Raw genomic sequence first — 50,218 nt, forward strand, 5'->3', positions numbered from 1 at the left:
GTGCTCATTGGAACTGAGGCCGTGAACAAGATAATGAGTATTGAAACCTATGAAACGACGTTAAAAGATGAGTTGCGGGGACTGAAAAAGATTATTGTTCCTACTGAAGATCCATCGATACGTTATAATATCAATACCATTGAGGATTACAATAAACACTTTGGCGAAAGTCTGAATGTTAATCTGTAAGCGGAATATCAGTTAAGCTCACTCTTGAACGTCTGCATATACACTTCGTAGGTTTTCTTCTTATATGCATTTTCTCCGTAATATCTGAGTAAAGGCTCCACTTCTTTCGGTTCTTTATATCCCATTGTTTTCGTGATGACGGCCATTTTATCATCCAGAATTACAAATGAGGGATAATATAATTGACCTTGTAATAATGTTGTGGCCAGCTGGTGCGTAGAACGCGAGCTTTTGGGATTAGGATTTATGTAGGTTTTGCCCAGATATATGATTGTATCGCCCTGTTCCGCGTTTAACTTCACGGCATAAAAATACTTGTTCATGAACTTTATTACAACGGGATCTGTAAACGTTGACTGATCCATTTTTTTACACCATCCGCACCAGTCGGTAAACACATCAATAAAAATTTTCTTTGGTTTTTTTGCATTCAACTCGGTGGCTTCTTTAAGACTGTACCAGGTAATTTTGTCAGCTGCGGCCGGTTGTTGGGCTTTTACAAATGTGGGTAACAGGAAGGCTATTGCAAGAAGTGATACGGTGATGAAGCTTTTCATAGTAAGGTAGCTTTAGATGTCGGAGATTGATTGATACAAAGATAGCGCTATTTTTTATTCGCAGAATCAGCCTTCTTTATTGAGTCTTCCATTTGCTGAATTCTTTTATATGTATCGGGAGGGCCGCCGTATTTCGCTTTTGGGCGGCAGGCGGGCATAAACCCTAGCGTAAATACCATTGCGGAAAACGCAAAGACAAGACTTTTATAAAACCAATGGCTACGATGCTTCATAAGTCCGGAGTTTATTCCACCGAAAGGTAATATTTTATTTTTTCATACAGCGCATCTTTTACAAGCACAGATTTTTTGATGTCGGCAAGCACTTTGTACTTGCCATGCACATCGCGATAATTAACCAGCGATAGCGCTACATTATAGCCGATATACGGATGCTTCTGCAACTCCTCATAAGTGGCGGTATTCACGTTAATTTTTCGAATTATTTTTGGATTTACGATGATGTAGGGCTCAATTTTTAAATAGACGGTATCATTCAGTTTATTGATTTCTTTGAGCTGTTCCTTGCAATAATATCCTCCTAATTTGAGCTTATAATTTATTATTTTTTCGACAAAATATTGTCCTATGCCGGGCAACTTATCCAATTCTTCTGATGAAGCGGTATTCAGCTCCATAACTTGAATTTCCGGCTTTTTAAATTCTCCGTACGATGAATTTTTGGTGGCTTTGTTGTCAGTTATTTTAATATACGGTTCGAGTAGCTGATATTCATTTTCGGAAATGCAAAACATCTTTTTGAAGTCTTCTTTTTTATTGAACTTGCCACCTTTTGCTTTAAAGTTTTCCAGTGTTTTTATCTGCTTATCTTCCAAACCAAGCGTTTTCCACTGTTCAGGCGTCATGGTGTTGGGGTCGAAATCAAATGGCTTGAGATTGCTTTCGCTAACCGAACGGTCGGAATTATTAAAATCAAATTCCGTAAATTTTTCCTTCGTTTCCGAGAAGTATGATTTGGCAGGCTGAATCACTTCCTGAGTTTCCAGATATGAGTTGACTTCCTTGTCGAATTGTGTGAAATCCTGCATCTGGCGCGGGAGAGCGTAAGGCATTACAATGTTTCCGAGAATGATGAGGGTAATAATTCCCAGCAGCATGAAAATGCCGCGGCGTTCCGATTTATTGAATGCAAAGTACTCCCGCAGAAGATTGCTTTTTGCTTTCTTTCGCATCGTATTTTTTTTTGTAAAGATGCGAAAAATTATTAATAATCAGTAATGAAAAATTATTAAATAAATCTAAAATCCGAGGGTAGGAAATATTGAATTTCACATAACTCATCCGCCAGGCGGACAGGCGACTCATGACTTTTTTTTATTTACCGTCAATCAGTTTTTGGAAGGCGAACATTTCATCGCGAAGGCGTGCAGCCTCAATGAAGTCAAGTTCTTTAACTGCGGCTTCCATTGATTTTTTCGTTTTCTGAATCGCTTTTTGCAATTGTTCCTTCGACATATAGGCAACCACAGGGTCGGCTGCAGCATTGAAGTTTTCACTTTCAACGTACGGTCTCGGCTCTTTGTTTTTGCCATCGGCAACACTGGTCTGCCCGAGTATAGATTCTGCTGATTTTGTGATTTGAGTCGGAGTTATATTGTGTTCAATGTTATATGCCATTTGTTTTTCCCTTCGCCGTTCCGTCTCTTCTATGGTCCGTTTCATGGACTCGGTCATTTTATCGGCATAAAAAATGACCAGACTGTGCAGGTTGCGCGCAGCTCGACCGGCTGTCTGCGTAAGCGAGCGTGCCGACCTCAGAAAGCCTTCTTTGTCGGCATCCAGAATAGCGACGAGTGAAACCTCAGGCAGATCCAGGCCTTCACGAAGCAGGTTAACACCAATAAGCACATCAAATACTCCGTTACGTAAATCGCGGATAATCTCAACACGCTCCAGCGTGTGCACTTCCGAATGTATGTAGCGACACCTGACGTCGAGCTTTGTCATGTATTTGGCCAGTTCTTCTGCCATGCGTTTGGTAAGTGTTGTTACCAGCACGCGCTCTTTTACTTTTATTCTTTCGTTGATTTCATTCAGCAGGTCATCAACCTGATTCAGGCTCGGCTTTACAACGATTTTGGGATCGAGCAATCCCGTTGGGCGCACGAGTTGTTCAACCACCACGCCTTCGCTTTTCTGCAGTTCGTAATCGGCAGGAGTGGCGCTCACGTAAAGCAACTGAGGAGCCATCGCTTCAAATTCATCAAACTTCAACGGGCGGTTGTCCATAGCCGAAGGCAGGCGAAACCCGTATTCCACAAGATTTTTTTTGCGTGAACGGTCGCCGCCGTACATGGCACGAATCTGTGAAACGGTGACATGGCTTTCATCAATCACCATCAGAAAATCATCGGGGAAATAATCGAGCAAGCAGAACGGTCGCTGCCCTGTGGCTCTTCGGTCAAAGTACCGAGAATAGTTCTCAATGCCTGAGCAGTAGCCCAGTTCACGCATCATTTCAATATCATAATTGACCCGGTCTTCAATCCGTTTTGCTTCGAGGTGCTGCCCGTTTTCTCTAAAATATTCGGCCTGTTTAAACATGTCCTGCTGTATCTCATCGAGAGCCGAATTCATGGTTTCTTTAGACGTAATAAAAATGTTTGCCGGGTAGATGGCAATGGCGGTATGCGATTCCAGTTTACGACCGTTCACAGGCTCAAATGAGTCGATGGAATCAATTTCATTACCAAAAAAACTTATCCTGAAACAGTAATCGGCGTAAGCCGGAAATACGTCAACGGTGTCACCTCTGACTCTGAATTTGGACCGTGTAAATTCTATGTCGTTTCGCGAATAAAGCACATGTACGAGATCCTGAAGAAAAGCCTGCCGGCTTACTTTTTGTCCGACCTGCAGGCGTATTACATTGCTCGAAAAATCTTCAGGGTTACCTATACCGTAAATACAGGAAACTGATGAGATAACAATTACATCGCGGCGTCCCGACAACAGCGCAGAAGTGGCACTGAGTCTTAGTTTCTCAATTTCATCATTGATGGATAAGTCCTTTTCAATGTAAGTATTTGAAATTGGAAGGTAGGCTTCAGGCTGATAATAGTCGTAATAGGATACAAAATATTCAACTGCATTTTTGGGAAAGAACTGCTTGAATTCTCCGTATAGCTGGGCTGCCAGCGTTTTATTATGACTCAGAACCAGCGTTGGCCGCTGTATTTGCTGAATTACGTTTGCAACGGTAAATGTTTTTCCTGATCCGGTAACTCCCAGCAGTACCTGCGATTCATCACCGCGCTGCAAACCTTCTACAAGTTGTTTGATTGCTTCGGGCTGATCGCCTGTGGGGATAAATTCAGATGTGAGTTCAAAATCCATAAATGCAAAGATAGGGGGAAAAGCAGTTTCATTATGGTGAAGCGCTAACTAAAAATATTTTTGGTCAGATTGAAACTTGTAAAATTTTCCGTGGATTTCTAATTAGGTCATTGGAAAACGCGAAGTCATGGATATAATTGGTGTAATGCTGATTAATATCATCGTGGCTGTAGATGCTGTCAACACAGGAGAAGCAGCGAATACACCTATGTATATTCCGGTGTCTGATTTATATCCTATATATCCTATTGCATAAGCTGCACAGCAAAGCTATATTTGTCATCAGCTGTAACATAAAATCTAGGAAACATGCAATTTGATATTGAATTAATAGAGTTGTTTTATAAAACACTTTCAGCGCGAATTTCCGGGATAAAGGAACTTCTCAACCACCCGTTAACACTGAGCGAAAAGTTATTGTATGCTCATTTGTTCAGAGAACCCTCTCAAGTTTTAATCAGAAGTGTTGATTATGCTGACTTCAGACCGGACAGAGTTGCGATGCAGGATGCGACGGCTCAGATGGCGTTATTGCAATTTATGATGGCTGGAAAAGACAGAACGGCTGTTCCCACTTCAGTACATTGCGACCATCTTATACTTGCAAAGTCGGGTGCTGCAGAGGATCTTCAAACGGCCACTGTTGTCAATAATGAAGTATACGATTTTCTCAGTTCGGCGTGTAATAAGTATGGCATTGGTTTCTGGAAACCGGGCGCTGGCATTATTCACCAGATTATTCTTGAGAATTATGCTTTTCCAGGAGGCATGATGATAGGTACAGACTCACATACGCCAAATGCCGGTGGTCTTGGTATGATTGCGATAGGTGTGGGTGGAGCCGATGCCGTTGATGTGATGACAGGTATGGAATGGGAACTTAAATTTCCAAAAATCATTGGAATAAAACTAATCGGGAGGCTCAATGGTTGGGTGTCTGCAAAGGATATCATTCTGAAGATTGCCGGAATACTCACAGTTAAAGGAGGAACCGGATGCATCATTGAATATTTCGGTGAAGGAGCAAATTCGCTTTCTGCAACAGGAAAAGCCACCATCTGCAATATGGGCGCAGAACTGGGTGCTACCTGTTCAATTTTTGGTTTTGATGAAGCCATGAGCAAGTATCTTCAGGCTACCGGCCGGGAAAAAGTTGCACAACTTGCAACCGGAGTTGGGGCGGATCTTAATCCAGATCCGGAGGTTCTTGCTTCGCCTGAAAAATATTTTGACCAATTTATCGAGATTGACCTTAGCACACTTGAACCATATATTAATGGGCCCTTCTCGCCTGATCTTGCAACACCTGTATCCGAAATGAAAGCTGCAGCAGCAGCAAATGCCTGGCCAACCACTGTTGAAGTTGGTCTGATTGGCTCGTGCACAAATTCATCGTACGAAGATCTGTCGCGTGCGGCATCCGTTGTGAAGAATGCGTATGAAAATCATTTAAAGGCAAAATCAGTTTTTACAATCACACCGGGTTCAGAGCAAATACGAGCCATATGCGAACGTGATGGGATTTTTGATATTTTCAGGAAAATAGGCGGACAAATCTTTGCAAATGCTTGCGGTCCTTGCATCGGACAATGGGAGCGTGCCGGTTCTGAACAAGGTCTTAAGAACACCGTAATTCATTCCTTCAACAGAAATTTTTCGAAGCGTGTTGATGGAAACCCCAATACCCATGCATTTGTTGCTTCACCCGAAATGGTTGCAGCTATTGCACTTGCCGGAGACCTTACTTTTAATCCTATTACTGATACATTGATGAATGAGAAAGGTGAGATGGTGAAACTGGATCCACCATTTGGCACTGACCTTCCTTCAATAGGCTTCGGTACTGTTGTTGAAGGTTATCAGAAGCCGACAATGGCGGATGCACCGGAAATAGTAATCAAACAAGACTCAGACAGGCTGCAGAAGCTTCAACCCTTTAAAGCATGGGATGGAAATGATACAATGGCATTATCAGTCCTTATCAAGGTAAAAGGGAAATGCACCACCGATCATATTTCAATGGCAGGCAAATGGCTGAAGTATCGCGGGCATCTCGCAAATATTTCCGATAATTTGTTGATAGGCGCAATTAATTTTTTTAATGATAAACCTAACAGTGTGCTGAATACCATGAATGGGGAATATGCCACAGTACCTGAGGTTGCAAAAGAATTCAAAAAAAATGGTGAAGCCACGATTGTTATCGGTGATGAGAATTATGGCGAAGGTTCATCGCGTGAACATGCAGCGATGGAACCGCGCTTCCTCAATGTGAAGGCTATTCTTGCACGTTCTTTTGCACGCATCCATGAAACAAATTTGAAAAAACAGGGGATGCTCGCCTTGACATTCAAAGATAAAAATGACTATCTGAAAGTTCGTGAAGACGATGTATTGACCATAAGCGGGCTTGCTGATTTCAAAGCGGGAAAACCACTTGAAATTTTAATTGTGCATCGTGATGGTACCACAGAGACCATACAGGCGAACCATACTTACAATGCTGCGCAGATAGAATGGTTTAAAGCAGGCTCATCCCTTAATCTCATCAGAAATTCAAACAAATAATTAAAGTATAAACAGTGTTATGGAAACATTAATGCGATTTAAAAAAGAGGACCTGATGGATTTTGTGGTCAGGTATATGACAAAACTTGGTGTTCCCGAAGCGGATGCGCGTATTGTGGGAAACGTGCTGATATCAGCCGATATGCGAGGTGTAGAATCGCACGGGCTGCACCGTCTTGGTTCCTATTATGGGCACCGTATCATCAATAAATATATTGACCCGACAACACCTTATAAAGTAGTCAGCGAAACGCCTACCACCATGCTCATTGATGGTGGAAACGGATGTGGGCAGGTTGTTTCGCACAATGCCATGAATATGTGTATCGCTAAAGCGAAAAAGTCGGGAATGGCTTCCATCACCGTGAATAACAGCAATCACTTTGGCATTGCCGGTTATTACTCCATGATGGCATTGGAACATGACATGATTGGCTTTTGTATGACGAACTCGCAACCATTGGTATCACCAACGTATGGCAAAACGGCAGTGCTTGGCACAAACCCAATTAGTATGGCCGTTCCTGCCGGAAGCCGGTATCCTTATGTGCTTGATATGGCTACCAGTGCCGTAGCCTATGGCAAGATTCAGGTGTATGAAAAAAAGAATGAACCCATTCCACTTGGATGGGGCATTGATTCTGAAGGCCGGGTAACAACGGATCCATCTAAGATTAAACCGGGTGGACATGGGGCATTGCTTCCGCTTGGCGGGATGGATTATACCGCCGGATACAAAGGTTACGGACTTGCCGTGATGGTTGAGATTCTTTGCTCTGCGCTTTCAGGCGGGAATTTCCTTACGCACGTCGGCTCACCGTCAAAACCTGAACCTACCGGCGTTTCTCACTTTTTTATGGCAATGGATGTTGCGGCATTCAGACCGGTTGCTGATTTTAAAGCCCAGATGGATGAAATGATCAGCTTGTTGAAATTGTCGCCTCTTGCTGAAGGAAGAAACGAGATACTGGTAGCCGGTGAGAAGGAATTTGAATATGAAAAATACAATCAAAAACATGGTGTGCCTTTGATGAAACCTATCATTGATGACCTTACGAAAGAAGGTGAAAAGATTGGGGTGGCATTCGATGCAATGGCATTTGCTGAATAACGAACATAATAAACGAGCATTATGGCAGACAAGATTAAAATTGAAAATGGCACACTTCAGGTTCCTGACTTTCCGATTATACCATTTATTGAAGGTGACGGTACAGGACCTGATATCTGGAATGCATCTGTGCGTGTATTTGATGCAGCGGTAAAGGCAGCATTCGGTGATTCGAAGAAAATTTTCTGGCGAGAAGTGCTTGCCGGAGAAAAGGCCTTCAACGAGACAGGCTCATGGCTTCCTGAAGAAACGCTGAACGATTTTAAAGAATTTTTAGTTGGTATCAAGGGACCGCTCACAACTCCTGTCGGTGGCGGCATGCGCTCACTCAACGTTGCCCTTCGTCAGGAACTGGACTTATACACCTGTTACCGGCCTGTGCGCTATTTCAGTGGAGTGCCCAGTCCGGTGAAGCATCCCGAGAACGTGGATATGCATATTTTCAGAGAGAACACTGAAGATATTTATGCCGGTATCGAATACATGCATGGCAAACCCGATACCGATAAACTGAAGAATTTTTTGCTGAATGAAATGGGCGTGAAATCAATCCGTTTTCCGGATACAGTATCGCTGGGCATTAAGCCTGTATCGGTGCAGGGAACAGAGCGGCTTGTGCGACAGGCTATACGGTTTGCACTGGAACGCAAACTTCCTTCAGTAACCCTGGTTCATAAAGGGAACATAATGAAGTTTACTGAAGGCTCCTTTATGAGATGGGGATATGCCCTGGCTGAACGGGAATTTAACAATGATGTGTTTACCTGGCAGCAATACAATTTGATTTTAAAAGAAAAAGGCGAAGAGGCTGCCATTGCTGCACAACAGTCAGCCGAACGTGCCGGGAAATTACTCATCAAAGATGTGATTGCGGATGCTTTTCTGCAGCAGATTCTTACACGTCCGGCTGAGTATTCTGTTATTGCCACGCTCAATCTGAACGGTGATTATATCTCTGACGCACTGGCTGCCATTGTTGGAGGAATCGGCATTGCACCCGGCGCTAATATCAATTTTGAAAGCGGACATGCCATCTTTGAAGCCACACACGGAACGGCACCCAAGTATGCCGGTCTTGATAAAGTCAATCCGGGCTCTGTGATTCTTTCGGGAGCTTTGATGTTTGAATATCTGGGATGGAATGCCGTGTCAGAAAGTATCTATGCGGCCATCGAAAAAACAATTCTGAGCAAGAAAGTTACCTATGATTTCCACCGTCTTATGGAAGGTGCCACACTGTTAAAAACATCAGAATTTGCTGATGCCATTATTTCAAATTTATAAACAGGACTACTAAAAACATCAGAAATGGATAACAATAGCTTAATGTCAAACCTTGAGAAATCGGTAAAAGAAGCCACCATCATTGACCGCGAATATTATGAAAAATTCGATGTCAAAAGAGGATTGCGCAACAAAGATAAAACCGGCGTACTGGCAGGCTTAACAAATATTGGTGATGTTGTCGGTTATAAAAAGGAAGGCGATCAGGTTCTTGCAGTACCGGGCCGGCTGGTATATCGCGGAATTGATATCGAAGACCTTGCAAATGGATTCAAAAGCGACCAGCGACATGGATTTGATGAGACAGTTTACCTTTTGCTGACCGGTAAATTGCCCTCTAAGGATGAGCTGACGGTATTCACCGATTATATGGCACAGTTGCGCAAACTGCCTGATTCATTCATCAAGAACATGATTCTTTCTATGAAAGGGCGCGATGTTCTTAACATGCTTGCACGGTCTGTGCTGGGACTGTACACACTCGATGCCCGGGCTGATGAGATTAGTATCCGGAATATGATTGAACAATCACTGAACATCATCGCCAAGTTTCCTACAATCATTGCATATGCATATCAGGCAATGAGTTATGCGTATCAGGGAAAGACGCTGTCCATCCGTTATCCGAGTCCGGTAATGAGCACTGCCGAGAACTTCCTGTATCTTGTTAAAGGCGGTAATTCACGATATACAAAGCTTGAAGCCGATTTGCTGGACCTTGCTCTTGTGTTGCATGCAGAACACGGTGGCGGAAACAATTCAACATTTACCATGCGCGTGACAAGTTCAAGTGAAACGGATATCTATTCATCTATTACTGCAGCCATCGGTTCATTGAAAGGACCTTTGCACGGGGGCGCCAACCTGAAGGTTCTTGATATGATGGAAGATTTGAAACGCAATCTTTCTGACTGGAAAGATGAAAATGAAGTTCGGGAGTACATAATTAAAATTCTGAACAAAAAAGTAAATGATTTCAGTGGAAAGATTTATGGTATCGGTCATGCCGTTTATACCATTTCAGACCCAAGAGCTATTGTTCTGCGAGAAAGAGCGCGCGACCTGGCTGTTGAAAAAGGCAAGATTGATGAATTTGAACTCTATGAATTGTTTGAAAAGCTTGCCCCCGTGGTTTTTGCCGAATTTAAAGGCAACGGACCCGATAAACAGGTGTGCATCAATGTGGATTTCTATTCAGGCTTTGTGTATTCATGCATTGGCATACCGAAGGAATTGTTCACACCTTTATTTGCTATGGCAAGGGTTGCAGGATGGTGTACACACCGCATTGAGGAAATATCTTCATCTGCAAAGCGTATTATCCGCCCGGCATATAAGGGCGTGTTCCCCAAACAGGAATATGTTCCTTTAATCAGCCGTTTGTAATAATTAATTGCTATTTTTAACCCGTAATTATTAAAAATGAAATTGTATGAACGACTTTAATATTGCCCCATTTGACAAAGCCTTTGAACAGGTATTAGACGGTAATCTGACAGATGCAGTTGCATTTTTCGAAGCGGAACTTGAGAAGAGCCCTGACAGTATCCGACTTTTACTGGAGGTAGCAAATCAATATTATATTCTGGGCGAGATGAATAAATGCATTTGTGCCTATAAAAAAATATTGAAGCTCAGACCCGGTAGTATCTATATATATTACAGGATGGGTGTTGCCATGTACCGCGCCACTTTATTTACACAGGCCGTTGAAGTTTTCGAGAAAATTATTGAGTCAGGAAAGCCACTGCCGATGACCTACATCTGGATGGGATTGAGTTATTACCATCTCGGCAAGGAAGCTAAAAGTATTGATTGCTATCGCAAAATGCTGGAAGGCAAAGGCGATACAACAATGGCACATTATTATCTTGGAATTGCATTAAAAGCAACCGGACGGTACGAAGAAGCGCTGCCTCACTTTCAGAAATTAGTACAGGAAAACAATCAGCACGTATCAGCGCACTATCATCTTGGTCGAACCTATATGCGCACGTTCAAGTATGATCTGGCAAAAGAAGAATTTAAGAAAGTGCTGGAGCTGGATCCCTATAATAATAATGCTCAGGAAATGTACGATTATATTGTCGATGATCATTCATTCTGATAATCTACAATTCCGGTATTTCATGTAAAATCAATCCTTCACAAAATCACATGTGATAGGGTAGTGGTCGGAGTACATAAGCTTGTGCGTTTTGAAATTTATCGCGCTAAACGGATCCGAATAAAAGATATAATCTATGCGGAATGGCAATGGAAAGCCCGGATAGCTGCTTCCCGTTCCTGAACCTGATCTTACAAAGGCATCAGTAAGGCTGTGACTGATGTGGTGGTAAGCATAAGAGCAGGGTGTATCATTGAGGTCCGTGCATAATATAACCGGAAAGTGGCAGTTGAGAATATGATCTGAAACCATTTCGGCTTCACGCGAACGCCTTTTGTACGCTGCTTTCATATAATCAAACATCTTTTTTGTAGTGCGTTTCAGTGCTTCGTTATCCTTGTTTTCACTCACAGTCCCGGGATTTTCAGCAAGTTCTGTTTCTTCCTTACTCAAACGTATGCTCTCAAAATGGGCATTGTAGATTCGTACTGTATCCTTGCCTATAAGTACGTCTGTCCAAATGCATAAATTGCTGCGCGACCAGGGGAAATCAATCTTTCCTTTATTTACAATCGGATAAGCGCTGAATGTGGCAATACCAAACTGGTTGATGTTGCGCGAAGTGATTTTATATTCCGCATGACAGTATTTCGCTTTTTGAAACTGCACCAGCGTGTCCAGCGTTTTAAAAGTCCCGCTGAGGTCATTTACAAACTCCTGAAAGCAAATGATATCAGGCATCTGGTCTTTAATGAACGTAAATATTCTGTTTCGATTCGTGAAATCATGCTTCCATTTTTTATCCACATTGTAAATGTCGAAATTCCTTACATTGTATGATAACACTCGTGTATACGAACCTTTTTCGGGCTTGCCTGTTGTTTCTCTGAACTGAAAATGCGAACGCACATGATTATATCCTGCCATCAACATAATCAATGAAAGGAGTAAATATATGCGCTTAAAGATGAGCCAGAAAATCACAAAACCCAGATTAATCAAGGCAAGTGGCTGGTAGGCCAGACCGGCAAAAGCGAAGAACCAGATTTTCTCAGGACTGATAAAAGGGGCGAGGCAGGAGCAGGCAAGCAACAGGGCAAAAATGATATTCAATCCGAATACCAATTTCAATAATATACCTGTTTTGCTTTTCGATTTTCCTGCCACCTGTATGATGCAATTAGGGTTTACTGCTTGCTTTAAATAGAAATTCTTTTTCTTCTTTCGTAAGGCTCGAATAACCTGATTTTTTTATTTTGTCGAGGATAGCATCGGTCTTTTTCTGATTATCGGCACGTACTTTATTGTAATCGTCTTCGTTTACCGGTGGCCGGGTGTAGGAAGTGTAACCTTTAAATTTCGGCTTGCGCCTGAACAATTTTTTAAATGGGTTAGCCAGATTATTGCCTATCACCTTACTTTTCAGTGCAAGTATATAAATGAATCCCCAGAAAGCCCCGCCAAGATGCGCGATGTGACCGCCGGGATTGTCTTTCTGGATGCTTAATAAGTCGAGTGCAACAAAAATAAGCGCCATGTATTTGAACTTGACTTTGCCGATAAACAGCATATTCAGCGAATAATCGGGAATAAAGGTGGCAATGGCTATGATGATGGCAAGCACTGAGGCCGAAGCACCCAGAACAATTGAAATGCCTGCAATATTGCTGAAAACCGGGAAAATATTATAGGCTGTTACATAAAAAATTCCTCCGAAAATGCCGCCGAGCAAATAGGTGAGAAGCAGTTTTTTGCTTCCTAGATATTCAGTAAAAAGCTTGCCGCCGAAGTATAGCATCAGCATATTGAAGAAAATATGCAGGAAATTCTCGTGCAGGAACATGTAAGAAATGATGGTCCACGGGCGATGCAGCAGGGTGTCGGGATTTGATGGCAGTGCCAGCCAGTAAACCAATATATTGGTTTCCTTGCCATTTTGCAAATAGGGTATCTGCATAAAGAACTGGAATAAGCCTGCGATGTTCACCAACAGGAATACCGCCACATTGATGATGATGAGCCGCGACAGCATGGAACGTCCCATGAAAAAATCGCGAAGACCTTTCAGAGGTGATGCAGGACGCGCCGGCTGGTAGTTGTTGAAATTGAAATTATTATTCATAAAGCCGAAAAATAATTTGATAATTAGTCAATTTGAAAATTTGAAAATTTTGAACGTCGGGATAAAGGATTATTCCCTGTTACCTATTACCTATTACCAATTACCTATTACCTGCCTTTACTCCCTGTTTTCAAACATTTTCTTACGGTTATTGCGTTTCCATATCATCAAAATAATGAATCCTACCAGCATCCCGCCAAGATGTGCAAAATGTGCCACGTTGTCGCCCGACCTGTTTGAAACACCCAATACCAGTTCAAGTCCGCCGTATAAAATAACAAACCATTTCGCCTTCATCGGAATTGCAAAATATACATATACCAGGGTGTTGGGGAACATCATCCCGAAAGCGAGCAATATGCCGAATACGGCACCCGAAGCACCGATAATCACCGGTGCGTTCAAATAATCTTCACGATACTGATTGATAAAATCTGTGTTAAAGGTAACAGCTGCCTGTTGTAACGAATCTGATTGCTGCGTGGCAATCTGAGCCATTTGATTCAGATTGGCAACCTGCGCCCTGAGTGAATCTGCGGGAGCATGCAGCATACTTATTGAATCGCTGATATTTTGTGCCTGCAATGTAAAATGCTGTGCTGTCTGCGCAAGCGAATCGGAATTGTGAATGATTCCGTTATAGCTTACTGAAAATGTATTAAAATGATTCTGAATATCATAAGATGCTACCTGAAAAACCTGTTGATTATCAATGAATTGTTTGAATTGTATCAATCCGGGACTGGCTTTATACTGTTCAATCGCTTCCAGTACCGGCTGAACCTGAAAATAAACTATAATATAATGTACAGCTGCGGCGCCAAGTCCGCAAAGAATATAATAGGTGAGAAAGCGTTTCGGTCCCCAGACATTTTCCAGTACATAGCCAAACATCCACAAAGCCAGCATATTGAATAATATATGTGTAATGTCGCCATGCATAAACATATATGAAACAATCTGGTAGGGCTTGAATTTTTCAGCTCCAAAATAATGCAGCCCGAGCATATCGTCAAGGTCAACATTCATGGCATTACCCAGAACATATTTGGCAATAAAAAAGAGGATATTTATAATAAGCAGATTCTTTACTACCGGTGGCAGCAATTTGAATCCTGCAGGTCTGTATTGTTCGTAACTCATGGAATGTCTTTGGTTAATTGTATTATTGCCTATCAGAACGCAATAATTGTTTTTTTATTTGAATCGTTTTTCGAGCTCATCATAACCCAGAATGAAAACAATGCGTTTTCCCGAAGGTGAAATTTCCGGTGCGCTGCATGCAAACAGCCTGTCGGCAAGCGATTGCATTTCTTCCGGCTGCATCTGGTGGTTGGTGCGTTTTGCCATATTGCGTGCCATAGCCTGCGCCAGATTTGCTTTTTTATCCATTTTCAGGTCGAGCAAATTCTTTTTAAAATTTTCCAGCACTTCTTCAATCAGTTCTTTAACGTCACTGTCTTTCATGCCGGCAGGCGTACCATTCACCAGAAACGTGCCGGGTCCGAATGGCTCTATCTCAAATCCCATGGCGCGGATATCTCCGGTCAGCTCACTCAGCAATTCGGTGTCCGACGGGCTGAAATCAATGGTTTGCGGATACAGACTGCGTTGTACCGGATGGCATTTTTGTTCAAAATTCTGAAGATAGCGTTCGTATAAAATCCGTTCGTTAGCTGCCTGCTGTGCAATAATCATCACGCCCGATTTCACATTTGTCATGATGTATTTTTGCTGCAGCTGAATAAAACTGCTTTGTCCGTTCCTTACAATATTTTCATCGGTACGCACGCTGAAAACCTCGCTTTGCTGAGGCTGTCCGGCAACCGGTTCTGCATCATTCTTTAGCGAAGGCAGGCTGTCGTAGAGTTTTTCCCAGTGCTGCTGGTTTGATATTTCGCGCGGACTCTGCTGTTCGCGCAGGGGAGGACTTTCTTTTTTATCAAACGGATTAAAATGCGGATCTACCTTGATGGTAGGCACTTTAATGGGGCGGTTATCGTAACTGAGGTCATATTCCATGCCTTTTTCGGCTTCAAAATCAATGCTTGGACTGATGCTGAATTTGCCGATTGATTTGCGTATCGTTGCACGTAAAATGGAATAGATAACCTTTTCTTCCTGAAATTTAATTTCAGTTTTGGTAGGATGAATGTTGATGTCAATTTTGGCAGGATCAATATCCATGTAAATGAAATAGGCCGGATGTGTATTTTCAGGCACCAGTTCAAGATACGAGGCTTCAACCGCGTGATGCAGATAAGAATTTTTAATGAATCGGCCATTCACGAAAAAGTACTGTTCGCCCCGTGTTTTTTTGGCGAATTCGGGTTTGCCTATAAATCCGGAAATTTTAACTACCGTAGTTTCTTCTTCAACAGGTATAATGCGCTCGTTATGAAAATTGCCCAGCAAGGCCAGAATCCGCTGTTTGAGATTGGAGCGGTCGGCCTGTATCACCACTTTTCCGTTATGGTAAAGAATAAAACTGATTTCAGGATGAACAAGTGCCACACGCTGAAATTCATCAATAATGTAGCTCATTTCGGTAGTATCCGACTTCAGGAAATTCCTTCGTGCCGGCACATTGAAAAATATATTCTTAACCGCAATCGACGTTCCTTCGGGTGTGGCACAAGGTCCTTGACTTTTTACCTTCGACCCGTCAATTTCTATACAGGTGCCGGCTTCGTCGCCTGTGCGTCTTGTTTTCAGCTCCACCTGCGCAATACTTGCAACAGAAGCCAGTGCTTCGCCGCGAAACCCGAAGGTGCGAATGGCAAACAGGTCTTTTGAATCTCTGATTTTGGAAGTAGCGTGGCGTTCAAAACTGAGGCGTGCATCGGTTTCCGACATACCGCATCCGTTATCAGTAACCTGAATCAGCGTTTTACCTGAATCCTTGACAATGAGTTGTATCTCATTCGCACCGGAATCCACGGCATTCTCCATCAGCTCCTTCACGGCGGATGCCGGGCGCTGTATCACCTCGCCCGCGGCTATCTGATTCGCCACCGAATCAGGAAGTATTTTAATTATATCCGACATGCTGCAAAAATACCTGTTTTTTATAAAACCTGCCCGGCTATTCTAATAAATATGGGCTTTTCTGAGCTGTATGTAAGAAGTGCCTGTTATATTCCTCAGATTTTAGGATGCTATAACGTCAGAGTTTTATACTTTTGTGGCTCAATTTGAAATAATTTTAAAGATAAAGAAAGAAGATCATGGAACAAGTTTTTGAAAAGATTAACGCACTGGCTGAAAAATATCGTGATTATACGGCACAGAATCTTTCGCGCCTGATTAGACTCAAATCACTGAGTATGGAAGAGAAAGAAGTGCAGTATGAATTGAAAAGGCAGATGGAAGAAGCCGGCTTTGACGAGGTTATTATTGATGGAATCGGAAATGTTATCGGACGCATTGGCAACGGCAAAAAAATTCTTGCCATCGATGGTCATATGGATACCGTTGATATCGGCAATATCGCCAACTGGACATTCGACCCGCTCGGCGGCGAAATTAAAGACGGATACGTTCTCGGACGCGGCACCGTTGACCAAAAAGGCGGACCCGCATCATTCGTAACATCAGGCCGCATTCTAAAGGAACTTGGTTTTGATAAGGACCTTACCATTTATTTTGTCGGCAGCGTGATGGAAGAGGACTGCGACGGACTTTGCTGGAAATATATCATTGAAGAAGATAAAATTGTTCCCGATTTTGTAATCAGCACGGAACCTACGAATCTTTGCATTTATCGCGGACACCGCGGCCGTATGGAAATTGAAGTTACCTTCCGCGGCGTTTCATCACACGGCTCGGCTCCCGAGCGCGGCAAGAATGCCGTATACATGGCATCACGTGCCTGCCTCGAAGTGGAAAAACTGAATGAGCGTCTTGCATACGATGAATTCCTCGGAAAAGGAAGTGTTACCATTTCTGAGTTCGTGAGCGGCAGCCCTTCACTCTGTGCTGTGGCCGATTACGCTAAAATTCATCTTGACAGACGTCTTACCTGGGGCGAAACCAAAGAGATTGCTGTTGCCGAAGTTGAAGAAATAGTAAAAGGTATGGACGCCAAAGTAGAAGTGTTGTATTACGACGGCGTTGCTTTTACAGGCAATAAATACGGGATGGAAAAATACTATCCTACATGGAAAATTGAAGAAGGCGAAGATGCCGTTCAGTTTGGCGTAAAAGCGTTTGAAGGTCTGTTCGCAAAGAAACCCGTTGTTGATAAGTGGACATTCTCAACCAACGGCGTTACCATCAACGGTATGTATAAAATTCCGTGTATCGGTTTTGGTCCCGGCAACGAAGTACTTGCTCATGCACCCAATGAAATGGTGAAGATTGATGACCTCGTGGTGGCATCTGCATTCTATGCAGCTTACGCTATGATGGCAGCAGAAAAATAATTAACAATTAATAATTAATAATTAAAAAAATATGCCATACATCTCATAATTAATTTCTGAGGTGTGAAAAAGAATACTCTCTGAACAAGAGCAGGGGCGTGTTTTTGGAAAGCAGAAAGTGTTTTTAACCTTTCTGACTTTATAAACTTTATAAACTTTCTAACTTAAAATTTATGGAAAAAGAGTTTGAGAAACTACTGAATGAACTTAAAAGTTACAAATCAGGCTTGTATAAGAATGATTTTTTACTCACCTGGGATAAATCACTTGATGAGCTTAAAACCATCCTTAACATAGCAGAAAGCCTCAAATACCTGAGAGATCACAATATCTCGACACGCTGTTTTGAATCAGGGCTGGCTATTTCAAATTTCCGCGATAATTCAACCCGTACCCGCTTTTCTTTCGCGTCGGCAGCAAACCTGCTTGGTCTGACCGTGCAGGATCTCGATGAAGGAAAATCACAGATAGCACACGGCGAAACTGTTCGCGAAACCGCGAATATGATTTCTTTTCTTACCGAAGTAATAGGAATACGTGATGATATGTTCCTGGGTGAAGGTCATACTTACATGCAGGAAGTGGGCAGCGCCCTCGACGATGGTTTCGAACAGGGCGTGCTTCCTCAGCGTCCCGGTATCGTGAACCTGCAGTGCGACATCGACCATCCTACACAAACCATGGCCGACCTGCTGCATCTCAAAAATGTATATGGCTCACTTGAGAACCTTCGCGGCAAAAAGATTGCCATGACATGGGCATATTCACCCAGCTATGGCAAGCCGCTTTCAGTTCCTCAGGGTATCATCGGACTGATGACACGCTTTGGTATGCACGTTGAACTGGCTCATCCCGAAGGTTACGACCTGATTCCTGATGTGATGGACCTTTCATTTAAAAATGCTCTTGAAAACGGTGGTTCATTCTCCGTTTCCAATAATATGGATAAAGCTTTCAAAGATGCAGACATTGTGTATCCCAAGAGCTGGGCTCCGTTCTCGGTAATGCAGGAAAGAACCACACTGTTGAAGAACCGCGACAACGACGGACTGAAGGTACTTGAGAAAAAATGTCTTGAGAACAATGCCAAATTCAAAGACTGGGAATGCACCGAAGAAAAAATGAAACTTACCAAAGAAGGTAAAGCACTCTATATGCATTGTCTTCCTGCTGATATTACTGATGTATCGTGTAAAGCCGGCGAAGTTTCAGCTTCCGTTTTTGAACGTTATCGCATTGCAACTTACAAAGAGGCAGGCTACAAACCTTACGTAATCGCCGCTATGGTTTTTGCGAACCATTTCAGCAACCCTGTTAAAACCCTCGAAAACCTTGCAGGCAGCAAGCTGCACAGAAAAACTGAATAGCAGGAAAATTTGGGAATAAATTGTAGTGAACAATTAGCAGTGAACCAATATTAGCTGTTAATTGTTCACTTTTTTTATACCTTTAGTGTTCCTAAATTTTCTCTTAATTTGTTTGTTTATAAAATTACGTAAGTAATGAAAACCCTCTACAGATTGCTATTAATTGTTTTATTATCATCATCGTGCGCGCTCGTAACACATGCACAGGACAACGATTCTGTGATTATACGTTCTATTTACGATAACGCCCTTACTGATAATTCATCGTACGAAAACCTGCATTATCTCTGTAAAAAGATTGGCGGCCGCATTTGTGGTTCGCCTCAGGCTGCAGCTGCCGTGGAATGGGCTTACCAGACGCTTCGGCAAATGGATGCCGACACTGTGTACCGCCAACCGGTTAAGGTGCGTAACTGGAATCGTGGTGAAAAAGAAACCGCATCAATGGTTTCCGCTATGTATGGTTCGAAAGAGCTGAATGTGTGCGCGCTTGGTGGCTCTGTCGGAACGGGTACTAAAGGTCTTTATGGAAAAGTGATTGAAGTTAAAAGTTTTGAAGAGCTTGCCGGACTGAATAAAACAGTGGCTTATGGAAAAATAATTTTCTTCAATCAGCCGGCCGACCCCAAATTTATTTACACGTTTGCAGCTTATGGTGGGGTTGCCGGATTTCGTGTTCACGGTGCAGCCGAAGCTGCAAAATATGGTGCTGCCGGTGTTATCGTCCGCAGCCTCACACTTGCTGATAATAATATTCCTCATACAGGCATCATGCGATACGAAGCCGGCGTGGACTCCATTCCTGCGGTTGCAATTTCAACAGCCGATGCCGATTTGTTAAGCTCGTGGCTCAAATCCGATCCGCAGACAAATGTTTGGTTTCGCACCACCTGTCAGGAACTTGAAGAAGCCGATTCATACAATGTGATGGGCGAAATTGAAGGCACTAAAAACCCTGAAGAAATTATTATGGTGGGCGGTCATATTGATGCGTGGGATCCGGGCGAAGGAGCTCACGACGATGGCGGCGGAACCGTGCAGGCTATGGATGTGATACGCATCTTTAAAGCCATCGGCTATAAGCCCAGGCACACCATACGTTGCGTGGTATTTATGGACGAAGAAGTTGCTCAGCGTGGCGGCAAAGCTTACGCGGATGCAGTAAAGCAACACAAGGAAAAGCATGTTGCCGCTATCGAGACTGACCGTGGTGTGTTTACGCCTACAGGTTTTTCAATTGATGCCGATGATAAAAGTCTAAAGAAAGTTCAGAAGTGGAAAGAACTTCTGTTGCCTTACGGAATTTACATTTTGGAAAAAGGCGGATCGGGAGTGGATATCTCGTTTCTGAAAGAACAAAGCATTCCGCTCATTGCACTCATCACCGAATCGCAACGGTATTTTGATTATCAGCACGCGGCATCCGATGTGTTCGAAAACGTTAATAAACGCGAATTGCAGCTTGGGGGCGCATCATTGGCTGCATTAATTTATTTGATTGATAAATACGGATTATAATAATCATCAAAGTTATGAGAGTCAAAATTGCATTGTATTTTTTATTGTTTGTACCCATATTTTCGTTTGCTCAGGAGATTCGTGTAAGCTCTCCCGAGGAGTTTGTTGCGGCCATTCAGAACGGGGTTACCATTATCCTGAAAAGCGGGACTTATAACCTTTCGTCGGTAATGAGCGATCAGAAATCAAATACAATTTGGAAAGACGTAACTGACGGATATGAATTACAGATACACGATGTGAGCAATCTTACCATTAAATCGGAAGGAAAAGTTACCATTGTTGTAAAGCCACGTTATGCCTGGGTTCTGGCGTTTTATAATTGTAGGAATATTTCAATTTCAGGCATTACATTCGGACATCTTGAAAGCGGTTATTGCGATGGCGGCGTGCTCGGGTTTGTAGGATGCAACGGCATCGACATTGTGAACTGTGTACTTTATGGCAGCGGCAAAGAAGGGCTGGGCATTGAATCTGTTGACAATTTTATTTTTAAAAATTCTACTATTCGAGACTGCAGCTACGACCTGATGACGATTATCGGTTCGTCCAGTCTGCTGTTTGAAAATGTGCTGTTTACAAAAACAGGTGAATTCAATCTTATAGATACGGAACGTTCAACGGACGTCCGCTTTTTTAAATGCAGCTTTACCGAAAATAGAAATTCAGAATTTATGCCTTATTTTTTCAGCTTTGGAGATGATAGTGGCGTTTTTACACTGGAGAAATGTAAGTTCATCAATAATCAGGTTGGGTATCTTTCCAATAAATCCGAAAAACTTAAGCTGAAGAAATGTTCATTTACAGGCAACACCTTTGTGGATATTAAAAATAAATAATTGAAGTGGATATTCGCCAGATCCTGCTAAAATATTGGGGGTATTCCCGTTTCAGGCCATTGCAGGAAGATATCATCAATGCTGTTTTGGAGAATCGAGATACGCTCGCACTGCTGCCTACAGGTGGAGGGAAATCCATTTGTTATCAGGTTCCCGCACTCGCGCGCGAAGGCGTTTGTATTGTCGTTTCGCCTTTGATTGCGCTCATGAAAGATCAGGTGTTGAACCTGAAAAATCGTGGCATCAATGCCGCAGCTATCTATTCCGGAATGAGCCGTTCAGAAATGGATATCATGCTCGATAATGCCGTTTATGGCGATGTAAAATTGCTCTACCTTTCGCCCGAAAGGCTGGAAACAGAGCTCTTGCGTGAGCGTTTGAAAAAAATGAAAGTGAACCTGCTCGCTATTGACGAAGCGCATTGCATCTCTCAATGGGGCTATGATTTCCGTCCGCCATATCTTAGAATAGCTGTCATTCGTGAGTTGCTTCCCGGTGTTCCGGTACTTGCCCTTACAGCAACTGCCACGCCCGATGTGGTGAATGATATTCAGGAGAAATTAGGATTCAAAACCAAAAATGCGCTGAGCAAAAGTTTTGAACGCGATAATCTGGCATACATGGTGGCTAAAGAGGAAGACAAGCTGAAACGCTTGCTCACCGTGACGAATAACATTCAGGGTACCGGAATTGTTTACGTGCGTAACAGAAAGAAAACCCGTGAGATTGCTGAATTTCTTCAAAAAAATGGTGTAAGTGCCGATTACTATCATGCAGGTCTTGATCCTAAAACCCGCGACGCGCGGCAAAATGCATGGATGAAGAATGAAAAACGCATCATTGTTTCTACCAATGCATTCGGTATGGGCATCGATAAACCCGACGTGCGTTTTGTGGTGCACATCGATTTGCCCGATTGTCTGGAAGCCTATTTTCAGGAAGCCGGCAGGGGAGGACGCGATGAAAAAAAAGCCTATGCCGCTTTGTTTTGGGAAGAAGCCGATATTATTGATGCGAAAAAAAATCTTGAACAATCATATCCCGACAGCGAAACACTGCGACACGTATATCAGGCGCTCGGAAATTATTTTCAACTGGCTACCGGCAGCGGACGCGATGCAACCTTTGAATTCAGCATTTCCGATTTTTGTAATTCATACAGGTTTTCGCCCGTAATAGCCTATAGTGCGCTGAAGAGCCTGCAGCGCGACGGATACATTTTTCTTTCAGATGGCTTCAATGAAACTTCAAGGCTGCTGTTTACTGCTTCCAAAGAAGATTTATACCGCTTTCAGGTGGAGCATCCAAAATATGACGGCTTTATAAAAATGCTGCTTCGGATGTACACCGGCATGTTCAATGATTTTGTGAAAATTGATGAAGATACTATTGCCCGACGTGCCGAACAGTCCAGAGAGAATATGGTCAAAATGCTCAGGCTGTTGGTTAAATTTGGTTTGTGCCAGTACATTGAAGGAAGTGACAAACCAAAGATTACTTTTCTTACCGAACGTTTTGATGTTAAAAGCCTCAACTTTTCCGATAAAGCCACACGCGACCTTAAAGTGAATGCCGCAAAAAGACTGGATGCCATCATCGACTATATCCGCTGTGAAACTAAGTGCCGCAGCCAGTTGTTGCTCGCCTATTTTGGCGAAAAAGAAAGTAAACGCTGCGGTGTGTGCGATGTGTGTCTTGAACGGAATAAACTAAGTCTGAGTGAACTTGAGTTCAGCAGCATGATAGAATTGCTGAAGCCAATGCTAAAAGCTCAATCCTTGACTTTAGACCAAATTGTGGATTCTCTTAAAGGAAAACAAGCTCAGAAAATCATAAGTGTTATCCGATGGCTGATAGATAATGATAAAGTCATAGTGGATGATGCCGGTTTGCACCGATGGAGATAAAACAATTCCTGAATTTTACTTCATCTCCTTCAATATCCTGAGTGCTTCATCAACATGTTTGGTAGCTTCCGTCTGCGAATTGAAAATGTACACTACTTTTCCCGTTAAATCCACAACATAGGTAACTCTGCCGGGAATCATGCCACCGGGCACACCGAAAAGTTTACGCACTTTATTGCCTTCATCAGCCAGAAGCGTGAAATTTAAATTGTATTTCTCGGCAAAGGCTTTATGGCTCTCAACCGACTGCCCGCTGATTCCAATAATCAGAGCACCTGCCTCTTTGAAAACATCGAAGCGGTCGCGGAAAGAGCATGCCTCTTTGGTACAACCCGGCGTATCATCGGCAGGGTAGAAGTAGATTACCAGCTTTTGCCTGCCAACAACATTGCGCAAAGCAAAGACGCTGTCGTTTTGATTCTTTAACGAGAAATCAGGAACCTGTGATCCGACTTCAACTTTTTGGGCGCTGCCACTGCACGAAATCAGCACCGATACTGATAACAGAATGAGATATTTTTTCATGAATACAAAATTACAGATACCGGTAGCCCAAAGTCAAGCAATCGGTTCTGCTTGATATCACAAAAACTTAATATCACGAATAGGGTGGGCTGACAAAGAAAAAGCCCCACCCAAAGGTGAGGCCTAATCGAAATTTCAGGGAAAATTAAACTATGCAAGTTTAACATTGATTGCGTTTAATCCCTTTCTTCCTTCTTTTAACTCAAAGGTCACATCATCGTCTTCCTTGATCTTGTCAATGAGATCAGTCACATGGACAAAATACTCTTTGCCTGATTCAACATCCTTGATAAATCCATAACCTTTGGATTCATTGAAAAATTTTACTTTACCTGTTTTCATAATTATAAATTAAATATTGACAAATATACGTAGTTTTTAAAAACAAGTTGCATTTTCAATAAAAAAAAATGTTAAGAAAGTGATTTTTTTTCAAATACATATATTATGCAATATGCCAATTATTTAACTGACCTGGTTTTCCTTAAGAATCCTTCATCGCGCTGATATTGCTCATACTGCCGCATATAATCATTAAAAATCATAAAATATTTCATGCCCTGATTGCAGCTTTTCGATTATGGCAGCCGAAATGATAAAAGCGATTATCTTTGCATTCGTAGATTGGAAGAAACGTGAAAATACTGAGAAAATTTAAAATTAAGGAGGTGGATATTTTTATCCTCAGGTCATATCTCGGACCTATGCTTCTTACGTTTTTTATTGCTCTGTTCATTTTGCTGATGCAGTTTCTGTGGAAATACGTCGACGATATCGTGGGCAAAGGCTTTGAATGGTACGTTATCATGCAGCTACTCTTTTATGCTTCAGCAACTTTTGTGCCGCTGGCGCTCCCGCTTGCCGTGTTGCTGGCATCGCTCATGACGTTCGGAAATCTGGGCGAACACTACGAACTGGTTGCCATAAAAGCTGCCGGAATCTCTTTTCGCCGTGCCATGATGCCCCTTGTTGTATTCTCTGTTTTGTTGAGCGCCTTTGCCTTTTATTTCTCAAACAATGTGCTTCCGGTTGCAAATCTAAAATTCGGTACATTGCTGTATGATGTACGTGAAAAAAAACCTGCCCTGAGCATCAATGAAGGCGTTTTTTACAATGATATTGACGGTTATACGATTCGCATCGGGAAAAAGGAAGCTGATGGTGTTACACTCCACAATATTATGATTTACGATCAAACGGAAGATATGGGGAATATTAACCTCACCGTTGCGGAATCGGGCACCATGGAAAATACACCCGATAAGCGTTTTCTGATTTTTAAATTGTTCAACGGGAATAATTATTACGAAAAACTCCGCGACGCTTCCGGTTCGCAAAAAAGACCATTTCAGCGTACAAAATTCAAGGAAGAAATGCGGCGGTTCGACCTGTCTTCATTTAAAATGTCCCGAACCAATGAAGACCTGTTTAAAGACCATTACCAGATGCTCAATCTGGTGCAGCTTGTTGAAGCCGAAGATACGCTGCGCAAAGAATTTGTGAAAAGAGAGGAAGATACCTACAATTATATTCTGCGTAATTTTTATTTCTACACTGTAATTGATACCACGGTTTATCCGAAAGCAGATACAGCTAAAGCTTTGAAGGACGATTTTATTGCCGGATTTTCACCAAAAGAGGGGAAAGTTTTGGTTGACAGGGCGCTGAACAGCGCACGGGGTGTTAATGAACAGCTGGAGTACATTGCAAAAGATTATCAGCTTAAAAATGAAATTATTGTCAGGCATGAAATTGAATGGCATCGCAAATTTACGCTGTCAATAGCCTGTCTTATATTGTTTTTTATCGGGGCTCCACTCGGAGCAATCATCCGAAAAGGCGGGCTTGGTCTGCCTGTGGTGTTTGCAACACTGTTTTTTATTTTATTTCACATTGTCTCCATTACAGGTGAGAAAGCAGCTCGCGAAGGCGTGATGTCGGCTATGGAAGGTATGTGGTTGGCGTCACTGATATTTTTACCTATCGGCGTATTGCTCACATACAGTGCAAGCACTGATTCGCGCATTATGAGCGGCGATTTCTGGATATCATTCTTTAAAATGATAACCGGCTTCGTGAAAGGTATTTTCGTTAAAAGAAAAAAATAGCATGAACATACTTCAGCTTTGTAATAAATCACCGTGGCCACCCAAAGAAGGCGGTCCCATTGCCATGCATGCCCTCACCCAAGGCCTTACGCAATTGGGACATACAGTGGATGTGTTGGCAATGAGTACTCCTAAATATCCTGTGGCTGCCGATTCCGTTCCTGATTGCGTTGCCGGAAACTTTCACCTCGTCAAGGTCAATAACTCAGTTACCATAACCGGGGCCTTTGCCAACCTTTTCAGCAGTCGCTCCTATCATGTTACCCGATTTGTAAGCAAACGTTTTGAGATTGAACTGGTGAAGCTTTTGCAATCCCGCAATTACGACATTGTGCAGTTGGAAACAATTTTTGTTGCTCCGTACATTGATATTATCAGAAAGTATTCTACCGCCCGTATTGTGCTTCGTGCACATAATATTGAACACCTGATTTGGGAACGCATCGCAAAATCAACGGTTAATCCTGTTACCCGTAAGTACATTCGGTATTTGTCAGGAAAACTCAGCCGTTATGAGCTGTCTGTATTTAAAAATGTGGATGCCATTGCAGCCATTTCGCCTCAGGACGAAGCATTCATAAAGTCACTAAATATTGCGAAGCCATTGACTCTCGTGCCGTTTGGTGTTAGTGCCGACAATTATCAAATACCTTCTGCCGAAGCCGAATGGCCCAGCCTGTTTCATCTCGGCTCAATGGATTGGTTTCCGAATCAGGAAGGCATGCGTTGGTTTATTACTCAGGTGTGGCCTTTGGTACAGCGCGAATATCCTGAAATAAAACTCTATCTTGCCGGACGTAATATGCCCAAATGGCTTACCCGTAGTTCATTCCCGGGTGTTTCCGTTATCGGTGAAGTGCCCGATGCGGCTGAGTTTATGGCATCAAAAGGGGTAATGATTGTACCCCTGTTTTCAGGCAGTGGCGTTCGTATTAAAATAATTGAGGGGATGGCGCTTGCAAAACCTGTAATCTCTACTACAATTGGTGCAGAAGGCATCAACTGCAGCAACGGCGAGAATATTATTCTTGCCGATGACCCGATTAGTTTCGTTCGCGAAATAAGAACGCTTACGCAGAATCGTGAAAAAGCAACCACCTTGGGGCTGAAGGCACGCGAACTTATTTTGCGGGAACACAACGCCGATATTGCCTCGGCAAAACTGGCAACTCTTTACGAAATGGCAATGTCAGTCTGACAATCAAAGATAAAGTATAATGAAAAATAGATTTTTATTTTTACTCGCAATCCTTTCGATGTGTGTAACGCTGCCTGCGGTTACACACGCGCAGATAAACCGTTTGCTGCCCATTGCTGCCCGTTTGCAATGGGATAATGCCAATGGATATTGTGGTGAGGAATCGATTCAGATGTGTGGATTATATTTCGGTAATTATATTTCGCAGGACGTGGTTCGGACCGTTGCTGGCGGCGAGCTGTTGATAGGTGTTAACGACGTTGCAGCTCTGAATGCCTTTTCATTCAACTGCGAAGAATGGGATTTTGATAATCAGGTAACACCACAATACCAAAATTATTTGGTGTGGGTTAAAGAACATCTGTATAACTATTCGCCTGTGATAATTACTGTATTTGTACAGGGCATGAGTGATCCGGATTATGATCACATCATTCCTGCAATCGGCTTTAATGCTGCAACTTCGAACTCATATAGCGACGCTGATCAGCTTATTTTTCATGATTGCTATGCCGCAACCCCTTACACACGTTCCTTTGTCTCGATGTGGGATACCCGCAGTATGAACGGCAACGGAGCCACTTACGAGTATTGCATTCCTAAAAATGTAGATTATGGTTGTGCCGTCACGGGCATTAAAGACCCACAAAGTAAATGCAAGCCGGTGCGTCTCACTCTTAACCGCTGGGACGAACCCAATGTAACACTGGGCGAACCCGCCGAATCCATGACTGCCACCATTACCATAGAATCACTTACCGCCGGACAGCAATACGCATTACTGAGGTACAATAACTACACCCAGGTTCCTGCCACTGATTTTAATCCAGCAGGTGCAGGCAGTGTCGTTTATTTTACGGCTGCGGACTCAACCAAAACACTCAGCGATAATTTTATGTCGAACACTGCTGTTTTCTACCGTTGTGTGGAATACACCTACAATGGAACAGAAGAACAAAAAATTACAAACGACCTGAATCTTTCTGTGTATCCGAACCCGGTCAATCGCAGCAGCAGATTATATTTTACCCTGAATGAAGCACAGAATGTGACAATGGAATTATTCGATGTGAATGGGCGCCTTGTGGAGAATATAATAAATTCGGAATTTGAAGCCGGGGAACATCAGATTGCCTTAAACACGGATGATCTGCCGGAAGGTGTTTATTATTGCAGAATGATATCGAAAGATAATTGCAGGGTGTTGAGGATAATGAAAAATTAATAATTAGTAATTAATAATTATTCACCTTTAACCCCTTCGGGGTAACAATGCGAAATCGTAATATAATTTTTCAGCCTTAAGCTTTCACCCTTTAGCCTTCGCCTATATTTTGACTCACGACTCACGATCCGTCAGGAGACGGATTTCGGCTTCGCCTCAACTCTTGACTCTTGACTCTTGACTCTTGACTCACGACTAATACAGATGGCTTAATAGTATTTTGACACCTATCCCGATAAGGATAATGCCGCCGATAATTTCCATGCGTTTGCCGAATCTGCTGCCGACTTTTTTTCCGAAAAGCATCCCAATCATTGAAACCAGAAAAGTTACGAATCCAATAATCAGGATTGAAAGATAAATATTCATTTGTATCATGGCAAAACTTACGCCTACCACAAGAGCGTCTATGCTCGTAGCAATAGCAATACCAAGCATTACAGTAAGTTTAAGCGGATTGAAACTGCTTTCTTCTTTATCTTTTTTGAAACTCTCAAGAATCATTTTTATTCCGAGAACCGAGAGCAGTCCAAAGGCAATCCAATGGTCGTAATTGCTGATGTAAGAAGCCACCTGCGAACCTGCGAACCACCCGGCAAACGGCATCAAAGTTTGTAGAATGGCCATTACCAAAGCAAATCGTACACCTTGCCAGAACCGTATGTTGTTTACAACTAAACCGGTTGACACCGAAACCGCAAAGGTGTCGGCCGACAACCCAATAGCAATAAGTATAATAGAAAGAAGGTCCATTTTTCGGAATAATATCTGTACGCGTTTATAACCCGAAATCAGCGGCGAAATTAGCAATTATTACCAATTAAGCATCGCGGAGGCAGATTTCAACCTTCGGCCTGAACAGTGTTTGACGTATCTTTTATCTCACAGGGAAGCATTTAGAGTGATAAATATCTGTTTCTGATTATTATTTAGAATTGTTTTAATTTATGCAGTGTATTGATTGTATATTTGTGCTTGATTATATATTAACTTAATTACACTGAGATGAAAAAGCTTCTACTTAGCCTGGCAATAATAATTGGATTCTTCGCTCTGCCGCACAGTGCCGGAGCACAAACATTTCCACCGCTTCCTCTGGTATACGGCTCGTCTCCCTTTCAGGATTCTTTGTGGGCATTTGACACAACCGGCAGCGCATACACAGTGAAAGTGCGCATGGGACCAACGCTTCCCGGTTTTACCATCACCGGTATGAACGGGCTCGCCTTTGACCCCTGTGGTTTAAAAACGTACATAATCTTAAAAGTAAGCGGTGTTACAGGCAGGGTGCTAGCTACCATAGATTTAAAAACCGGGGTGTGCACACAGATAGGTAATTTAGGCGATAAATTCTCGTCTATTACATTTGACCGTACCGGCCAACTTTATGGTGTTACCGGTAATGGTGCTACTGTGCCCGAGACTTTTTTCTCTATAGACAAAACTACAGCTGCAACAACAATGCTTACTGCATTAGGCAATGGCGCCGATGGCGAGGTTATCTGTTACAACTATTATGATAATATGATCTATCACTGGTCGGGGAATGGCACCCTGGTGTATGAAAAATTCTCATTAACGCCTCCATACACTATTACCGGAATCTCTGGTGCGCTAGGACTCAGTGAAACCTTTGGTGCTCTTTACCTCAGTCCAAACCGTTTCCTTCATTCAAATATTTCGAGCGCTTTTCATTACCTTGATACATTGGGCGTATATGGCGGTCTTCTTGCTACAAATCCTGACGACATCCGCGGATTGGTTTTCCCACCGGCTTTTGCAATTAACACGGATACCATTTGCGCAAAAGAGTCTATAACGGTAGCTGCCACGGGTCTTTATCTGCACAAAGCATATTATTATTGGGGCGACGGCAATGGCGATACTATTGTAAACGGAGGCGCAACGCATCAGTATAATTCATTCGGAAATTTTACAATTACCGTACTGCTCGATGACGGTTATTGCACGCCCGATACAGCTTACACTGTGAATATTCGTGTGAATCCACTTCCAAATGTCGGACTTAGCGGCAACACTTCCTTATGCCCCGGCGGAAGTCTGCTTCTGACGGGTTCTTCAGGCGGTACCAGCCAATGGTATTTCAACGGAATTCTGATTCCGGGTGCCTCATCTCACACCTATCTTGCCGATTCGGCCGGTACATATAATATGACTAAAACCAATACAAACGGTTGTGTGGATTCTGCCGCTCTATCACTGATTGTGGTGGATGTTACCAATCCTGTAGTTAATCTTGGTCCGGATACTGTTATCTGCGCGGGCATTTTACTTGATGCTCAGAATACAGGCAGCAGTTTTTCATGGAACGATTTATCGACTTCACAAGGCCTCTATGCCGATACTACGAGCCTTTATTGGGTAGTGGTTACAGATACCAATGGCTGCACTGCAAACGACTCTGTAAATGTTACTGTGAATCCGCTGCCTGTGGTCACTTACGTTGAATTACTGGATACCGTTTGCCTGAATGCCGGCGACCTTACGCTGACTGCCGGTTCGCCTGCAGGTGGTGTTTATACCGGAACAGGAGTTCTCAACGATACCTTCAATACGATTACCGGTGGCACAGGCCCCAATCTGATTACTTACACTTATACCGACGGCAATGGCTGCGTTAATTCCGATGCTTCGGTGATTGTTGTCAATGCACTGCCTGAGGTAGCTTACGTTGAATTACAGGATACTGTGTGCATCAATGAAGGAAACATCACACTGACTGCCGGAACACCAACAGGCGGCACATACAGCGGAGCCGGTGTAACGGGCAGTACTTTCAATACAACAACAGCCGGTATTGGTACGTTTACCATTACTTATAATTATACCGATGGTTACGGCTGTTCAAACAGTGTAACATCGCAGATTACGGTTGATCCTTGCAGCGGAATACGCGAGAATGCTGCTACATTGCGCGATTATGAGGTGTTTCCAAATCCGTCAACAGGCATTTTCAACCTTCAGTCGGTAAGCGGAAATGGGAGAGAAGTAAACATATCGGTATATAATTCCATTGGAAAACTTGTTTATGAAGCCCTCACAAATGCTGCAATTACCGGGATTGACCTTCGTAATTTAGCCGATGGAATCTATACGATTTCACTGCGGTCGGCACAAAGCAATAAAGTAATAAAAGTGCTGAAGCAACAGTAGTGCTGTTCAATGAAGTATATCTTGAAGCCGCCTCAAATGGGCGGCTTCTTTTTTGACTGCTGTAATTTTTTACCTTTGTACCTGAATGCACTCCGATTAGTTCAATTTCTGTAAGAAGAATTCCATGCTGCCCGACTATTATAAAATTCTTGAAGTACCTGTCGATGCAACGAATGAAGAAATTCACCGTTCGTACCGAATGCTTGCTAAAAAACTGCATCCGGATGTGAATGGCAGCCCTGATGCGGAACTTCGGATTAAAACGCTGAACGAGGCTTATCAGGTGCTGATGCACCCGCTGAAAAGGAAAAAATACGATTTGCTGTTTACCTACGCAGTGTGGAAAGATTACAGAAAATACGGCACTTCATCAACGCGCAATCCCTCCTGGGAACAATACAATCAACGAACCGGCGAAACACCTGCTTCCGAAAGGCGCAAAACGCCCGGAATGTCGAGGCATTCAATCAGAATGATGAATAATTTTATTTTCTACTCCGTGCTGGTAATTGTTGTTGCGGGAATTGTTTTTAGTGTTATAGATGCCGTGGTTAACCTCCATTTTCAGGGGCTTCTGTTTAGTGCCATCCTTGTCCTGATGCTATATTCTGTATGGTCCATGGTGCAGATTCGCAAGTGAAGTACATTCTGCTTATTACCTTCTTACACCAATCAAGGCTTGAAAATCTAACGCTGTGGTTCTCTGTGGGACTCCGTGTACCTCTGTGGAATTTTTAAAGAATTAACCCGGAGAAAAACTGAGTTATCACTGAGTTACACAGAGAAAATCGAACTCTTAATTCACTTTCTTATATAATTCAATAACGTTTTGCAATTTATTCGAGTAATTGCTTGCGCCAGAATGCATGCTTTCATTATTCAGAGATATAAAATCTTCATGGAGGAATTACCGATACATCTATTATATTAAATATATTGCCATAAGATTAAAACTTTGTTAGATTTTCGATATTTCGTTTTTTTTTATGTTATACGAAATGAAATAAAATAGCTCTATATGGCTGTTTTTTAGCGGCTATTAGATAGTAATTGAAGTTTTACTGATAGTTATCAACACCAATTAAAAGAGGTGTGTTTTGTTATACATTTGTAATGAGAAAATCCTAAAACCCCACCATTATGAGAAAATTATTTACTTTTTTACTTATTTGTGCTCTGGGTCTTACACAGACTTTTGCGCAGTTCTCTACGGATGTAAGTGTATCAGGTATTACACCCACCGGCGGAACTATTTGCGACGGCACGTATCCGGTAACTATTTTAGTTACAAACGCCGATGCTGTTAATCCTACGAATGGCGTTGTGCCCGTGAATTATTATCTGGATGGCGTTCTTATCGCGACGGTAAACACGCTTGCACCTCTTGCCGGAGGTGGTTCGGAACTTGTAGTTCTGGGCAATTTCGGAAACAAACCCGGAAAGCACAACATCTCTATCGTGGCAAATTATACGGGTGATATCAACCCGCTTAATAATGCCGCAAACAGTGCACTTATCGTGAAGTTCAACGGCACCTATACTATTGGTGCCTTACCGGGCAGCACGTTTCCTACCGTAAAAAAAGCTGTTGATAGTGTGAACGCTTACGGACTCTGTGGACCAACCGTGTTTAACTGTCAGACCGGCGGTTCGGAAACCAGCTCCGAAATTGTACTGTATACCACTACAACAAGTGCAACCAATACATTGACATTTAATGGCAGCGGTTATACAATTACTGCCGGAACAGGTATTAACACAACTACCGACGGCATTATAAAAATCGCCGGTACGGATTATGTAACACTTGATGGCTTTACGCTGCTCGAGAATGCTGCAAACGTGACCGCCACTACTCAGATGGAGTGGGGAATTGCACTTTTGAAACAAACAAACTCAGCTCCATTTAACGGCTGTCAGTATAATGTGATTAAAAACTGTATCATCTCACTCAACAGAACCAATGTTAACTCAGTTGGTATTTATGTGAATAATCATATTGCCAATTCTACGACAGTACTTACCATTACTGCGGTAGGGGATGCCAATAGCTTCAATAAATTCGATGGCAATATTATCAGCAACGTTTTCATTGGTATCTATATTAATGGTTATAATGATGGTACTTCTCCTTATGCACTTTATGATCAGAGCAATGAAATCGGGGCAACCAAAGGCAACCGCATTTACAACTTTGCCGGTGGTGCAGCAACCTCTTACGGCATTTATGCCCGGTATCAGAATAATGCAAAACTAATGCACAACAATATTAACAACCTTGCAGGTGGCGGGGTTGTCGGTGCAAGTACATTGTATGGCATCTATCACGCATCGTCTGTAAATAGCGTGGCGACGATAACATTTGACACGATTTCACTGGCACAGGGTGCCGTGGGAAGCCAGGTGGGCGGCATTGTCACCGCGGTTAGCGGTACCCGAAAAGTCACCATTTCTGACAACCTGCTGCAAAATATCTCAGGTACAACAAGCACAGGAACATTTTACGCTATTGCATTGAATATTTCCTCGGGCGGTTATCCGGATTCAGTGATTCTGAACAATAACAGGATTATCAATTGTACAAGCCTTGCTACAACCGGAAGTTTTTACGCTATGTATTGCAATGTAGGTTCATCTTACGTCATGGTTCAGAACAACCGAATCGACAATATCAGCAAGCTGTCAGCAGGTGCGAGCTTTTATGGATATTACAATTTCGGTTCACCATCATCCGGACGCGAAACCATCAGTAATAATAAGGTCAGTAATATAACCCTCAATGGCGCAACGTCGTTTTATGGTTTTTACACAAGCACCGGCAGCGGCCAGAATAAGACCATTACTTATGATACCGTTACTTCGATTACTGCCGGTAGTAACATTTTCTATGGTCTTTATTCTACCACCGGGAACACCGTAGATATTAACAACCTTATTGTTTCTACAGTTACGGTTGGATCAACACTTTCCTACGGTATTTATTGTTCAAGCGGTACTACTGTTAACCTGGCATCATGCAAAGTGAATAGTGTCACAGCCGGTGCCGGTTTTTATGGAATTTATCTGGGTACATCGGTTACCACTGCCAATATTAATACCAACATAGTTAATACAATTTCTGCAGGTGGAACCGTTTACGGAATGCAGTTGGCCGGAACCAATTACTCAGCCTACAGCAACAAAGTGTATGATCTTTCCACTTCGGGAAGTTCGGTTGCATACGGTTTGTACCTGTCGTCAACCAACGGCACCGTTTATAAAAATGAAGTGTACAACCTCAATGCAAGCGCAGCGGGCGGGTCAGTTGCCGGTATTTTTGTAACTACCGGTACTACACATTATATATATAACAACTTTATTTCCGACCTCAAAGCGCCGATTGCCAATGCCGCAAATGCTGTTATTGGGATTAACCTTTCAGGCGGAACCACGTTGAATGTGTACTACAATACCATTTATCTGAATGCAAGCAGCACCGGTACTCTTTTTGGTTCAAGCGGTATCAATGCATCTACTACGCCGACTATTGATCTTCGCAATAATATTGTCGTGAACAGAAGCACTCCGAATTCTACCGGTTATACAGTTGCATACAGAAGAAGCACAACCACTTTAACATCGTATGCTTCGACATCCAACAATAACCTGTTTTATGCAGGCACACCGGGTGCGAACAACGTAATATTCTACGATGGCACTACGGCATACCAGACGCTTGCAAATTATAAGTTAGTCCCTGGTCTTGCTCCCAGAGATGCCAATTCAGTAACCGAATCAACTACGCCTTTCAACAATATTATTACGGCTCCTTACAACCTGCATCTTACCAACGCTGTTGGTACACAGTGCGAGAGTGGTGGTATAAGAATCACAACACCCATTGCTGTTACCAACGACTTTGACGGTGACATTCGCTGGGGCGAAACAGGTTATGCCGGCGCAGGAAGCGGTGTTGATATTGGTGCCGACGAAGGCAATTTCACCGGAATGGATTTGACAGGCCCGGGCATTTCTTACACTGCACTTGCCAATACAACAAGTACCACAACGGTGCCTTTCGCGAATGTAAGTATTATTGACCCAAGTGGTGTTGATACTACAACCGCTCTTCGTGCACGTTGCTATTTCAAGAAAAAAACAAATGCCAATACATTTAATGATAATACAAACGGTACCGATGGCTGGAAATATGTGAAAGCCAACGGTCAGGTAACTCCCTTTGATTTCACCATTAACCAGAGCCTTATTTTTGGCGGCGTAGCTGTTGGCGATACTGTTCAGTATTTTGTGGTTGCTCAGGATAAAGTCGTACCTGCTAACCTGTCATTAAACAGCGGTACTTTTGCAGCCGTTCCTACGGATGTAAATCTCACTTCAGCAGCCTTCCCGATAGGCGGAACAATTAATTACTATAAAATACTTCCGAGTATCTGTGGTAACTTCACCATTGGAGCCGGCGGAAACTTTGCAACCATAACCGCTGCTGTTGCCGACCTTAATTCCAAGGTTATCTCATGTCCGGTTGTTTATACCTTACTTGATACATTGTATCGTGCTGCAGAAACCTTCCCCATTGTAATCAATGCCAATCTTGGAAGCAGTGCTACCAATACTGTTACATTCAAACCTGCAAGCGGTGTAAATGCACGCATTAAATCAGGTGCCAACGGAACTATCAGGCTGAATGGTGCCGATTACATTACTTTTGATGGCTCGAATAACGGAACAACTTCACGCAATCTTATTATTCAGGATACCAACACTTCAAGTGCTGCGGCATTCTGGTTTGGCAGTACAGGAACCGCCACTGGCGCAACCTATAATGTTCTTAAGAATTGTGTAATTCTTGGTGGCTCTGCAACTACATCCGGTCTGTACGGCGTTTTCCTTGGCTCATCATCAAGTCTTGGTTCATCAGGAAATGACAATGACAATAACACCATTCAGAACTGCGACATTCAGAAAACATACTACGGTATCTACGCACTTGCTTCTTCAACAGGCGTTGATAATAATTTAAGTATTCTGAACAACAGTATCGGAAGCAGCACAGCTTCGAACTACATCGGTAACACCGGTCTTTACACCAGCTATATTGATGGTGGTAACATCAGTGGCAATACCATTTTCAAAGTGGTTTATTCGAGTAGTACACCTTATGGAATGAACCTAAATACATCAACCGTAAATACCACCGTCAGCAAGAATGTAATCAGAAATATTGAATACACCGGAACAGGTGGTTATGGTGGAAGAGGTATTTATGTGAATACAGGAAGTACAACGAGCAACATAACCCTCTCAAACAATATGGTTGCCGAGATTAAAGGCGACGGTTACTCAGGGTTTGGTGCTTCATCACCTGTTGGTATCTTCCTCGATGGCACAACCGGTGGTATTAATGTGTGGTTCAACTCTGTTTTTATGAGTGGCAACCTGTCGTACAATACCGGTACCCTTACTACTGCAATGTTGTTATATACCTCAACCATTACCAACGTTGATTTGAGGAATAACATCTTTGAAAATACAATGAACAACCCGAATAACTCTTCGGCAAAGAACTACGCAATCTATTCAGCTGCTGCCAATACCGCCTTCACCAAAATTGATTACAATGATTATTATGTATCAGGTGCACAGGGTGTGTTTGGTTATATTGCTTCTGCTGATGTTGCATCATTGAGCGCATGGAAAACGGCTACTGCCAAAGATACCAACTCTATAAACGTTGACCCTGCATTTACCTCAACAATTGATCTTCACACAGCTTCCGTTGGTGTATACCATAATGGCAAAACCATTTCAGGGATTACCACTGATATTGATGGTGACGTTCGTAACAATCCTCCTTGTCTGGGAGCCGATGAGTTCACACTTGCAAGTGGCGATGCCGGAATTTTTGCAGTTAACCGTGCCTATTGCCCGGGAAGCCAGAATGTAGTTGTTACACTTAAAAACTTCGGTGGTACCAACCTCACATCAGTTAAAATTGACTGGTCGGTGAACAGTGTACCTCAAACACAATTCTCATGGACCGGTACACTTGCACCGGGTGCAACCACCAATGTAACACTTACGCCCGCTTATACCTTTGCAGGAAGTACAGCCTATACCATTGTTGCCACAACCAGTCTTCCTAATGGTGTTGCCGACGGTAATACCTCCAACGATTCCAAAACCGAAACCGGAATTTATACCGGGTTGGCAGGTACAGTGGTTATTGGCCCTGCGGGAACCTATGCAACACTTACTGCTGCAACAACTGATATGAACAGCAGCGGCATCTGCGGTCCTGTTATTCTTGAACTTAATGCTGCTTATGTTTCATCAGCCGAAACCTTCCCGATTGTATTTAACCAGATAGCCGGAGTTTCCGCTACAAACACCATCACCCTTAGACCGGCAACCGGTGTTACAGCAGCAATCACGGGTTCGTCGGCTTCTACCATCATTAAAATTCTGGGTACTGATTACGTAACCATTGATGGTTCAAACAACGGCACCTCAACACGAGATCTGACAATAAGCAATACCGGCACCAGTACTTCATCCGGTGTTATCTGGATTGGAAGTGTAGGAAGCGGCGCGACCAACAATACGGTTAAAAACTGTATCATTACAGGTAACAGCTCTACAACAACTGCAGCCGGTATCGTTATCGGAAGCGGTACTACATTCGGTAGTGCGGCCGAATTCGCAAACGATAATACCACCATTCAGAACAACCTTATTACGAAAATGCAAAATGCCGTATATCACAATGGCTTTGCTACCACTCCTTACGATCAGAACCTTACCATAACGGGTAATACATTTGGTTCGTCCACTGTTGCCAGCAAACTTGGATACAGAGGTATGATTCTCCAGAATGTTGATAATTTCACGGTTTCGGGAAATACCATTCTGGGTGTTGTGACTTCAACCAGCTCAACAACAACCGGCATACAGTTGGGCTCAATTGCAACCAACGGTTCTATTGTGAAGAACTCCATTACGGATATTAAAAATACAAATGCACTCGGCTATGGTTCTAATGGGATGTATCTGGGTGGCACTTCAACTACAAGCAATATCCTGATTGCAAATAATATGATATCGGATGTGGCTTCTTACGGTTATACAGGATATACTTCGGCCGATAACGGCTATGGTATTTTCATTTATGCAGGCGGCGGTTACAAACTGTATTTTAACTCGGTGAACATGGCAACCAACCAAAATTCATCAAGTGGAAGCCCGGCATGTCTGAATATTTCTTCTAATGTTACTGCTACGGCCGCTATCGATGTACAAAACAACATTTTTGCCAACACTCAAACCGTTGGTGTAAATCGTTACTGTGTATATTCAGGGGCTGCCAGCACGGTGTTCTCAACTATTAATTATAACGATTATTATTTCACAGGACCGAACCTGGGTAACATTGGTTCAGACAGAGCAAACCTGAGTGCATGGCAAACCGGAACAGGGCAGGATGCGAATTCCATCAGCCTTAACCCCGGATTTACCACTGCTACAAATCTGCATATCCTTATCAACAACGGCAATGTAAATGGTAAAGCCACTTATCTTGCTGCTGTTCCCAATGATTTTGATAATGATGTCAGGAATCTTACTACCCCAGACATGGGTGCTGATGAATATACTCCGATTACAAAGGATCTCCAGCTTTCGTCTATTGTATCGCCGGTATCATCAACATGCTACAGCGCCAATGAGTCGTTTATCGTAAAAGTGAGCAACCCCGGAATTGATACCGTTCGTTTTAATGTAACACCGGTTACTGTTACGGGAACTGTTACGGGTCCGAATCCTCAGACCTATAATTATACGCTCAATACCGGTTATCTTGCAACAGGTCAGAATATCAATGTAACCTTTACCACAGCATTCAATATGCTTGTTGCGGGTACATACACTTTTGATTCGTATTTTACCTGGAATCTGGACCAGAATCATCTTAATGATTCCTTGCCGGGTACACTGGTACTTACCTCTGCATCACCCAGTATTGACTCTATCAAACCGACGAATACTACCATCTGCCAGGGTTCTTCAACGACTCTGCATTCGTACACTACCGTGCATGGTACTATCCCGAGTTCGTTTACCAAAGATACAGTGTTGGTCGCCCCCGATCCGGGAACAACCACCAGTGAGATTATCTCCACATATCCCGGTACAGCGAACCAGATACTGACGGCCGTTATTGACAGCCTGAAACATACCTACGTATCAGACCTGGTTCTCACGCTGATTGCGCCTAACGGCAGTACAGCATTGTTGAGTTCGGAGAACGGTGGAAGTGGTGATAATTACTTACACACAGTATTTTCAATGAGCGCAGGAACATCAATCACTGCCGGCACGGCTCCTTTTACCGGAACATTCTTACCTGAAGGCAGTTTCACCACGCTTACAGGCACAGCAACCGGTACATGGAAACTCAAGATTCAGGATTTATACTCCGGCGATCAGGCTACACTCAACAAATGGAGCCTTAACTTCCCGCCACTTTCAAACAGCATTGTATCTTATTCGTGGTCACCAACAACAGGTTTGAGTTCACCAACTGTTCAGAATCCTGTTGCTTCGCCCAGCGTTACTACTACTTACACACTCACAGTAACTGACGCTCGCGGATGTACTGCTGTAAGCACTGTTACCGTAAATGTTAATCCTGCTCCGGTTCCTGTTATTACCGGTACAAACAATCTTTGCCAGGCAAGCAGCGGTGTGGTGTATAAAACACACAGCGGCATGAGCAATTATGTATGGTCAGTTTCTGCCGGAGGTACTATAACAAGCGGCGGGACTTTAACTGACAGTACAGCTACCGTTACCTGGAACAATGCAGGTCCGCAAACCATCAGTGTAAACTACAATAATCTGAACAGCTGCCCCGGAATAGCCCCGACTGTTTACAATGTTACGGTTAATCCTCTGCCCACAGCAGTTGTCAGCACACCAAGTGCTTCCATTTGCGCAGGTCAGGTAGTTCCTATTTCAATTGCACTCAGCGGAACAGGTCCCTGGTTGCTGCACGGTCTTACCAAAACTCCAATGGGTGGCGCTCCGCAATCATTACCCGATACAACTGTTTCTGTCAGCCCGTTCACGCTGTATGATATACCAACAGGGGATGCAACCTATCATATTGAAACATTCACCGATAATGCTACAGGTTGTACGAATGATACTGCAAACTGGATTGGCATCACCGTGAATCCGATTCCGACAGCCAGCATTGCCGCATCAACAGATACCGTTTGTGTCGGTTCAACCGTGAACTTCTACATTACCCTCAGCGGAACAGGTCCCTGGCTGCTTCATGGTCTTACCATGATTCCTCAGGGTGGAAGTCCTGCTGTATTACCTGACACACTTGTTACGGTCAGCCCCTTCATGATGTCAACACCGGTATATACCAATGCCGACTTCTTCATCACATCATTCACCGACCAGTCAACCGGTTGCACCGGCGACACGGCCAACTGGGTGAGTGTTGCTGCTATGGCTGCTCCTGTTGTAAATCTGGGAGTGGACACTGTACTTTGTGCTGATCTGTCTATTGTGCTGGATGCTTATAATGCAGGTGCCACCTATCTGTGGTCAACTACTGCAACCACACCATCCATCACGCTTGATTCCGTTGGTCTTGGAATGGGCGCTCACAACATTTCAGTTGGAGTAAGCAAATACGGCTGCACGGTTTATGACACCATTATCGTAACCTTCGATCCTTGTTCAGGTATCAATGAGGTGAATGATAATGTGACCATCAGTGTGGTTCCCAACCCGTCGAACGGTATGTTCTACCTTACGGTGAACGGCATGGACGGAAACGCTGTAATGGAAATCTACGACATCACCGGACAGAATATCTATTCGGAGAGTGTTAATGGCAGTGGCATTGTAAGCAAACCCATCGACCTCACAGGCTTCGCCAAAGGAATGTATTTTGTACGCGTAAGCAACGGTACGATTACCCATACCGAAAAACTGATAGTGAACTAATAAGATAGTTCGCTGAACATACAAAAGCCCTGCAGGAAACTGCGGGGCTTTTTTTTATTTGTTGTGACAATGGTATGTGAAGTAAGCAAAGTTGTTTTTGAAGCAAGGCAGTGTTGAATTGAAGCAAGGCATGTTTGAACAGAAGAAAGCGTAGTTTGAATAGAAGTAAGGCTATGTGGATTTGAAGCAAGCGTAGTTTGAATAGAAGTAAGGCTATGTGGATTTGAAGCAAGCATAGTTTGATTTGAAGTAAGGCTATGTGGATTTGAAGCAAGCATAGTTTGATTTGAAGCAAGGCTATGTGGATTTGAAGCAAGCTCAGTTTGATTTGAAGCAAGGCATGTTTGGAATGAAGGCTGCGTATGAATGGGATTGCCGGATGGGGTATATGGATTCCTCACTTCGTTCGGAATGACATCGTCTGTGTTTAAGGGGAGCTGCACAAGCAGGCGGCGTAGCCGCCTGCTTGTGCAGCAAATATCTAAAGCATACCGGCTTTCCGAAAGAAGCGAAGCGTAATGAGGAATCCCTGTGCTAAAAGTGAAGAAGACCAATATCTTGTGTTTAAAGCGAAAACAAACAATTTAAAATTCAAAATCCCGCTTTTGGTATTCGAATATTTTATATATTTACGGTGAACAAGACAGCGGATAGTTTTATTATAATGTTACATCTGGCAGGATTATGACTGACGTGTGAGCCTGTATTAATACTGAGGGAGGATGGAACAAACAAGCGGTCTGTAATTTTAGAATCATGAGACTAAAAATATGGTTCATTCTGATAATGGTCGTTCTTTCTTCTTGTAAGAAAAATAATGACAATCAAACAACATCAAATTCAGAAGACACTTCAACTCCTGCGTATTATACTTTTAGTGGACAGATTGGGACGAATGATAATTCGACTTTAATTGCATTTGACAGCAGCGTCATAATTTGCGGTAATAATGATACGAATATCAGTATTCTGAAAATTTCAAAATCAGGAAATCAAATTTGGAGAAAAGATATTTATGCCGGAAATAACTGCCGGGCTTCTGCAATAACAGAATCTTCAAATCATGAACTTTATATTTGCGGTCGTACATCAAGGAATTATTCGACATCCTCCTGGGATATTCTTCTTGTAAAAACCGATGCCACCGGAGATACGCTTTGGACAAAAACTTTTGGAAGTAAACAAGAAGATTATGGTTATCAAATTATCAGAACCCAGGATGGTAACTTATTAATTGGCGGTATTTCATATCGTGATACTACTTCAGTATTTTGTGATATTTACTTAATTAAAGTAAATCCGGACGGTGATACTCTCTGGACACAGTCTTATACCGAACCTGAACAACAAGATCCCTTTCATTTAATGGAGACCCAAAATGGAGAGTATTTGATAACAGGAACAAATGAGGATAATAGTCCAACGGGAAGAAAATTATTATTCTTAAAATTAAATGCAAATGGCACATTGTTATGGGAAAAGACTATTGGTCCGGTCTGGAAATGGGGATACTCGACCATTGAATTATCAAATGGAGATTTGGTTACTTGTGGACAATATAATCCGGGTGGTTACACGAATGTAATGATTATAAAAACGGATAATCAGGGAAATGTAATTTGGGAAAATGAATTTGGTTTAAACAATTTATCGGAGTCAGGGAACTCTATAAAACAAAATGCTGATGGCTCATTTATTATTACAGGTTCTTCCTACGATGCTGCTTCTATGCAGGCAGACATAATACTATTAAAGGTTGATGCGAATGGTAACCAATTATTTCTAAAAAAGTTTGGAAGTTCAATAAGTGATAATGGGGTGAATGTTATTAAAGACAACAATGACGATAATATTATTACGGGAAACTACAACGGAAGTATTTTTATGACAAGGACTGACAATAATGGAAAATTCAAATAATAAAAACCGGCCGGTTCCAAAGGTCAGCTGTCAGCAGGGTTTATGTTAAGTGTCGTTCTCTTGTTTAACGTTATGTCATGAGGCAGGATGCGGTTTCCCCACCCGCACTGAACGGTACGTTCGGGCGGGGATTTTCCCCGCAAAAAGCAGCGCCTCGAATGTTAACCCCAATTATTGTAAAAATGAAAATTCACTTTGCCTTTATAATATTTGCCTTTGCTGTTGTCATAAAGCCGATAGCTTCGTTCGGACAGAACCATAAAGACAAACTGGCGAAGAATGCTGTCTTTCTTGAAGGCGCGGGACAAGGCCTTTTGTATTCTTTAAATTATGAAAGGACAATATTCAGCAAAGATATTTTTTCAACTACTTTCAGAATAGGTATAACCCCATGTGTGTCGAGAAACCATGCATCGGGAAATGGTGGGCAGTTATTTGGTTTAGTGAATTGCCTGATAGGGAAGAAGCGGATTAAATTCGAAGTAGGACTGGGCATCGATAACCATTTCAATTTTAATTCTGACATTTCGGGCAAGGAATATAAAAAAGGTGTTTTTAATGGAACTGTTGGCTATGCGGCGCCCCCCGATCCTCCATACTTTTTAGATATTACCTCACAAATATCATTTCGACATCAAATATCTGCTAATAATTGGTTCTATAGAATATCATTTATCCTTTCTGACGAATTGGCCAGAGATGGATGGGGCAACCGGACACATTTCATGTTGCCATGGGGTGGCCTCAGCTTTGGAAAGATGTTTTAATTAGAAATCACCTACCGCGAATAGATAGGCGACGGGCCGTCCGCCACAGGCGGACAGTCACTCTTCGTTCTTCACTTGTCTTTTATCTTTTGACTTACGACTCACGACTCACGATCCGTCAGGAGACGGATTTCGGCTTCGCCTCAACTCACAACTCACGACTCACGACTCATGACTCATGACTCACGACTCACGACTCCCGACTTCACCTTTTACCCTTCTTTTTCAGGACGCCCGCGCTTACAGCTGCAATCCTATCTGCACTTCAAATCCGCGGTAATTCAGTTTTGAATCAGAGAAAGAAGCTGTTTTTGTTACCACCGGATCACCGAGTTTGCCTCCCGTATAGCTTCCGTTCAGGTCAAGTTTTGAGCCGCCCATATAATACATCACACCGGGGCAGATGGCTCTGTCGCGGCTTATCCAGATGTTGAACGTCATGCCGAACACGAAACCGTGGGCAATGTTGTTTTTGAAACTGAAGTCGGAGGTGCAGGCATCCCAGCCTTCGCGCTTGGCAAGCATACGGTCGAAGTTGCCTTCGTTTATTTGAGGCAGGATGTTGTAGCATCCGAAATACCCGCCCTGAAAATCAATGTCAACACTGCCCAGTGGCAGCGACAAGGCCGGCATAAAACTCAGCATTACCGAATGGAAAGGTCCCATAAGCGGTTGGTTGCCGTTGTAACCGTCGGGCAAACCCTTTACCGACATGCCGCCAATGGTATAAATGGCTGCGCCCGGAATCAGTTTTATCCATTGAACCCGTCTGAAGGTTATCTGCTGGGTATAACTGAAAGGCGCAACAGGAACAGAGAATGAACCGTGCTCCGGAAAAAAATAACTTACCCCAATCTGTGCCTTTGCCGGTAAGCAGCAACAAAATAATATGGAAATTATGATACTGTAGAGTGCTTTTTTTATCATGCCTGTAAATAAAATTAGTTCATTGAGTGTCGTTCGCTGAGCTTCGGTCGTTGAGTCCGTCAGCCGACGGATCGAAGCGCCGAAACATCATTATTTATAATTGCGCTTCCCGAACAGCACGGTTCCCAGACGAACTATGGTGCTGCCTTCTTCAATTGCAATGCGGTAATCGCTGCTCATGCCCATAGACAGTTCAGCGAAAGCGGCCTTATCTTTAAAATCCAGTTTCTTTATCGTGTCAAATACGTTTTTCAGTCCGTTGAATTCACTGCGCACAAGTGCTGTGTCGTCGGTAAAACTTGCCATTCCCATCAATCCGCAGATGCGCACGTTTTCCATGGCAGCGTATTGAGCCGACTGAATAATTGCAATTGCTTCATCGGCCGAAAGACCGAATTTTGTTTCTTCGGTGGCAATATACATTTCAAGCAGGCAATCAATAACACGATTGTTTTTCGCCGCTTCTTTATTTATTTCCTGAAGCAGATTCAGACTGTCTGTACTATGTATCACCGATACAAAAGGCGCAATATATTTTACCTTGTTTGTTTGCAGATGCCCGATAAAATGCCATTCAATATCGCCGGGGCAGACGGGTTGTTTGGCGGTGAGTTCCTGAACCCGGTTCTCGCCAAATATACGTTGACCGCAATCGTATAATTCAATGATTTCTTCTGCAGGATGTGTTTTGCTTACCGCGATGAGTTTTACGCCGGCAGGCAGTGTCTTTCTTATTTCTTCAAGATGTTCTTTAATTCCCATGATTCGGTTTAAACAGCCAGATTGTATTCGCGAAGCGCTTCGTTGAGTGAAATTTTCAGGTCGGTTGATGGTTTGCGTTTGCCGATGATGAGTGCGCAGGGTACATTATACGTGCCCGACGGAAAACTTTTGGGCATGCTTCCCGGAATCACCACGCTGCGGGCGGGTACAAATCCCGGATATTCTATAGGTTTAGGACCGCTGACATCAATAATGCGGGTGGATTTTGTAATCACAACGCCTGCGCCAATCACGGATTCTCTTTCCACATGTACGCCTTCAACAATGATACAGCGCGAACCAATAAAGCAATTATCTTCAATGATAACGGGAGCCGCCTGTATGGGTTCAAGCACACCGCCAATGCCCACACCACCGCTCAGGTGTACGTTCTTCCCGATCTGTGCGCAGGAGCCAACGGTAGCCCAGGTGTCTATCATGGTGCCTGCATCAACATATGCGCCGATGTTAACGTAGGAAGGCATCATTACCACACCGGGCGCCAGATAAGCACCGTGGCGGGCAATGCCGTGAGGTACAACGCGAACGCCCAGATGCCGGTAACCTGTTTTCAATTTCATTTTATCATGAAATTCAAGAGGTCCTGCCGTGCTTGTTTCCATGGGTTGAATAGGGAAGTACAGCACTACGGCTTTTTTAACCCATTCGTTTACCGTCCATCCTTTTACAGCAGGCTCTGCCACGCGTAATTCACCTTTGTCAAGAAGGTCTATTACTTCGCGAATGGCATCACATATCGTCGGCTGTTTCAGGAGTTCGCGCTTCTCCCATGCCAGCTCTACCGCATCTTTTAATTGGTCAATAGTCATGACTTTCGTTTTTTCAAAATTAGTGAAAAATTGCATCTGACGGCAAATGCAACGGTAAATTGTGCTAAATTTGCACCCGTATTATAATATGCATATGGGACGGGTAATGGCAATTGATTTCGGTACAAAAAGAATAGGCGTTGCCGTAACCGACGAACTGAAAATGATTGCCAGTCCGCAGGGAACCTACAATCAGCTTGAGTTTTTTCCATTTCTGGCCAACTATATTGCTGCCGAAACGGTTGAATGCATTGTGGTGGGCAAGCCGGTACAGATGAATAATACGGATTCTGAATCAGAAAAATATATTTTGCCTTTTGTGAAAAAACTTATTTCGCTGTATCCCGGAATTCCGGTTGTTCGGTACGATGAACGCTTCACCTCTAAAATGGCACAGCAGGCTATGATAGACGGCGGACTGAAAAAGAAGGACAGGCAGAACAAGGCTCTGCTCGACAGTATCAGCGCGGCTATTATACTACAATCTTATCTTGAAAATCAAAACTACAAAACAAGCTGACCAATGAAACTTCCTATACTTGCCTACGGACATCCGCTGCTGCGCAAAAAATCCGTAGACATAGAAAAGGGGCACGAGGGCCTCTCAAAAATAATTGCAGACATGTACGATACCATGTATGCTTCCAATGGTGTCGGGCTGGCGGCTCCTCAGGTCGGGCTCAACATACGCCTCATAGTGCTTGACCATACACCCTATGTTGAGGACTATAAAGAAGCTGCCGACTTTAAGAAAGTACTTATAAATGCTCATATCACTGAGGTTTCGGGCGACGAATGGATTTTTAACGAAGGCTGCCTCAGCGTTCCCGAAGTGCGCGAAGACATCATCCGGAAATCAAATATTCATATCACCTATTACGATGAGAATTTTAATTTTCATGAAGAAGACCTTTTCGGAATTAATGCGCGCGTAGTGCAGCATGAATATGATCATCTTGAAGGAATTCTTTTTGTCGACAAGGTGAGTCCGCTGAAAAAAGTGCTGCTCAAACGTAAGCTTACGGATATCAGCAAAGGCTACATCAAACCCGCATATAAAATGATTTATCCTGCACAAAAAAAGAAACATTTATAGCGTATGAAAAAATCGGTAATCGTATTGTTTGTTATTGCAGTAACGCTCACTGCCTGTTCAACACACGATAAACTTGTTGAACGAATCAGAGGAATGGAAAAAGAAATCTCTGCCGATAAATCCGGCAAGGTGATGAAAGAAAAATCTGCCGAGATTGTGCGGTTGTACGAGTCATTTGCCAACCGTTATCCTGAAGATACGCTTGCTCCCGCTTTTTTATTCAGCGCCGGAGTGGTTACCATGAACAGTGGGCAGCCCGATAAGGCTATTGAAATGTTCAGCAGAGTTTCTGAAAAATATCCGAAACACAAGCGTGCGGCCGAAGCCTGTTTCTTTACCGGTTTTATCTATGAAAACACAAAAGGGAATGTTGAAAAGGCCCGCGACGCTTATCTTGATGTCGTGAAAAAATATCCGGAGTCAGATCTGGTTGATGATGCTAATTTTTGTATTCAGAATCTGGGCAAAACACCCGAGCAGGTTCAGAAACAACTGGAAGAAAACATCAAAAGGGTAGAGGATTCCATTGCAGCCACACAGCAGGCAAAAAAATAATCGGCTTTAGCCTCCTAAACAAAGAAGTTTGTTTTTATCGTGCAGGAATATTCCTTTATTCCGTATTCATCTTTTCGCAATATAAGTAACAGGTTTAAGATTTTACTTTGTGAAAAGCGTGACCCACTCAATAATGAAGGTAGTAAGCAAAAACTGATTTCCGAAGGAAACCCATTTTCCGGCAGCGTTATGAGGAAAAGGTTTCAAGCCGGACTAACGGGCCAGGCTTAAGCATGGGCTTGAAACACTTTTCCGTGTAAGCCTGTGTGTTAGAGAAACGCCTTCGGAAAATGAAGCGTTTTGGAACTTTTGGGCGCAAAAGTTCAAAGAAAACAATAGTAGTAGGCAGACTTACGTTTTCGTTAGGCTGTCAGCGAAAAACGTGCTGAGGGCAATATATAAAACACTTTATTTTGGGTGTCCCAATGCGTAAAACGGGAAAATATCAATAGAAAAATAATGTGCTTTTATTTTACAGCTCAAACTCCCGTTCCAGAAAATACTGAAGCGCATCGGGTTTAATCTTGGTGTAAAGCGTGGCGCCCTTGCTGTAGGCAATATCTCCGGTCTGTTCCGACACTACAATGGCAATTGCATCCGAAAGTTCGGTTATACCAACCGCTGCACGGTGTCTTAATCCGTAACCTGCCGGAAAATCTTCGTTTCTGTAAAGTGGCAGAATGCATTGTGCTGCACGAATTCTGTTCCCCGAAATCACAATAGCGCCATCGTGCAACGGACTGTTCTTGAAAAAAATATTTTCAATCAGCTGCTGTGAAATGCGGGCGTCAACAATTTCTCCTGTATTTACAAATTCATCGAGGTCATTCTTTTTAGTGATTACAATGAGTGCACCCGTTTTATCGGCAGCGAAAGTGGTGCATATTTTCACCAAAGGGTCAATATCGAGAAGCTGCGTACCATGCATTCTCCATCTCCAGAAAAAGAAACCTTTTGATTTTTTTATGAAGAAATCGGGTTTGCCGAGCATAAGCAGAAATTGCCTGATCTCTTTCTGGAATACAACAATAAGAGCGATTACTCCGACACTCACAAACTGACCGAGTATTTCGCCCAGCAGTTCCATCTGAAGTGCATTTACCAGTTTCCAGAAAACATAAATGGCAACGATACCCAGAAAAATGTTGATTGCTGCCGAACCGCGCATCAGTCTGAATAGCTGGTAAAGCAACAATGCCACTAACAGGATGTCAACAATATCCAGAAAGCGCAAAGTAAGAAAACCGGTGATGAATAGTGAGGTCAATGCTTGTATATTAGTAGTGCAAAAATATGAAAAAAATCAATACTTTCAACTCCGGTTCTTAGCGGAAATGGAATCAAAAAAATACTAAAGGATTCGCAAAATGTTATAAATTTGTCTCAAGAAAAATCACTTCAAAAATAGTACCCCGATGAAACTTAAACTTTGTGTACTTCTACTGCTTATTGCATGTATGGCTCTTCCTGTGCTTGCTCAGAACAATGTAGGCATTGGTACCAACACCCCTGATTCAAAGGCCATTCTGGACCTTGTCTCCACCAATAAAGGTATTTTGGTTCCGAGGATGACATCGACAGCCAGAACAGCCATGTCGCCCGGTCTTACCATTACACAAAAGGGGTTAATGGTTTTTGATACCGATTCGGTGAAATTCTTTTACTGGAACGGCTTTTCATGGCAGACATTTGGCAGCGGTCCCATGGGTCCACAAGGTCCTCAGGGTTTAACGGGTGCTACCGGTCTTCAGGGTTTAACGGG

39 protein-coding genes (1 of these 39 running past the window's edge) are annotated in these 50,218 nt (G+C 43.0%); 24 read left to right on the top strand and 15 right to left on the bottom strand.

Annotated elements, in window-relative coordinates:
- Nucleotides 1-189, top strand: the 3' end of a protein-coding gene (locus tag WCM76_04765; protein ID MEI6764930.1) for an NTP transferase domain-containing protein. It extends 438 nt beyond the left edge of the window; the window shows 189 of its 627 coding nt (coding positions 439-627); its start codon lies beyond the left edge, outside the window; it ends in the stop codon at nucleotides 187-189.
- 8 nt (nucleotides 190-197) lie between these two features.
- Here WCM76_04765 and WCM76_04770 read toward each other — a convergent pair whose 3' ends face one another.
- From WCM76_04770 to uvrB, 3 genes are all read right to left on the bottom strand, one after another.
- Nucleotides 198-746: a DUF255 domain-containing protein gene (locus tag WCM76_04770; protein MEI6764931.1), complete on the bottom strand. Its 549-nt coding sequence runs from the start codon at nucleotides 744-746 to the stop codon at nucleotides 198-200.
- Between the two features lie 244 nt (nucleotides 747-990).
- Nucleotides 991-1,938: a helix-hairpin-helix domain-containing protein gene (locus tag WCM76_04775; GenBank protein ID MEI6764932.1), complete on the bottom strand. Its 948-nt coding sequence runs from the start codon at nucleotides 1,936-1,938 to the stop codon at nucleotides 991-993.
- Nucleotides 1,939-2,080: 142 nt separating this feature from the next.
- Nucleotides 2,081-4,102 (bottom strand): excinuclease ABC subunit UvrB, encoded by a 2,022-nt coding sequence (uvrB, locus tag WCM76_04780; protein MEI6764933.1) that lies wholly within the window; start codon nucleotides 4,100-4,102, stop codon nucleotides 2,081-2,083.
- 127 nt (nucleotides 4,103-4,229) lie between these two features.
- Here uvrB and WCM76_04785 point away from each other — a divergent pair, with 127 nt between their 5' ends.
- Genes WCM76_04785 through WCM76_04810 form a run of 6 tightly spaced genes read left to right on the top strand, consistent with a single transcriptional unit; the run spans nucleotide 4,230 to nucleotide 11,172 of the window.
- Nucleotides 4,230-4,358: a hypothetical protein gene (locus WCM76_04785; GenBank protein ID MEI6764934.1), complete on the top strand. Its 129-nt coding sequence runs from the start codon at nucleotides 4,230-4,232 to the stop codon at nucleotides 4,356-4,358.
- A gap of 53 nt (nucleotides 4,359-4,411) precedes the next feature.
- Nucleotides 4,412-6,670 carry an aconitate hydratase gene (locus WCM76_04790; protein ID MEI6764935.1) on the top strand — a complete coding sequence of 753 codons (2,259 nt, stop codon included), beginning with the start codon at nucleotides 4,412-4,414 and terminating at the stop codon, nucleotides 6,668-6,670.
- Nucleotides 6,671-6,689: 19 nt separating this feature from the next.
- Nucleotides 6,690-7,781 (top strand): Ldh family oxidoreductase, encoded by a 1,092-nt coding sequence (locus tag WCM76_04795; GenBank protein MEI6764936.1) that lies wholly within the window; start codon nucleotides 6,690-6,692, stop codon nucleotides 7,779-7,781.
- Nucleotides 7,782-7,802: 21 nt separating this feature from the next.
- A complete protein-coding gene (gene icd, locus WCM76_04800) occupies nucleotides 7,803-9,065 on the top strand; it encodes an NADP-dependent isocitrate dehydrogenase (protein MEI6764937.1) in 1,263 nt (420 codons plus the stop codon).
- 24 nt (nucleotides 9,066-9,089) lie between these two features.
- A complete protein-coding gene (locus WCM76_04805; protein ID MEI6764938.1) occupies nucleotides 9,090-10,451 on the top strand; it encodes a citrate synthase in 1,362 nt (453 codons plus the stop codon).
- A gap of 46 nt (nucleotides 10,452-10,497) precedes the next feature.
- Nucleotides 10,498-11,172, top strand: a complete 675-nt coding sequence (locus WCM76_04810; protein ID MEI6764939.1) for a tetratricopeptide repeat protein — start codon at nucleotides 10,498-10,500, stop codon at nucleotides 11,170-11,172.
- 30 nt (nucleotides 11,173-11,202) lie between these two features.
- Here WCM76_04810 and WCM76_04815 read toward each other — a convergent pair whose 3' ends face one another.
- The 4 genes from WCM76_04815 to mutL form a co-directional block, all read right to left on the bottom strand.
- A complete protein-coding gene (locus tag WCM76_04815) occupies nucleotides 11,203-12,303 on the bottom strand; it encodes an endonuclease/exonuclease/phosphatase family protein (protein MEI6764940.1) in 1,101 nt (366 codons plus the stop codon).
- A 49-nt stretch (nucleotides 12,304-12,352) separates the two neighbouring features.
- Nucleotides 12,353-13,294, bottom strand: a complete 942-nt coding sequence (locus tag WCM76_04820; GenBank protein ID MEI6764941.1) for a rhomboid family intramembrane serine protease — start codon at nucleotides 13,292-13,294, stop codon at nucleotides 12,353-12,355.
- 117 nt (nucleotides 13,295-13,411) lie between these two features.
- On the bottom strand, nucleotides 13,412-14,437 hold the full coding sequence (locus WCM76_04825; GenBank protein MEI6764942.1) for a rhomboid family intramembrane serine protease: 1,026 nt from the start codon (nucleotides 14,435-14,437) through the stop codon (nucleotides 13,412-13,414).
- A gap of 54 nt (nucleotides 14,438-14,491) precedes the next feature.
- Nucleotides 14,492-16,342 carry a DNA mismatch repair endonuclease MutL gene (gene mutL, locus WCM76_04830; protein MEI6764943.1) on the bottom strand — a complete coding sequence of 617 codons (1,851 nt, stop codon included), beginning with the start codon at nucleotides 16,340-16,342 and terminating at the stop codon, nucleotides 14,492-14,494.
- 179 nt (nucleotides 16,343-16,521) lie between these two features.
- On the opposite strand from mutL, the gene WCM76_04835 reads away from it, so the two are divergent.
- From WCM76_04835 to WCM76_04855, 5 genes are all read left to right on the top strand, one after another.
- Nucleotides 16,522-17,718 (top strand): YgeY family selenium metabolism-linked hydrolase, encoded by a 1,197-nt coding sequence (locus WCM76_04835; protein ID MEI6764944.1) that lies wholly within the window; start codon nucleotides 16,522-16,524, stop codon nucleotides 17,716-17,718.
- Between the two features lie 173 nt (nucleotides 17,719-17,891).
- Nucleotides 17,892-19,085 carry a knotted carbamoyltransferase YgeW gene (ygeW, locus tag WCM76_04840; GenBank protein ID MEI6764945.1) on the top strand — a complete coding sequence of 398 codons (1,194 nt, stop codon included), beginning with the start codon at nucleotides 17,892-17,894 and terminating at the stop codon, nucleotides 19,083-19,085.
- 135 nt (nucleotides 19,086-19,220) lie between these two features.
- A complete protein-coding gene (locus tag WCM76_04845) occupies nucleotides 19,221-20,603 on the top strand; it encodes a M20/M25/M40 family metallo-hydrolase (protein MEI6764946.1) in 1,383 nt (460 codons plus the stop codon).
- Between the two features lie 14 nt (nucleotides 20,604-20,617).
- Complete coding sequence (locus WCM76_04850) at nucleotides 20,618-21,442, top strand: right-handed parallel beta-helix repeat-containing protein (protein MEI6764947.1); 825 nt, start codon at nucleotides 20,618-20,620, stop codon at nucleotides 21,440-21,442.
- A gap of 5 nt (nucleotides 21,443-21,447) precedes the next feature.
- On the top strand, nucleotides 21,448-23,349 hold the full coding sequence (locus WCM76_04855) for an ATP-dependent DNA helicase RecQ (protein MEI6764948.1): 1,902 nt from the start codon (nucleotides 21,448-21,450) through the stop codon (nucleotides 23,347-23,349).
- A 15-nt stretch (nucleotides 23,350-23,364) separates the two neighbouring features.
- Here WCM76_04855 and WCM76_04860 read toward each other — a convergent pair whose 3' ends face one another.
- Both WCM76_04860 and WCM76_04865 read right to left on the bottom strand, forming a co-directional pair.
- Nucleotides 23,365-23,874, bottom strand: a complete 510-nt coding sequence (locus tag WCM76_04860) for a peroxiredoxin (GenBank protein ID MEI6764949.1) — start codon at nucleotides 23,872-23,874, stop codon at nucleotides 23,365-23,367.
- 150 nt (nucleotides 23,875-24,024) lie between these two features.
- The gene (locus WCM76_04865; protein MEI6764950.1) at nucleotides 24,025-24,216 is read right to left on the bottom strand and encodes a cold shock domain-containing protein; all 192 of its coding nucleotides are present in this window, start codon (nucleotides 24,214-24,216) and stop codon (nucleotides 24,025-24,027) included.
- Between the two features lie 326 nt (nucleotides 24,217-24,542).
- On the opposite strand from WCM76_04865, the gene WCM76_04870 reads away from it, so the two are divergent.
- From WCM76_04870 to WCM76_04880, 3 genes are read left to right on the top strand one after another with little or no spacing between them, the layout of a single operon-like run.
- Nucleotides 24,543-25,982 carry an LptF/LptG family permease gene (locus WCM76_04870; protein ID MEI6764951.1) on the top strand — a complete coding sequence of 480 codons (1,440 nt, stop codon included), beginning with the start codon at nucleotides 24,543-24,545 and terminating at the stop codon, nucleotides 25,980-25,982.
- 1 nt (nucleotide 25,983) lies between these two features.
- Entirely contained in the window at nucleotides 25,984-27,180 is a 1,197-nt protein-coding gene (locus WCM76_04875; protein ID MEI6764952.1) for a glycosyltransferase family 4 protein, read from the top strand.
- Nucleotides 27,181-27,199: 19 nt separating this feature from the next.
- A complete protein-coding gene (locus tag WCM76_04880) occupies nucleotides 27,200-28,405 on the top strand; it encodes a T9SS type A sorting domain-containing protein (GenBank protein MEI6764953.1) in 1,206 nt (401 codons plus the stop codon).
- 195 nt (nucleotides 28,406-28,600) lie between these two features.
- On the opposite strand, the gene WCM76_04885 is transcribed toward WCM76_04880, so the two are convergent.
- On the bottom strand, nucleotides 28,601-29,158 hold the full coding sequence (locus tag WCM76_04885) for a manganese efflux pump MntP family protein (GenBank protein MEI6764954.1): 558 nt from the start codon (nucleotides 29,156-29,158) through the stop codon (nucleotides 28,601-28,603).
- Nucleotides 29,159-29,410: 252 nt separating this feature from the next.
- On the opposite strand from WCM76_04885, the gene WCM76_04890 reads away from it, so the two are divergent.
- From WCM76_04890 to WCM76_04900, 3 genes are all read left to right on the top strand, one after another.
- The gene (locus WCM76_04890; protein ID MEI6764955.1) at nucleotides 29,411-31,579 is read left to right on the top strand and encodes a T9SS type A sorting domain-containing protein; all 2,169 of its coding nucleotides are present in this window, start codon (nucleotides 29,411-29,413) and stop codon (nucleotides 31,577-31,579) included.
- 124 nt (nucleotides 31,580-31,703) lie between these two features.
- Nucleotides 31,704-32,219, top strand: coding sequence for a J domain-containing protein (locus WCM76_04895; protein MEI6764956.1), 516 nt, complete (start codon nucleotides 31,704-31,706; stop codon nucleotides 32,217-32,219).
- A gap of 500 nt (nucleotides 32,220-32,719) precedes the next feature.
- Nucleotides 32,720-41,599, top strand: coding sequence for a proprotein convertase P-domain-containing protein (locus WCM76_04900; protein ID MEI6764957.1), 8,880 nt, complete (start codon nucleotides 32,720-32,722; stop codon nucleotides 41,597-41,599).
- Here the strand turns inward: WCM76_04900 and WCM76_04905 are convergent.
- Nucleotides 41,596-42,042: a hypothetical protein gene (locus tag WCM76_04905; protein MEI6764958.1), complete on the bottom strand. Its 447-nt coding sequence runs from the start codon at nucleotides 42,040-42,042 to the stop codon at nucleotides 41,596-41,598. The genes WCM76_04900 and WCM76_04905 overlap by 4 nt on opposite strands.
- A gap of 313 nt (nucleotides 42,043-42,355) precedes the next feature.
- Here WCM76_04905 and WCM76_04910 point away from each other — a divergent pair, with 313 nt between their 5' ends.
- Together WCM76_04910 and WCM76_04915 are read left to right on the top strand one after the other, a co-directional pair.
- The gene (locus WCM76_04910; protein MEI6764959.1) at nucleotides 42,356-43,519 is read left to right on the top strand and encodes a hypothetical protein; all 1,164 of its coding nucleotides are present in this window, start codon (nucleotides 42,356-42,358) and stop codon (nucleotides 43,517-43,519) included.
- Nucleotides 43,520-43,596: 77 nt separating this feature from the next.
- The gene (locus WCM76_04915) at nucleotides 43,597-44,286 is read left to right on the top strand and encodes a hypothetical protein (protein ID MEI6764960.1); all 690 of its coding nucleotides are present in this window, start codon (nucleotides 43,597-43,599) and stop codon (nucleotides 44,284-44,286) included.
- A 240-nt stretch (nucleotides 44,287-44,526) separates the two neighbouring features.
- Here WCM76_04915 and WCM76_04920 read toward each other — a convergent pair whose 3' ends face one another.
- From WCM76_04920 to WCM76_04930, 3 genes are all read right to left on the bottom strand, one after another.
- A complete protein-coding gene (locus WCM76_04920; GenBank protein MEI6764961.1) occupies nucleotides 44,527-45,213 on the bottom strand; it encodes a hypothetical protein in 687 nt (228 codons plus the stop codon).
- Nucleotides 45,214-45,303: 90 nt separating this feature from the next.
- Complete coding sequence (locus tag WCM76_04925) at nucleotides 45,304-45,975, bottom strand: YggS family pyridoxal phosphate-dependent enzyme (GenBank protein ID MEI6764962.1); 672 nt, start codon at nucleotides 45,973-45,975, stop codon at nucleotides 45,304-45,306.
- A gap of 8 nt (nucleotides 45,976-45,983) precedes the next feature.
- The gene (locus tag WCM76_04930) at nucleotides 45,984-46,805 is read right to left on the bottom strand and encodes a 2,3,4,5-tetrahydropyridine-2,6-dicarboxylate N-succinyltransferase (protein ID MEI6764963.1); all 822 of its coding nucleotides are present in this window, start codon (nucleotides 46,803-46,805) and stop codon (nucleotides 45,984-45,986) included.
- Between the two features lie 94 nt (nucleotides 46,806-46,899).
- Between WCM76_04930 and ruvX the strand changes: the two genes are divergently transcribed.
- The 3 genes from ruvX to WCM76_04945 are packed head-to-tail and all read left to right on the top strand — an operon-like array spanning nucleotide 46,900 to nucleotide 48,456.
- On the top strand, nucleotides 46,900-47,325 hold the full coding sequence (gene ruvX, locus WCM76_04935) for a Holliday junction resolvase RuvX (protein ID MEI6764964.1): 426 nt from the start codon (nucleotides 46,900-46,902) through the stop codon (nucleotides 47,323-47,325).
- A gap of 3 nt (nucleotides 47,326-47,328) precedes the next feature.
- A complete protein-coding gene (gene def, locus WCM76_04940) occupies nucleotides 47,329-47,901 on the top strand; it encodes a peptide deformylase (GenBank protein MEI6764965.1) in 573 nt (190 codons plus the stop codon).
- 3 nt (nucleotides 47,902-47,904) lie between these two features.
- Entirely contained in the window at nucleotides 47,905-48,456 is a 552-nt protein-coding gene (locus WCM76_04945; protein MEI6764966.1) for a tetratricopeptide repeat protein, read from the top strand.
- 472 nt (nucleotides 48,457-48,928) lie between these two features.
- On the opposite strand, the gene cdaA is transcribed toward WCM76_04945, so the two are convergent.
- Nucleotides 48,929-49,723, bottom strand: coding sequence for a diadenylate cyclase CdaA (gene cdaA / locus WCM76_04950; GenBank protein ID MEI6764967.1), 795 nt, complete (start codon nucleotides 49,721-49,723; stop codon nucleotides 48,929-48,931).
- Between the two features lie 148 nt (nucleotides 49,724-49,871).
- On the opposite strand from cdaA, the gene WCM76_04955 reads away from it, so the two are divergent.
- Nucleotides 49,872-50,218: hypothetical protein (locus WCM76_04955; protein ID MEI6764968.1), on the top strand; the 347-nt coding region annotated here is incomplete at its 3' end.

The sequence above is a fragment of the Bacteroidota bacterium genome (assembly GCA_037133915.1).
GTDB lineage: Bacteria > Bacteroidota > Bacteroidia > Bacteroidales > CAIWKO01 > JBAXND01.

Coding starts and splice junctions, on each gene's coding strand:
- WCM76_04770 (MEI6764931.1), bottom strand. CDS start 746: ATGAAAAGCTTCATCACCGTATCACTTCTTGCAATAGCCTTCCTGTTA.
- WCM76_04775 (MEI6764932.1), bottom strand. CDS start 1,938: ATGCGAAAGAAAGCAAAAAGCAATCTTCTGCGGGAGTACTTTGCATTC.
- uvrB (MEI6764933.1), bottom strand. CDS start 4,102: ATGGATTTTGAACTCACATCTGAATTTATCCCCACAGGCGATCAGCCC.
- WCM76_04785 (MEI6764934.1), top strand. CDS start 4,230: ATGGATATAATTGGTGTAATGCTGATTAATATCATCGTGGCTGTAGAT.
- WCM76_04790 (MEI6764935.1), top strand. CDS start 4,412: ATGCAATTTGATATTGAATTAATAGAGTTGTTTTATAAAACACTTTCA.
- WCM76_04795 (MEI6764936.1), top strand. CDS start 6,690: ATGGAAACATTAATGCGATTTAAAAAAGAGGACCTGATGGATTTTGTG.
- icd (MEI6764937.1), top strand. CDS start 7,803: ATGGCAGACAAGATTAAAATTGAAAATGGCACACTTCAGGTTCCTGAC.
- WCM76_04805 (MEI6764938.1), top strand. CDS start 9,090: ATGGATAACAATAGCTTAATGTCAAACCTTGAGAAATCGGTAAAAGAA.
- WCM76_04810 (MEI6764939.1), top strand. CDS start 10,498: ATGAACGACTTTAATATTGCCCCATTTGACAAAGCCTTTGAACAGGTA.
- WCM76_04820 (MEI6764941.1), bottom strand. CDS start 13,294: ATGAATAATAATTTCAATTTCAACAACTACCAGCCGGCGCGTCCTGCA.
- WCM76_04825 (MEI6764942.1), bottom strand. CDS start 14,437: ATGAGTTACGAACAATACAGACCTGCAGGATTCAAATTGCTGCCACCG.
- mutL (MEI6764943.1), bottom strand. CDS start 16,342: ATGTCGGATATAATTAAAATACTTCCTGATTCGGTGGCGAATCAGATA.
- WCM76_04835 (MEI6764944.1), top strand. CDS start 16,522: ATGGAACAAGTTTTTGAAAAGATTAACGCACTGGCTGAAAAATATCGT.
- ygeW (MEI6764945.1), top strand. CDS start 17,892: ATGGAAAAAGAGTTTGAGAAACTACTGAATGAACTTAAAAGTTACAAA.
- WCM76_04845 (MEI6764946.1), top strand. CDS start 19,221: ATGAAAACCCTCTACAGATTGCTATTAATTGTTTTATTATCATCATCG.
- WCM76_04850 (MEI6764947.1), top strand. CDS start 20,618: ATGAGAGTCAAAATTGCATTGTATTTTTTATTGTTTGTACCCATATTT.
- WCM76_04860 (MEI6764949.1), bottom strand. CDS start 23,874: ATGAAAAAATATCTCATTCTGTTATCAGTATCGGTGCTGATTTCGTGC.
- WCM76_04865 (MEI6764950.1), bottom strand. CDS start 24,216: ATGAAAACAGGTAAAGTAAAATTTTTCAATGAATCCAAAGGTTATGGA.
- WCM76_04875 (MEI6764952.1), top strand. CDS start 25,984: ATGAACATACTTCAGCTTTGTAATAAATCACCGTGGCCACCCAAAGAA.
- WCM76_04880 (MEI6764953.1), top strand. CDS start 27,200: ATGAAAAATAGATTTTTATTTTTACTCGCAATCCTTTCGATGTGTGTA.
- WCM76_04885 (MEI6764954.1), bottom strand. CDS start 29,158: ATGGACCTTCTTTCTATTATACTTATTGCTATTGGGTTGTCGGCCGAC.
- WCM76_04890 (MEI6764955.1), top strand. CDS start 29,411: ATGAAAAAGCTTCTACTTAGCCTGGCAATAATAATTGGATTCTTCGCT.
- WCM76_04895 (MEI6764956.1), top strand. CDS start 31,704: ATGCTGCCCGACTATTATAAAATTCTTGAAGTACCTGTCGATGCAACG.
- WCM76_04900 (MEI6764957.1), top strand. CDS start 32,720: ATGAGAAAATTATTTACTTTTTTACTTATTTGTGCTCTGGGTCTTACA.
- WCM76_04910 (MEI6764959.1), top strand. CDS start 42,356: ATGAGACTAAAAATATGGTTCATTCTGATAATGGTCGTTCTTTCTTCT.
- WCM76_04915 (MEI6764960.1), top strand. CDS start 43,597: ATGAGGCAGGATGCGGTTTCCCCACCCGCACTGAACGGTACGTTCGGG.
- WCM76_04920 (MEI6764961.1), bottom strand. CDS start 45,213: ATGATAAAAAAAGCACTCTACAGTATCATAATTTCCATATTATTTTGT.
- WCM76_04925 (MEI6764962.1), bottom strand. CDS start 45,975: ATGGGAATTAAAGAACATCTTGAAGAAATAAGAAAGACACTGCCTGCC.
- WCM76_04930 (MEI6764963.1), bottom strand. CDS start 46,805: ATGACTATTGACCAATTAAAAGATGCGGTAGAGCTGGCATGGGAGAAG.
- ruvX (MEI6764964.1), top strand. CDS start 46,900: ATGGGACGGGTAATGGCAATTGATTTCGGTACAAAAAGAATAGGCGTT.
- def (MEI6764965.1), top strand. CDS start 47,329: ATGAAACTTCCTATACTTGCCTACGGACATCCGCTGCTGCGCAAAAAA.
- WCM76_04945 (MEI6764966.1), top strand. CDS start 47,905: ATGAAAAAATCGGTAATCGTATTGTTTGTTATTGCAGTAACGCTCACT.